This window comes from Rhizobium sp. CSW-27 (assembly GCF_018760785.1).
Classification (GTDB): Bacteria; Pseudomonadota; Alphaproteobacteria; order Rhizobiales; family Rhizobiaceae; genus Neorhizobium.
The window spans coordinates 1-57,132 of record NZ_JAHHZO010000009.1 but is presented as its reverse complement, the minus strand read 5'-3'; the positions used below and the strand labels follow the sequence as shown (position 1 = coordinate 57,132).

Here is a 57,132-nt window from a genome sequence, read left to right as displayed (position 1 = left end):
GCCATCGAACAGGATGCGATCGTTCTCCAGCGGACGGAACGGATGACCCGGCAGAGCCACCTCGTCCTTCCAGGAACGATCCCACCATGCAGTACGCGGACGGTTTTCATGGGTATAGATCTTCACGACGCCCGGCACGGCCGCGGCATCGGCAAGATCGAGCCTTGTGATGCGGCCACGGCCGATCGTGGCGGTGGTGACGAAGCCGTGAAGACAGCCTTGCGGATGATGTTCCGCCGCATAGGGTGCCGTTCCCGTCACCTTTTTCGGACCGTCGATACGGGCCAGCGGAAAGCCGATCAGGCGGCCGGTATCTGGCGTGGTCTGTGCCATTGTCGCCTCCTCAGCGAACGCGCTTTTCGGCCTGGATCTGCGACGTGCCGGCCGCGGCCTGGGCGAGTGCGCGCACAATCGCCTTGCGGGCCATCGGGATCTTGAAATCATTGCCGCCCTGGCCCTTCGCACCGGCAAGGAGCCGGTCGGCGAGCGCCTCGAAGGTTTGCCGCGTGGCGGGCTGGCCTGCCACCTCCGCCTCCGCCAGGGGATCGCGCCAGGGCTTGTGGGCCACCCCGCCAAGGGCAACCCGCACATCAAGGATTCGGCCCTCCTCGATATCGAGGGCGGCGGCCGCGGAGACCAGCGCGAAGGCATAGGAGAGGCGATCGCGCAGTTTCAGATAGCTGTGATGCCGCGCAAAGCGCCCGCCCGCCACGCGCACCGCCACGACGATCTCGCCCGGCTGCAGCGTGTTGTCACGCTCCGGATGCGCCCCCGGCAGGCGATGGAAGGCGAGGAAGGGGATCTCGCGCGATCCTTCGGGCCCAGCGACCTCGACCGTGGTATCGAGGGCCGCGAGCGCCACGCACATGTCGGAGGGATGGGTGGCAATGCAGGTCTCCGAGGCGCCGAGAATGGCGTGGATGCGGTTCACGCCGCCGATGGCCGAACAGCCCGTACCGGGTTCCCGCTTGTTGCAGGGCGTGGCCGGGTCGTAGAAGTAGTAGCAGCGGGTCCGCTGCAGCAGATTGCCGCCCGTGGTGGCGGCATTGCGCAATTGCGGCGAAGCGCCGGCCAGGATCGCGGAAGACAGGAGTGGCAGCATGTCCGTCACCGCCGGATCATGGGCGACCTCGGCGTTGGTGGTCAGTGCGCCGAGCCGCATCTCGCCGTTTTCGCCGGTCTCTATCATTCTCAGGGGAAGATCGTTGATGTCGATGACCGCAGTCGGATGCGTCACGTCATACTTCATCAGGTCGACCAGATTGGTGCCACCGGCCAGCACCTGTGCGCCGGGCTCGGCCATCAGCGCGGAAACCGCATCGGACACCGCGGTGGGGCGGAGATAGCTGAAGGGTCTCATTCGGCGGCCTCCGGCTGGTTGGAGCGGGAGGTTGCGGCCATCACGTCCTCGATCGCATCGGCGATGTTGGTATAGGCGCCGCAGCGACAGAGATTGCCGCTCATCAGCTCGCGGATCTCCTCGCGCGACCGGGCGTGGCCCTCCGCCAGAAGGCCGGCGGCGGAACAGATCTGCCCCGGCGTGCAATAACCGCATTGATAGGCATCATGTTCGACAAAGGCCTTTTGCAGCGGATGCAGGTTTTCCGGGGTGCCAAGCCCCTCGATGGTGGTGATCTGCGCCCCGTTCAGGCTGACGGCGAGCTTCAGGCAGGAATTGATCCGCTGCCCGTCGATCAGCACCGTGCAGGCGCCGCACTGGCCGTGGTCGCATCCCTTCTTGGTGCCGGTCAGCGTCAGCGGTCCGCGCAGCAGGTCGAGCAGGGTGACGAAGGGCGCCAGGTTGAGGTCGTGGCGTTTCCCGTTGATGGTGAGCATCACCGGCACGGTCGGGGAAGTGGTGCGTGCGGGGCCGTGGAGCATGGCATCTTCCTGTGTTGGGGCGGGTTATTGTCGAAAGAACCGCCGCACGGGAAGAATTGTTCCGGCTTTCCGCATCGGCGAAAACCGTTGCCGAGGCCCCTGCATGTCGCCGCCTCGGGCTGTATCGCCCGACCGCCGGAGGCATCGCCGCAAGACTGGCGGCCGGCCGCGGCAGGCTGTTTCGGGCGCTGCTGTCAGGCGCCGAGCGTGCGCTCCAGCACCGAAAGCCAGTTGCCGTGGGCGACCTTCTGAAGCGCTTCCCGATCAAAGCCGCGCGCCTGCAGGGCGTTCATCAGCAGGGGAAGGCCGGCCGCATCCTTCAGCGCCTCGGGAACCGTGGTGCCGTCGAAATCCGAGCCGAGCGCGACATGATCGATGCCGATGCGGTCGGCGATGTAGATCACATGGTCGGCGATGCGCTCCAGCGGAGTGTCGGGGTTCTTCATGCCGTCCTCGCGCAGGAAAAGCACGCCGAAATTGATGCCGACCAGGCCGCCGGTGTCGCGGATGGCGTCGAGCTGGCGGTCCGTCAGGTTGCGGCTGTGGGGGGAGAGCGCATGCGCGTTCGAATGCGAGGCGACGAGCGGTGCATCGGAAAGCTTCGCGATGTCCCAGAAGCCCTGCTCGTTCATGTGCGAGAGATCGACCATGATCTTCAGGCGGTTGCAGGCGCGGATGAGATCCTTGCCGGCCTCCGTCAGGCCCGGGCCGATATCCGGCGAGGAGGGGAAGCGGAACGGCACGCCGTGCGCGAAGATGTTCGGGCGGCTCCACACCGGTCCCAGGCTGCGCAGTCCTGCCTGATGCAGCACGTAGAGTGCGTCGAGATCGGCGCCGGCGGCCTCGATGCCCTCGATGTGGAAAACGGCGGCAAAGCGGTTCTCGGCCATGGCGCTGCGGATCTCGCCGACGCTGCGGCAGACCTTCAGCGCGCCGCCGGCACGGGTCTCCAGATCAAACAGCAGGCGTGCCATGGCCAGTGTCTCGTTCAGCGCATCCGCCTGGGCCGGGGCGACGAAATCGCCACTGGCATCCGGGCGGCCACTGGGGGAGGGGATGAAGATGGCGCAGAGGCCGCCGGCCAGCCCGCCGGCGCGTGCCCGCGGCAGGTCGATATGGCCGCCCGTCTCGCCCTCCAGAAAGCCCTGGATCGGATCGCCGGTCTGTGCGCGGCGCATCCGCAGCAGAACGTCGTTGTGACCGTCGAAGACGGGGAGGGGGGCAGCCTGTGTCATGGGAGCATCCGTGAAGTCAGAGGAGGGACTGTCGAAGAGGTAGGCAAGGCGGGCGGAAGGCGCAATTGCAAACCGCGCATAACCCTTTCGAAAAACGGAATTGGTCGCGGCCGAATCGCGCTGGTAAGACGGATCGCGACAACAGGATTGCGGCGAAACCGTGCCGGGGCCCGGCCCAAGCGGGTTTCCGGCACGCCGCAACCAGCGCAAAAAGGGGAATGAATTCCATGGTTTCAAGACGCCAGTTTCTGATCGGCGGCGCAGCAGTGCCGTTTTTGTCCTATCTCGATCTCGCAACGACTGCCTTTGCCGATACGCCGAAGGATATTCTCGTCGTGGCGCAGCAGCTCGACAACATGACGAGCCTTGATCCGCACGAAAGCTTCGAGGCGGTGGGCGGCGAAGTCATCAGCAACATGTATCAGAAGCTGGTGCGTGCCAATGCGGAAGACCCCTCCAAGGTCGATCCGGTTCTGGCCGCTTCCTGGGAAGCCGATGCCGAGGGCAAGGTCTTCACCTTCAAGCTTGCCAGGGCCACCTTCTCCAGCGGCGCGCCGGTGACGGCCGAGGATGCCGCCTTCTCCCTGCAGCGCGCCATCAAGATGAACAAGGGTGCGGCCTTCATCATCAACCAGTTCGGCTTCACGGCCGACAATGTCGAGAGCCGCATCGTTGCCAGCGACGACACGACGCTGGTCCTGACCACCGAGAAGCCGACGGCCATCGCCTTCCTGCTCTACTGCCTCTCCGCCAATATCGGCGCTGTCGTCGAGAAGAAGGTCGTGCTGGCCAACGAGGTGAATGGCGATCGCGGCAATGCATGGCTGCAGAAGAACAGCGCCGGTTCCGGCAGCTTCGTCCTGCAGTCCTGGAAGGCAAGCGAAAGCATTGCGCTGACCGTCAATCCGCATGGTCCCTACAAGGGCAATCTGAAGCGCGTCATCCTGCGCCACGTCACCGATCCGTCGGCGCAGTTGCTGATGCTTCAGAAGGGCGATGTCGATATCGCGCGTGACCTGACCTCCGAGCAGCTGAAGACGCTGCAGGGCGACCCGACGATCACCCTGGTGCGCAAGCAGATCGCTTCGCTTGTGCTGATGTCGCTCAACCAGAGCAATGCCAACCTCGCCAAGCCGCAGGTCTGGCAGGCGGTCAAGTGGGCGCTGGACTACAAGGGCATGCAGGAAAACATCGTGCCGCTGACGCACACCATCCACCAGAGCTTCGAGCCGGCCGGCTTCCCCGGCGCGATCGACGACACGCCCTTCCAGAAGGACGTCGCCAAGGCCAAGGCGCTGATGGCGGAAGCTGGGCTTGCCGATGGCTTCGACATCACGCTCGATCACTATGCGGCACAGCCCTATCCGGACCTTGCCCAGACCATCCAGGCCAATCTCGGCGAGATCGGCATCCGGGTGAAGCTGCAATCGGCCGAAAACCGCCAGGTTCTCACCAAGATGCGTGCCCGCCAGCACGAGATGGCGCTGTCGGCCTGGGGCACGGATTACTTCGATCCGAACTCCAATGCGGAAGTGTTCAACATCAACAAGGACAATTCCGACGACGCCAAGTCCAAACCCTTCCTGTGGCGCTCCAACTTCAAGAACGACGATTTCGCCGCCAAGGCGGAAGCGGCCCGTGACGAGAAGGATCCGGCCAAGCGCATCGCGCTCTACGAGGCCCTGCAGCGTGAGCACATGAACAACAGCCCCTTCGTGTTCATGTTCCAGACGGTGCGCACCGCAGCCTGCCGCACCGCCGTCCAGGGTTTCCGTCTCGGCGTGCTCTCCGAGGCCAATTCCTACCAGGAGACGACAAAGGCTTGACCCGGCGGATCAAATCCTTTTCCGCCATGCTGGGCAGCGTGATCCTCACGCTGCTCGGCCTGACGGTCATCACCTTCCTGATCGGCCGCGTCATGCCGGTCGATCCGGTCATTGCCGCCGTGGGCGACAATGCACCGGAGGATGTCATCGTGCGGGTGCGCGCGGAAATGGGGCTCGACCAGCCGCTGCCCGTGCAGTTCCTCCATTATCTCGGCCAGCTGGCGCATGGCGATCTCGGCATGTCGGTGCTGACCAAGAATCCGGTCACCCAGGATATTGCCCGGGTCTTCCCGGCAACCTTCGAGCTGGCAACCGCCGCACTGCTGCTGGCGGCGCTGATCGGCATCCCGCTCGGCGTCTGGGCGGCCGTCCGCCAGGGCTCGCTGACGGACCAGGCGATCCGCGTCGTCTGCCTCGCCGGCCATTCCGTGCCGGTCTTCATGCTGGCGCTGATCTCGCTGCTGGTCTTCTATTCCGCGCTCGGCATCGCGCCGGGCCCCGGTCGGCAGGACATCATCTATGACGGCATGATCGATCCGGTCACGGGCATCCTGACCATCGACACGCTGCTGGCAGGCGATCTCGACGCCTTTCGCGATGCGCTGGCGCACATGGCGCAGCCGGTGGTAATCCTTGCCTATTTCAGCATGGCCTATATCGCCCGCATGACGCGCGCCTTCATGATCGATGCGCTGAAGGGCGAGTTCGTCATCACTGCGCGCGCCAAGGGTCTGTCGCTGTCCACCGTCATCTGGGGCCATGCTTTCCCGACAGTTGCCGTGCAGCTGGTCACCGTGCTTGCGCTGACCTATGCCGGGCTTCTGGAAGGGGCCGTGGTAACCGAAACCGTCTTCTCCTGGCCGGGCATCGGGCAGTATCTCACCGCCTCGTTGATGAATGCCGACATGAATCCGGTGATCGGCGCAACACTGCTGATCGGGATCATCTATGTCGGCCTGAACCTCGTCGCCGATCTTCTCTATCGCCTGCTGGACCCCCGGGTACAATGATGCTTGCAACATTCCGACACTGGGCGCTCGACGAAAACCCTTCGTCCCGCCGACAGGCCGCCTGGGGCAATCGCTACCGGATCTGGCTTTCGCTGCTCTCCAACGCGCTTGGCATGATCGGCCTTTCGATCATCCTCGCCTTCGTGGCCCTCGCCATCCTTGCGCCGCTGCTGGCCACCCATGATCCGGCAGCACAGGATCTGGCCAACCGGCTGGCGCGTCCGAGTGCCGCCCACTGGCTGGGAACCGATGAGCTTGGCCGCGACATCTATTCGCGCATCCTGTTCGGCGGGCGCGTGACGCTCGGCATGGTGATCGCCGTCGTCGTCCTGATTGCGCCGATCGGCCTCGCCATCGGCTGTATTGCCGGCTATTTCGGCGGCATCGTCGACACCGCCCTGATGCGGCTCACCGACATCTTCCTCGCCTTTCCGCGCCTCGTCCTGGCGCTTGCCTTCGTGGCGGCGCTGAAGCCCGGCGTCGAAAGCGCGATCCTGGCGATCGCGCTCACCGCCTGGCCGCCCTATGCGCGACTGGCCCGGGCCGAGACGCTGACGGTGCGCGGCAGCGATTTCATCGCCGCCTACCGGCTGACCGGCGCCTCATCCTGGCGCATCATCTTCCGGCATGTGGCGCCGCTCTGCACGCCGAGCCTCATCGTACGCGTGACGCTCGACATGAGCTCGATCATCATCACGGCGGCGAGCCTCGGCTTCCTCGGCATGGGGGCACAGCCGCCTTCCCCGGAATGGGGAGCGATGATCGCCACGGCCAAGCGCTTCATCTTCGAACAGTGGTGGGTGGCGACCATTCCCGGCATCGCGATCTTCCTCGTCTCGCTTGCCTTCAACTTCCTGGGCGATGCGCTGCGCGACGTCCTCGATCCGAAGGGGGCCTGAACCATGCTGGTGGAGATCAAGAACCTGAGGATCGGCTTCGAGAGCCGCACCGGTCTGACCGAGGCGGTGCGGGGCGTCTCCCTCACGCTCGGCACGGAAAAGCTCGGCATCGTCGGCGAAAGCGGATCCGGCAAGAGCCTGACGGCGCGCGCGCTGATGAAGCTTCTGCCGAAGCAGGCCCGCATTGCCGCCGATACGCTCGCCTTCGACGGCATCGACATCCTGACGGCGGACGAGCGTCGCATGCGCCAGATCCGCGGCAGGCGTGCCGGCTTCATCCTGCAGGATCCCAAATATTCGCTGAATCCGGTCAAGACCATCGGTTCGCAGGTGGCGGAAGCCTGGCGCACCCACAAGGGCGGCAGCCGGCGCGAGGCCATGGAGGCGGCGATCGCGCTGCTGGAGCAGGTGAAGATCCGCGACCCGCGCGCAGTGGCAACATCCTATCCGCATGAAGTGTCCGGCGGCATGGGCCAGCGCGTCATGATCGCCATGATGCTGGCGCCCGATCCGGAACTCCTGATCGCCGATGAGCCGACCAGCGCGCTCGATGCCACCGTGCAGGCGGAAATCCTGCGCCTCATCGAGGAACTGGTGTCCGAGCGCGGCATGGGGCTTCTGCTGATCAGCCACGACCTGCCGCTCGTCTCGCATTTCTGCGACCGGGTGGCGGTGATGTATGCGGGGCGGGTGATGGAGGAACTGAAGGCTTCCGAACTACTTTCGGCCCGCCATCCCTACACGAAGGGCCTGATCGACTGCATGCCCTCGCTGTCGCATCCACGGGCGCGGCTGCCTGTTCTCACGCGTGATCCGGAGTGGCTGGCATGACGATCGAGGTCGACAATCTGCGTATCCGTTTCGGAACGCGCGAGGTGGTGAAGGGTGTGTCCTTCCGGGTCGAGGGCGGCGAAAGCTTCGGCATCGTCGGCGAAAGCGGTTCCGGCAAGTCCACCGTGCTGCGCGCCATGGCCGGCCTGAACCAGCAGTGGGACGGCCGCATCGCCTTTTCTGGCAGGATGGTGGAGGGACGACGGGAGCCCGCCTTCTTCCGCACGGTGCAGATGGTGTTCCAGGACCCCTATGGCTCGCTGCATCCGCGCCAGACGATCGACCGCATCCTCAGCGAACTGCCGCTCGTTCACGGCATGGACGGCATCGACCGTCGCATTGCCAAAGTGCTGTCGGACGTGGCCTTGCCGCAGAGCGCGCGCTTCCGCTATCCGCACCAGCTTTCCGGCGGGCAGCGCCAGCGCGTGGCCATCGCCCGCGCCCTGATCGCCAATCCGCAGGTGCTGCTGCTCGACGAGCCGACCAGCGCGCTGGATGTCTCGGTGCAGGCGGAAATCCTCAACCTGCTCTCCGATCTCAGAGCCGAGCGCAGGCTGACCTATGTGATGGTCAGCCACAATCTGAGCGTCATCGCCCATCTGTGCGGCCGGGTCGGCGTGATGATCAATGGCGAGATGGTCGAACAGGTGAGCGCCGAGGATCTGCGTCTCGGCCGCGTCCACCACCCGCATACGCTGGAGCTGCGCAGCCTCAGCGTGGAACTGGAAGAGCCGGTCTGATGGATCGGCACATGGCATGATTGCGAGGATCACGAATGGCGAAGTCACTGGACTGGAGCGCGGCGGCCCGCGCCGTCAAGGCGTTCACCGATACCTGGCAGGCTGAGGCGCCGGGCGGCGCCGTCATCGGCTTCGATGTGAACGGCATTCGCTTCGCGCAGGCCGGCGGCTTGGAAAACCTCGCCACCCGGACGCCCTTCACCTGTCGCAGCGTGGTCCGCTATGCCTCTGTCACCAAGCACGCCTTCTCGGCAATGGTGCTGTCCCATCCGGATGAGATCGGTCTCGACGATCCGCTTGGCCGCCACCTGCCGGAACTGCTGGAACCGCTTGCCTCCGTGACGGTGGGGCAGGCGCTCGACATGAGCGGCGGCCTTCCCGACACCCGTGAGTGCCTGACGCTTCTCGGTCTCTCGGTGTTTACCGAAACCCGGGCGCCGGCGCTTTTCGACTATCTGTGCCGCCAGACCCGCCTGAACTATCCCGCCGGCACGGAGATATCCTACTCCAACACCGGCTACCGGCTGGTGGAGGCGGCGCTCGCCCGCAAGGGGCTGTTCTTCCGCCCCTTCATCCGCGAAGCCGGCTGGCAGGCAAGCGCCATTCTCGACGCACCGGAGGGCTGGAACGATCCGGTCGACGGTCTGATGCCGGGCTATTGGCATGACGGTACAAGCTGGCAGCTTTCGGCCGCCGGCCTGCATATTTCCGCCTCCGGCAGCATGACCGGCAGCGCCGAAAGCCTGATGAACTGGCTGCGGGCGCTGATGACCGGGCAGGGCCGGTTTGCCGGCCTGCTCGAACGGCTCTCGCAGCCGCGCCGGCTCGCCGATGGACGCATCACCGGCTATGGCCTCGGCCTGCGCCAGACCTGGCTGGGCGATCGCAGCCTCATCGGCCATGGCGGCTCGCACCCCGGCTACAAGACCTATTTCCTGCTCGATCCCGAGGAAGGCACCGGCTTCGTCATCGTCTCGAACCGCGAGGATACCAACGGCTACAAGATTGCGCTGGAGGCCATGGCGGGGCTGAACGGGCTTCCGCTGCCGGTCGCCTCGACGGCGCTGGCCGACGGGCTTTACGTGACCGAACGGGAACCCTGGTGGATCGAGGTGAAGGGCAGCACCGTCACCTGGCTCGATGCGGACGAGAGCGTCTACGAGGATGCCGATGGCTGGGCGAGTTCGCGCTCCGCATCCTCGCCGATGCGGCTGCGGATGGAGGGCGCCGCGATTGTCGGCGAGGTGGGCCATGTGCCCCGGCGTTTCCTGCCGGCCGATGCGACCGCCTCCGCCAGCGATCTTTCCGGCCGCTGGGAAAACGAGGAGGGGGCCTGCTTCGACATCGAGGAGGGCGCGGTGATCATGGGCATCGGGCCGGTGCGTCAGCGCATGCCGCTTCGCCCACTCGGGCAGGGGCGCTTCCTGTTCACCCTGCGCGACGGCCCCTGGACCAAGCGCGTCTGCCTGCACCGCCTGGGCGACGGTCATGTGGAACTGGTGCTCAGCCGCGCCCGCATGATCGAATATCGCCGCCGACGCTGAACGGGGTTTTCTTGGTCGCCCTCACGCACTACACGGGAGGAACGGCATCCGTTGCCGGTCCTGGCCGAGGGAGCGGGAATTGGAAGTCAAATGGCTTGAGGATTTTCTGGCGCTTGCGGCGACGCTGAACTTTTCCAAGGCGGCGGACGAGCGGCATGTCACGCAATCCGCCTTCAGCCGGCGCATCAAGCAGCTGGAAGGCTGGGTGGGTGCAACGCTGATCGACCGGGCCACCTATCCCTCGCGCCTCACCGAGGCGGGGGAACGCTTCGTGCCGGTTGCCGAACAGACGCTGCAGGCGCTCTATCAGGCGCGGCGCAATCTCCAGCACGAGGACGGGACCGATGCCCGGCGCGTGACGCTGACGGCGCTGCACACGCTGTCCTTCACCTTCTTTCCCGACTGGCTGAAGGCCATCAGCCGACGGGTGGGGCCGATCGTCTCGCACCTGCGGCCGGATTCCGGCAGCATGGAGGAAAACCTGAACTCGCTGGTGGATGGCCATTCCGATTTCCTGCTGACCTATCAGCATGTGCATGTGCCGATGCTGCTCGACGTGCAGTTCGAACATCATCGTCTGGGCGTCGAGAACATCGTGCCGGTCAGCGCGCCCGATGCCGATGGGCTGCCACGCCACCGCATCGAGCCGGGCTTTGCCCATGTCAGCTATCAGAAGAGCTCGTTCTTCGGCCAGCTGATCGCCGGCGCGATTGCCGATCGCCTGCCGGCGGAAAACCGGGTGCATGTCGGTAGCATGTCGGTTGGCCTGAAGGCCATGGCCCAGGCCGGCTGGGGCATTGCCTGGGTGCCGGAAAGTCTGGTGGCTGCGGAACTTTCCGCCGGGCAGCTGGTGCGCGCCGGCAATGCGGAATGGGATATTGCCGTCGAGATCCGCCTTTATCGCTCGCGGGAAAACCGCCGCCCGGTGGTGCGCACCATCTGGGCGGCGCTGAGCGAGGCCTGAGGAGGCAAGCCGCCCAGGCTGGGTCTCCTCGCCTCAGATTGCCGTCCTGCGGGCATGCTCCATGTAGAGCGCGCGCAGGCGCCGGAAGATCGGTCCCGGCGTTCCGTCGCCGACCGGCCGGCCGTCGATATTGGTGATCGGCACGATGAAATTGGTGGCGCTGGTCAGGCAGGCCTCGCGGGCGCAGCGTGCTTCCTCGACGCTGAAGGCGCGCTCCTCGAACGGCAGGCCGGTTTCCTCTGCAAGCTGCAGGATGGCAAGCCGCGTGCAGCCGGGCAGCGTTGCCCGCGAGGCGCCGCGGGTGACGATGCGTCCTTCCTGCGTGACGATATAGGCGGTGGAGGAGGCGCCCTCGGTGATCAGGCCGTCTTCCTCCATCCAGGCCTCGTCGAAGCCGTCTGCCTTGGCAGACCGCTTGGCGAGCACCTGCGGCAGCAGGCAGACGCTCTTGATGTCGCGCCGCGCCCAGCGCTGGTCTGGCACGATCTTCACCTTCACGCCGCGCTCCACTGCCGCCACATGCTCCAGCGTCTTTGCCTGGGTGAACATCAGCAGCGTCGGGGCAAGATCGTCCGAATAAAGGAAATTGCGATCTTCGACGCCGCGGGTGAACTGCAGATAGATGAGGCCCTCGTTGAGATTGTTCTCGGTGATCAGGCGCTTCTCGATGGCGACGATCTCATCGGTCGAGATAGGCAGCCTGCCGCCGATCTCGCCGACACTGCGTTCCAGCCTCGCCATATGCAGGGCACTGTCGATCAGCTTGCCGTCCAGCACGGCGGTCACCTCGTAGATGCCGTCGCCGAACAGGAAACCACGGTCGAAGATGGAAAGATGCGCCTCGTTTTCAGGCAGGAAGGCGCCGTTCAGATAGACGGTGCGGATCGTCTGGTTCGACATGGGTACTCCGGACAGGAAGGAAGGGGAGGGATCAGCGGCCCGAAAGCGCCGCGCGGGAGATGGCGCGGATCGTTGCGGGCCTGCCGCTTGCGGCATTGAAGCCGGTCATCGTGGTGGCCATGGTGAGCGAATTGAGGATGGCTTCCTCGGTCGCCTCGATGGCCGCTTCGAAGAGGGGAGAGACGAGGTCGTTGGGAAAGGCTGGTGTTGCGGCAAGCGCTGCGCGCCGGGCCGGCGTGCGCCGCACCGCCTCGGCTGTCGAGAAGGCCAGCGCATAATCGCCCGAACCGTTGCTGAGGGCAGCCCCGGTGCGGGCCAGCCCGCCGAAGCAGCGTTCCGCCAGCCGCGTCAGATTGCGCGAACAGAGCGGCGCATCCGTTGCGGCGATGATGACGATCGAGCCGTCGCGGTCATGTTCCAGGAGTCCGTCATAGGCGCGCCCGGCGATGGTCAGGCGCCCGCCGTAATTGGACTGCACGAGGATGCCCAGCCGATAGGTTTCGCCGCCGACGGGCACGAGGCGCGAACTTGTGCCGATGCCACCCTTCAGGCCGAAAGCCACGGTTCCCGTGCCGGCACCGACGCATCCTTCCGCCACCGCACCGCCCGTGGCCAGCTCCAGCGCCGCCAGCATCTCCTCGGCGGAGGGGCGGGCGGCGCGGATGTCGTTGAGGCGGGAATCATTGGTCTCGCCGACAACGGCATTCAGCGAGACAACCCGTTCATTGCCGGGCCGGGCGAGCGTGAAGCGGTTGATCGCTTCGATGGCACGCCCGACGGCGAGCGTATTCGTCAGCAGGATCGGCGTCTCGATCTCGCCGAGTTCCGCGATCTGGGTGGCGCCGGCGAACTTGCCGAAGCCGTTCAGTACCGCAAGCCCGGCCGGCACCTTGTCCTGAAACAGGTTGCCGGGATGCGGCAGGATGGCGGTCGCGCCGGTGCGGGTGCGGTCCCCCTCATTCAGCGTGACATGCCCGACCGCCACGCCGTCCACGTCGGTGATTGCGTTCAGCGCCCCGGTCTCGAAACGGCCGATGGTGATGCCGAGGTCGCGCAGGCGTGCGGGAGGGGTATCTGTCATGGCAAAGCAATCCGTGCCGGGTTCTCGTGCCCCAAGGGGTTGGGCCCCGGGTCCTGGCCAGTCTTAGCGCCTCGCCCGGACAAACGGCAGGAGAAAAACGGAATAGTTTCAGACCGAGTTTGCAAGGAAAAGATGCTTGCCCTCAGGCGTTCGGTCCTCCGACCGGGCCCGGCGCTGCGCAGGCGCTGGCCGCCCCGGCACGATGACGGGCCGCAGAGGTCGTTGCCGTGGCCGGCCTTGCGCAGCGCCGGCGCGTATCGGAATGTTCACCGCGAGGGCCGCTGATCACGGCGCACGGCCGCACCTCAGGCGACGCGCTCGCCGGCACGCCAGACGGCACGGACAACCGGCACGCCGGCCTGGCGGCGCACGCGGACCAGATCGGCCCGCAGACCCGGTGCAATGCGGCCCCGGTCATCAAGGCCAACGGTCCGGGCGGGCGTTGATGTGACCATGGCCAATGCCTGCGGCAGCGAAATTCCCTCCAGTTCGTCGGCGAGAACGAAGGGGGCATGCAGGAGGCTGAGCGGCACATAGTCGGAGGACATCACGTCGAGAACGCCCTTGGCGGCCAGATCGCGCGCGGCGATATTGCCGGAATGGGATTTGCCGCGCACCACATTGGGAGCGCCCATCAGCACGCTCATGCCGGCTTTGTGCGAGGCAATGGCCGCTTCGACACTGGTCGGGAATTCCGCAAGCCTCACCCCGTGGCCGACCGCTTCCTCGACATGCTCCAGCGTTGCATCGTCATGGCTGGCCACCGTGATATCCCGGCGCCGGCACAGCGCCGCCAGATGCTCGCGATGCGGGGCGGCATAGCGGGCCGAAGCTTCCTGCCGGCGCTCGACGAAGATGCGGAAGGCTTCGTCGGAAAGGCCGCGCTTGGTCTTGTAGTAGAGCGTGTAGTGTTCCATCGTCTGGAACTGCCGCTGGCCGGGCGCGTGGTCCATCAGGGAAATCAGCCGCACGGCCGGGTCTTCCTCGAAATCAGCCACATGCTGCAGCATGTCCGGTGCCGACACTTCGCAGCGCAGATGCAGCAGGTGGTCGGCCCGCAGCCGCTCCTCCTTCTCCGCCAGCTGGATGGCGTCTGCCATCTCGCGCATTTCGCCGGGCTTGAAGCCGCCGTCCTCGTCGGAGCCCATGCGCAGGCAGTCGAAGACGGTGGTGATGCCGGAGGTCACCACCTGCGCATCATGCGCCTGGATGGCCGAGATCATGTTCCAGCGTACGCCGGGGCGGGGCGAATAATGGCTTTCCAGATGGTCGGTGTGCAGTTCCACGAGGCCGGGGATGAGGTAATCGCCGCCGAAATCCTCTCCCGTCGCGCTGCGACCCTCGGAAATATCGGCAATCCGGCCGTCGATGATCTGGATCGATCCCTCGACGATCCGGTCTTCCAGAACGATGCGGGCATTGGCGAAAATGGTCTCGGGCATGGGTGTTTCCGTCATGACATGGCAAGGGCCGGCAAGAGGCCGGCCTGAAGGGAGGGGGCTGCCGCCCGCCTCAGTGATGGCGCTTGCCGATCAGGCGCGAGCGCAGGGCGTTCGAGATGGTATCGAAGATAAAGACGACGATCAGGATCAGCACCACCATGTAGGCGACGTTTTCCCAGTCGGAATTGGTACGCATCGCCTCCCAAAGCTTCAGGCCGATGCCGCCGGCGCCGACCGCGCCGATGATGGTGGCCGAGCGGGTATTGCTTTCCCAGAAATAGAGCGCCTGCGAGGCAAACACCGGCAGCACCTGTGGCAGGACGCCAAAGCGCTGTACGGCAAGCGGCGAGGCACCCACCGACTTCACGCCCTCGCGCTGCTTGTCGTCGATGTTCTCCAGCGCCTCGGCATAGAGCTTTCCGAGCGTGCCGGTGTCGGTGAAGAAGATCGCCGAAATGCCGGCCAGCGGTCCAGGCCCGAAGGCGCGCGTGAAGAACAGCGCCCAGATGAACATGTCGACCGACCGCTGGAAATCGAAGAAACGCTTGGTCACCTGGTTCACGGGCCGGTTGCGCGTGATGTTGCGCGCGGCAACGAAAGACAGCGGAAAGGCAATGAGCGAGGCAAACAGCGTGCCGACAAAGGCCATGACGATCGTCTGCAGCAGCTTCGTCCACACGTCGAGATGCTGCCAGGACGGATTGTAGAGAATGTTGTCGATGGCAAGCGAGAGGTTGCTGCGGCTGGGGTCGAGGCGGTCGCCCGACCAGATCAGACGCATCACCTCGCCGAAGGACTTGCCGAAGAAGGGCGAGTCTATGTCGAAGAAGAAGCCTTCCCAGCCGAGATAGCGCTTGTGCACCCGCACCGCATCGTCGCGGATTTCCGCCCAGCCGGAAAAGCCGAAGGACACGACGACCTTTTCGCCCGGTGCGCGCTGGGTGGCCCAGGACGGCAGACTGCCGCGGGGGGTGACGCCATCGGTACCGATGGAGATCGAAAGCGGCTGCCCGTTACGCGTCACCGTGACCGCCGGTGGGCCGATCTCGATCGTGTCGGATGCGTTCATCCGGACGACGGCATGCGTGACGACTTCCTCGGTGCGCGTTTCCGTCTGCGCTGCGCTGCCAGCGGCAGCGGTGCCGCTGGCCGAGGGTGCCATGAAGGAGAAGGAGGATTTGGGCTGGGTGGAACTTGGTGCCGCCGCCGCCGGTGCGGTGATGGTCCGTGTCACCACTTCGCGTCTGGCCGTAATCCAGTCCGGATTGGGGTTCGGGCCGATCGGATCGAAGCGCGAGAACTCGATCTGCATCGTTCCATCCTTGTGGATGGTAATGTCAGGCCTCTCCTCGTAGGAGATCCAGTCGGCCAGATAGTTGCCGGCAATGTTCCAGCTGGCGCTGCCCAGCACGTGGCCGATGGCAAAGAACCACCAGCAGAACATCAGATAGAGAATGGTGGCCGTGGCGATCACGGGAACGCGGAAACGGCTCCAGAAGGGCGGCGTCAGCAGGTGCGGATGGCGGGCTGCGACAGCTTCGAGTTCGGCGGCAGTCAGGCTGTGCATGGTCTGGTCCTCACACGACGGCCTGGAAGGCCTGGTCACCGACCAGCTTGCGGCGCAGCCAGGCGGAGAGCTGGTCCACCGCGATGATGGTGATGAAAAGAAGAAGTACGATGGCCAGCGTCTTGGCTTCGTGACCGCGGCTGATCGACAGGCGCAACTGCTCGCCGATGCCGCCGCCGCCAACGGCGCCGATGATGGTGGAGGCGCGCACGTTGATTTCGAACCGCAGCAGGAAATAGCTGACGAAATTCGGCATCACCTGCGGCACCATGGCGAACCAGACCCGTTCGACCCAGCTGGCGCCAACCGCCTTCAGCCCCTCGTCCGGCTTCATGTCGGCGTTCTCGATCACCTCGAAGAACAGCTTGCCGAGTGCGCCGATCGTATGGATCGACACGGCGATCATGGCCGGGATCGGGCCGAGCGACAGGATGGCGAGGAAGAAGCCGGCCAGGACGATTTCCGGAAAGGCGCGAAGAAGTTCCATGAAGCGGCGAACCGAACCGCGCAGCCAGGGATTGCGCACCATGTTGCGCGCGGCGAAGAAGGACAGGATCGACCCGAAGAAGAAGCCGATGATCGTCGACATCAGCGCGATGTTGAGCGTTTCGGCCATCTTGTAGAAGTATTCGGGGATGTAGAAGCCGTCGGTGATGTAGTAGCGACCCTCGGGATAATCGAACTTCAGGCTGCCGTCGAAATAGGGCGAGGGCAGGTCGAAGAGGGCGCGCCAGACCTCGATCGGGTCGCGCGGCATCAGATCGCCGACAAAGTCGAACAGATGTGGCAGGCGGTCGAAGAACTTGCCGGAATTGCTGTCATTGGCAAACCAGAGCGATCCGGACAGCGCAACCAGCAGGATGGCAAGGCTCAGAAAGGTGTAGAAGCGGCGGCTGCGGGCAAGATCCTGCCAGTGTGCCTCGATCTGGGCACCACGTTCGCCGAGCGGAGAAAGGGGGAGGGGGGAGCGCTTGCCAGTCATCAGATCTTCCGGATGGGGCGCACCATCGCGCCACGGGCGAGACCGCCGGATGAAGGCATCCGGCGGCCGGTTTACATTGCCTTGCGGGCGATATCAGCCGCCGATGGTGGCCTTGCGGGCGTCGATGATCGGCTTGTAGAAGTCGACGTTGACTTCGGCGAAGCCCTTGAAGTCGCCGCCTTCGATGGCCGAGAAGCAGGCAGCGTCGGTCTTCGGCAGGTTCATCATGAAGGTCTTGAACTTGGTCTTCATGTCATCGTTCATCGAGGTGCGGACGACGATCGGGCCGTTCGGGATGAGCGGCGACTTCCACAGTTCGACCAGGTCGTCCATGTTGAGGATGCCCTTGTCGACCATCTTGCGCAGGTTGCCGGACGTGTAGCCGTCCTTGAAGTTGCCGACGCCCGAGCCCCAGGTCGTGCCGGCATCGAAGGTGCCCTTCAGCACTTCGAGAACCAGGTTCTCGTGGCCGCCGCCAAAGCCGGTGGAGCCGAAATATTCCTTGACCGGGGCGCTGCCGATGGCTTCCGGCAGGGTGACCGTCGGGATCAGGTAGCCGGAGGTGGAATCCGGATCGGCAAAGCCGAGCTTCTTGCCCTTCATGTCGGCCAGCGTCTTGATGCCGGAATCCTTGCGGGCGACCATGATCGAGTGGTAGCCCATGGAACCGTCGGTCTGAACGGTCGTCAGGATCGGTTCGACGGCCTTCGGATTGGCCAGATAGGCCTTGGCATAGCCGGAAGCGCCGAGTTCGGCGTAGTCGAGCGTGCCGCCGAGCAGGCCCTGGATGACGCCGTCATAATCGGCGGCCGGGAAGAGCGATACCTTCTGAACGCCGAGTTCGGTCTTCAGGTGATCGGCCAGGCACTGGAAGTTGCGCAGGCGGTCGGCTTCGTTTTCGCCACCGAGGATGCCGATGCGGAATTCCTTGAGGTCTTCGGCAGCAGCAGCGCCGGCGAGCGACAGAAGCGCTACGGCGGCAAGCAGGGTCTTCTTCAACATGGGATCATCTCCTGTCAGAGCGGGTGCATGAATGGTGGTCAACGTTGTGCCCTTGACGCGGGCTGTCGATCTCCGCCGACGTCAGGCCTTGGCCGGAACCGCGGGGCGGAAGTCTGCGGATGCCGGGGCAGCCAGATCGGCTGCAGGTGAAAGGGTGATGCTGGTCGAGGTCATGGTCTCGTCGATGCCGGCGCCGTCCCGGTCCGAACCGTAGATCTCCTGAACGGCGGTCGCGGTCAGTTCGTCCGGCCTGCCGTCGAAGACGACGCGCCCGCGCGCCATGCCGATGATGCGTTCGCAATAGTTGCGCGCCGTATCGAGCGTGTGCAGGTTGGTGATGACGGTGATGCCGTCGTTCTCGTTGATGCTGCGCAGCGCATCCATGACGATCTTGGCGTTCAGCGGATCGAGCGAGGCGATCGGCTCGTCTGCCAGAACCATCTTCGGCGACTGCATCAGGGCGCGGGCAATCGCCACGCGCTGCTGCTGGCCGCCCGAAAGCGTGCCGGCCGCCTGCAGCGCGGTCTGCTCGATGCCGAGACGCTCGAGGGCGGCAATTGCCATCAGCCGCTCCTCGCGGGTGAAGATGTTGAGCAGGCTGAGTGCCGTCGAACGGTGGTTCAGGCGACCGAGCAGCACATTGGTCAGCACGTCGAGGCGCGGCACCAGATTGAACTGCTGGAAGATCATGGCGCAGTCGCGCTGCCAGTTGCGCAAAGCCTTGCCATGCAGCTTCGACACATCCACATCGCCGAACAGGATGCTGCCGGAAGTGGGGTCCGCCAGGCGGTTGATCATGCGCAGCAGCGTCGACTTGCCGGCACCCGAACGACCGATCACGCCGACCATCTGGCCGGCGGGAATGTCGAGCGTCACGGAATCGACGGCCGTATTGCTGCCGAAGCGCCGCGTGAGCCCTACCAACCTGAAGTCCATGGTCCTACCTTCATCGTCATCATGCCGTTGCCTCATCGCTACCGGGGCTTTGTTAAACGGGCATGTCGGTTTTGTGCAGTTTATGTGAAACGATACATGGCTTTGAAAAGCATGGATTTTCAGGCGTATTTCTGCAGAAATGCGTCAGCCGTCAGCGCCCGGAAATCGTCAAGGGCGGCAAACAGCCGATCATGGTCCCAATCCCACCAGGCAAGCCGCGCCATCCTTTCGGCCGTCTCGGCCGGGAAGCGTTCGCGGATGAGTTTTGCCGGAATGCCGCCGACAATCGTATAGGCTGCGACATCCTTCGACACGACGGCGCCGGCGCCGATCACCGCACCGTTGCCGATGGTGACGCCGGGCAGCACCGTCGCACCATGGCCGATCCACACGTCATGGCCGATGGTAACCCGGTTGTCGCGCCGCCAGGCGAAGAAATCCGCATCATTCTCGGCGCCCTCGAAATAATCGGCGGCACGATAGGTGAAGTGATGCAGCGTCGCCCGCCACGTCGGGTGGTTCGGCGCGTTGATGCGAACGGCCGCGGCAATATTGGCGAACTTGCCGATCGTGGCGCACCAGATGGAGCCATCCTGCATGATGTAGGAATAATCGCCCATCTCGGCCTCGTTCAGCCGGCAGCGCTCGGAGACTTCCGTGTAGCGTCCGAGCGTGCAGTCGACCACGCTGGCGGTCTCGTGGATGAAGGGTTCGATCCCCAGCTTGCGGCTCATGCGGCGCTCCTTCGCGGCGAAAAGGCGGTGACATCCAGGATGCGGTCGGCGACGGCTTCGCGCACTTCCTCGTCGTGGAAGATGCCGAGCAGCGCGACGCCGGCCGTCTTCTTGGCCTCGATCATGTCGATCACCACGCGGCGATTGGTGGCATCCAGCGAGGCGGTCGGCTCGTCGAGCAGCAGGACGGCGTGATCGGTGATGAAGCCGCGGGCAATGTTGACACGCTGCTGCTCGCCGCCGGAGAAGGTGGCGGGCGGCAGTTGCCAGAGGTCGCGCGGCAGGTTGAGGCGGGCGAGAAGTTCGGCGGCGCGTTCGCGCGCCTCCTCCGGCGCGGTGCCGCGCGAGACGAGCGGTTCGGCCACGACATCAAGGGCAGCGACGCGCGGCACGGTGCGCAGGAACTGGCTGACATAGCCGAGTGCGGTGCGGCGAATCTCCAGCACGGTGCGGGGATCGGCGCTCGCCACATCCACGGTGCGGCCGGCATGGCTGACGAGGATCTGGCCGGCATCCACGGCATAGTTGCCGTAGAGCATCTTCAGGATGGAGCTCTTGCCGATGCCGGAGGGGCCGCCGAGCACCACGCATTCACCGCTCGCAACGGCAAAGGAGACATTGGCGACGACCGGCAGGACGAGCCCGCCGCGCAGATGCATGGTAAAGCTCTTCGCGACATCGGAGACGACGAGGGGGGTGGCCATGGTGTTCTCCGTCAGACCTGCAGGATGGAAGAGACGAGCAGCTGGGTGTAGGGCTCGCGCGGGTCGTCCAGAACCCGGTCGGTCAGCCCGTGCTCGATCACGTGGCCGCCCTTCATCACCATCATCCGGTGCGACAGCAGCCGGGCGACGGCGAGGTCATGCGTCACCACGATGGCGGAGAGTCCGAGGTCGCTGACGAGGCCGCGCACCAGGTCGAGCAGGCGGGCCTGCACGGACACGTCGAGGCCGCCGGTCGGCTCGTCCATGAACACCAGCCGCGGCGAGGTGACGAGATTGCGGGCGATCTGCAGGCGCTGGCGCATGCCGCCGGAAAAGGCGCGGGGCTGGTCGTCGATCCGGTCTGTCTCGATCTCGACGCGCGACAGCCATTCGGAGGCAGTGGCGCGGATGCGGCCGTAATGCCGGTTGCCGACAGCCATCAGCCGCTCGCCGACATTGGCGCCGGCCGAAACCGTCATGCGCAGGCCGTCCGCCGGGTTCTGGTGCACGAAGCCCCAGTCGGTGCGCATCAGCACGCGCCGTTCGGCTTCGCTCATCCGGTAGAGATCGCGGTAGTCGCCGTCGCGCATCCGGTATTGCACGTCGCCGGTCGAGGGCATCAGCCGCGTCGACAGGCAGTTGAGAAGCGTCGTCTTTCCGGAGCCGGATTCCCCGACGATGGCAAGCACTTCGCCAGGCCACAGATCGAAGCCGACATCGTGGCAGCCGATGCGGTTGCCGTAGAACTTCGACAGGCTGCGAACCTTGAGGAGAGGCATGTCGCTCATTCCGCAGCCTCCCGCTCGCTCGTCGCCAGCATTTCGCCCACATGGCCCTCGGCCTGGCGCGTTTCGCAGTAATCGGTATCGGAGCAGACGAACATGCGGCCTCCCCGGTCGTCCAGAACGACCTCGTCGAGATAGACATGGGTTGCCCCGCACAGCGCGCAGGGCCTGTCGAACTGCTGCACCTCGAAGGGATGGTCCTCGAAGTCCAGGCTCACCACGTCGGTGTGCGGCGGCACGGCATAGATCCGCTTCTCGCGGCCGGCGCCGAACAGCTGCAGCGCCTCTGAGCGGTGCATTTTCGGATTGTCGAACTTCGGCGTCGGCGAGGGGTCCATCACGTAGCGGCCATGCACCTTGACGGGATAGGCATAGGTCGTGGCGATGCGGCCGTGGCGGGCGATGTCCTCGTAGAGCTTTACATGCATCAGGCCGTATTCTTCCAGCGCGTGCATCTTGCGGGTTTCGGTTTCGCGCGGTTCCAGGAAGCGCAAGGGTTCCGGGATCGGCACCTGATAGACCAGAACCTGGCCTTCCTTCAGCGTGTGTTCCGGAATGCGGTGACGCGTCTGGATGATGGTGGCGTCGGCGGTGTGCGTGGTGGCCCTGACCGCCGCGACCTTCTGGAAGAAGGCGCGGATCGAGACGGCATTGGTGGTGTCGTCGGCGCCCTGGTCGATGACCTTCAGAACGTCCTCGGGGCCGATGATGGCCGCCGTCACCTGCACGCCGCCGGTGCCCCAGCCATAGGGCATCGGCATTTCGCGGCTGGCAAACGGCACCTGATAGCCGGGAATGGCGATCGCCTTCAGGATGGCACGGCGGATCATCCGCTTGGTCTGCTCGTCCAGATAGGCGAAGTTGTAAGCGGCAAGTTCGGCCTCGCCCGCGCTCTCCGGTGCGGTGACGGGTTCGGTGTGCGGCGCGCTCATTCTGCGGCCTCCTCGTGTTCGGTCGTCTCTTCGGCGGGCTTGTGGCGGGCGCGCATGCGCCGCACCAGGTCGAGTTCGGCCTGGAAGTCCACGTAGTGGGGCAGCTTCAGGTGCTCGACGAAGCCGGTCGCCTGCACGTTGTCGCAATGGGAAATGACGAATTCCTCGTCCTGGGCGGGGGCGACCACATCCTCGCCGAATTCGCCGGTGCGAAGCGCCCGGTCGACCAGCGACATCGACATGGCCTTGCGTTCGCTCTGGCCGAACACCAGGCCGTAGCCACGGGTGAATTGCGGCGGCGCCTTGGCCGAGCCCTTGAACTGATTGACCATCTGGCATTCGGTGATGCGGATCTCTCCGAGCGACAGGGTCAGCCCCAGTTCCGGCACCTCGAATTCCACCTCGACGAGGCCCATGCGGATTTCGCCGACGAAGGGGTGCGTGCGGCCATAGCCGCGCTGGGTGGAATAGCCAAGCGCCAGCAGAAAGCCCTCGTCGCCGCGGGCCAGCGCCTGCAGGCGCAGGTCGCGCGGCATCGGAAACTCCATCGGCTCGCGCGTCAGGTCGCCGGGCACATGGTCCTCCGGCATCTCGCCGTCCGGCTCGATCAGGCCCTCGCGATCGAGGATGTCGGAGACGCGCATGACCGCTTCCGCCTCGCCGTCGCGGCGGGCGGGTTCCTCGACTTCTGCCGTTTCGTTGAGGAGGTCCGGATCAAGCAGGCGGTGGGTATAGTCGAAGGTCGGCCCCAGCAACTGGCCGCCCGGCAGGTCCTTGTAGGTGGCCGAGACGCGTCGCTCCACCTGCATGCGGCCGGTTTCGAGCGGAACGGAGGCGCCGAAGCGCGGCAGGGTGGTGCGGTAGGCGCGCAGCAGGAAGATCGCCTCGATCATGTCGCCGCGCGCCTGTTTCAGGGCAAGTGCGGCGAGTGACTGGTCATAGAGCGAGGCTTCGGCCATCACCCGGTCGACGGCCAGGCCGAGCTGGCCGATCAGCTGCGCGATGGTGAGGCCCGGCAGCGACCGGTCGCCGCGGCGACGGTCGGCAAGCAGGCGATGGGCGTTGGCGATGGCCTTTTCGCCACCCTTGACGGCAACATACATGGATCAGCCCTCCGATGCCGGTGTCTCGGCCACTGACTCTGTCAGTGTTTTCGCCGTGATCTTGCAGGTGCGCGGCAGGGCGACGAGCCGACGGCCCGCCGTCAGAACCACGTCGACGCCGCGCGGAAAAAGCGCGCCGTTCCCGCTCCACTGGCGCAGGAAATCGGCCGGCAGTCCGTTGGGCGCGATCCCGGCCGTGTCACGGATGCCGGGGCCGCTGAGGGTGAGCGGCTGCCCGTTGTCCAGGCTGGCCACCTCGATGATCAGCGTGGTGGAGCGGTCGGGATATTCCTGGCTTCCGAGCGCAAATGCGCCGAGCGAGGGGAGGGGAGCCCTGCCTTCGAAGAAGGCGAAGCGGGCTTCGTGCCGCTCGGTCGTCAGAGGTGCGCCGCCATGAAAGGCGAGCCAGCCGGGCACGGGCGATTGCGAGAGCTTCGGGCTCAGCCAGACTGGCGTGTCGTGGTCGCACAGCGTCAGCATCACGGCGCCGGCGGCAATGCCGAGCGGTGCCGGCGGTGCGAGGGACAGCGTCACCTCGCCCGTCTGGCCCGGGCGCGCCATGCAGTCCATCAGGGTGCGAAACACGGCCTGGCTGTCGAAGACGGCATTGGCGAAACCGCCGGCAAAGGTTTCCGTGCGGTCCGGCATCAGTCTTCTCCCCGTACCATGGTGAAGAAATCCACCTTCGTTGCCGCGGTTTCCGCCGCACGTGCCGCGGCTTCTGCGGCGAGCCGCTCGGCCAGCGGCGCAAGAAGACGGTCCGCGATCACCGCGCGGCGACCGGCATCCTGCGCCAGGGCATCGATGAGGGCTGCCAGCTCCGCCGCCCGGCGGTCGGTGCCGAGGCGATAGGCATGGCCGACCGCACCGTCGGCGAGGCGGACGCTGGCGCGGCTGACGGTTGCCTCTCCGAGATTGAAGGGAGAGCCGCCGCCGCCGATGCGGCCGCGCACCATCACCAGCCCGGTTTCCGGGCCGCGCAACCGCTGATGCGCCGGCTTGTCGTCAAGCCCGTTCCAGAGGTCTTCCAGTTCGGCGCGGCTGGCGCGGGCCAGAAGGTCGAGGTCGCGCTTGCGGCGGGCCTTTTCCTCTCCTGCATCCGGCGGACCGGCATGATCCGGATCTGCAAAAGCTGTGTTCATCCTGCACCTCATATTGTCTATTGATATAGACAACCATACAATTTGCATTATGGATAGAGGCAAAGCATGACGAGCTTGTGACAGGAGGACCGATGATTCAGCGCCAGAAGGGTGTCGCCGTGTGGCGGCAGATCGCCGACCGCATCCGCGCGCAGATCGCCGCCGGTGCCTATGATGCGACGGGGCGCGTGCCGGCCGAGACCGCTCTGGCCGAGGAATTTTCGGTCAACCGCCATACGGTGCGGGCGGCTCTGGCGGCTCTGGCGCAGGAGGGTATCGTGCGCGCCGTGCAGGGAAGCGGCACGCTGATCGAGCGGCGCGACCGCTTCGACTTTCCGATCGGTCGCCGCACCCGCTTCACCGAAGGCATCGGTGAGCAGGCCCGCGATCTGAAGGGTGTGCTGCTCTCGTCGCGGGAGGAGGTGGTGACGGCGGATCTGGCCGGGCGCCTGAAGCTTCCCGCCGGCGCCCGCGTGCTGCGGCTGGATGCCTTGCGCACGGCGGATGGGCGGGCGCTGTCGCGTTCCACCGCCTGGTTTCCGGCAGACCGCTTTGCCGGCATCGATGATGCCTTTCGCCGGACGCAGTCGATCACGCGGGCGCTGGCGATCCTCGGCGTCGCCGATTATCTGCGCGACGTGACGGAGATTTCCGCCATTCACGCCGATCCGGATGATGTGGCCGATCTCGGGCTGGCGCCGGGCGCCATCGTTCTCGTCACCAAGGCGCTGAACACCGATCCGGCCGGAGTGCCGATCCAGTATGCCGTCACCCGCTTTCCGGCCGACCGGGTGCAGTTCACCATCCGCAGCAATCCGGACGGGGGGATCTGAAAGTCATATTAGGAGTTTTGCCTTGGCTGCGGCAATGGTGTATCTGTGCGGCAAGGCTGCCGCATGGGGAGAGTGAAATGGTGAGAATGCCGGCTTCGGGGGAGGGGACGCGAAAGCCGAGGCTGGCGGCAGCGGTGATCGCGCAATTGCGGTCCGACATCGCGGCAGGGCGCCTGCCTGCCGGTGCCCGGCTTCCGACAGAGCCGGGGCTTGTCGAGCGCTTCGGCGTGAGCCGCACGGTGATCCGTGAGGCGCTTGCTGAACTGCGCGCGGCGGGTCTGGTAAAGGCGGAGCATGGGCGGGGCGTGTTCGTCTGCGAGGCTCTGCCCGCGGTCGACCCTTTGCCGGCCGTCGAGGATCAGGCATCCATTCCGAAGACCCTGGAGATGCTGGAATTGCGGGTGGGGATCGAAACCGAAGCAGCCGCCCTCGCGGCGATCCGCCGCTCCTCGGCCCAGGAATTCGAGATCCGCGCCGCCCATGACAGGATGGCGGATCTGGTGGCGGGCAAGGCCTCTGCTTCGCAGGCGGATTTCGAATTCCATCTTTCCATCGCGCGGGCCACGAATAACGGCTTTTATGTCAGCGCCCTGCTGCGTTTCGGCCTGCATGCCATCCCGCGTGCCAATCTGCCCCATCTCGCCTTCTCGCGCAGCGAGACCTATCTCGCCCAGGTGGTGGAGGAACATGGCCGCATCGCCGAGGCGATTTCCGCCCATGATCCGGATGCGGCGCGCGCGGCGATGCGCAGCCATCTCGAGGGCGCGCAGGACCGGTATCGCAGGCTCGCCCTGTCTCTGCGGCCGCGTGATCCCGCCTGACCAGCGGTCGCGGCGAACCGCCGAAAAACCCGTCTGGCAGGCTTGCGGAAGTCATATTACGACTATAACAATACCGGCACGGGTTCCGTGTCCTTGTCAGGTCCGTCCGGCGCGTGCCGGTTTCGGGTTGCGAGGGGAGGCTGGCGATGCGATCGCGTGTCGCCTTGCCGAGAAATGCCGGCAGGCGGCGGGTGAGACTGGAGGCTCCCGTGCACCTGCCGTGCCGCAGGCCGTTGCGCACCGGCAAGATGCGCCCGCGCCGAAAGGGAAAGGAGGCCCTTGCGTGCGCGGCAGTATGCCAGGCTGAAGGAGGAGGATGTCATGGCAGATTTCACGAGACGCGACCTGTTGCGGACCGCCGGTGCGGCGGCCGCGGCCCTTTCGCTGGCGCATGCGGTTCCCGCCCGGGCAGCGGATCGCGCCATCCGGCTGTTCTGGTGGGGCAATCCCGACCGCGACAAGCGCACGTTCGAGGTGATCCGGAGCTTTCAGGAGAGCCATCCGGGCATCCAGGTTTCCGGCGAAACGATCGGCTGGAGCGACTACTGGACGAAGATGGCCACCCAGACGGCCGGCCGCAACATGCCGGACCTGGTGCAGATGGATTACCGCTACCTGTTCGAATATGTGCGTCGCGGCGCCCTGAAGCCGCTCGACGATCATATCGGCAAGAGCCTGATGATCGGTACCTTCGACAAGGCGGCCGTGGATGGCGGGCGCGTCGACGGCAAGCTCTATGCGCTCAACATCGGCTCCAACAGCCAGGTGATGGTCTATAACGCGAAGGCCTTCGAGGCGGCCGGGGTCAAGCCCGACATCTATGCCTGGACCTATGACGACTATGCCCGTGTCTGCGAGGCGGTCACCGCCAAGTCCGGCGGGCGGATGAAGGGCTCGGACGACCTGTCGCTCAACATCGACATGCTGGAGGCCTGGATCAGGCAGAACGGCCGCGAATTCTACGATGCCGACGGCAAGGTGGCCGCAACCGTCGAGGATGCCGCGACCTTCTGGCAGTACTGGGCCGGTCTGCGCAAGGCGGGCGTGGTGCGCGACAAGAACAAGACGGTGCTGGTCAGCCCGCCTTTGTCTGAAACCGGTATCGTCACCGGGGAGGCGGCCATCGGCCAGCACTGGTCGAACCAGCTGGTCGGCATTCAGGCCCTGATGAAGGACCCGATCGGTGCCGCCATGGTGCCCTTCATGCAGAACGGCAAGCCCGGTCAGTTCATCAAGCCCTCGCAGTTCCTCTCGCTGTCGCGCGATGCGAAGGATGTCGAGGCGGCGATGCTGCTTCTCAATGGCTGGGTCACCGATCCGAAGCTGACGGCCATCCTGGGCATGGAGCGCGGCATTCCCTGTTCGCCACAGGTGCGCGCGGCGCTGAAACCCTCGCTGAAGCCGGTCGAGGCGCTGTCCATCGACTTCTTCCAGGCCATCCAGGACAAGGTTGCGCCGCTGCCGCCACCGCCGCCGAAGGGGGCGGGCGAGGTGCGCGAGGCCTTTACCCGGATCGGCACGGAGGTCGTCCTCGACCGGACCTCGCCGAGGCAGGCGGCCGACATGTTCATCGACGAGGCCGGCTCCATTCTCGAGCGGGCGCTCTGAAGGTCCGGTTCGCGCTCATGCCCGGCGGGGCGAAGGCTTCCGCCGGGTCCAAGGAATGACTGTTCGCAAAGGCCGTGTCATGAAACGCTTCATTGCCCGCAACGCGCCAGGTTACATCTTCCTGCTGCCGTGGTTCCTAGGCTTCTTCCTGCTGGCGCTCGGGCCGATCCTCGCCTCGCTGTACCTGTCCTTCACGCGCTACGACATGGTCAATGCGCCGCGCTGGATCGGGCTTGGCAACTACGAATACATGTTCATGCGCGACCGCCGCTTCTGGAAGGCGCTGGAGGTGACCTTCCACTATGTGGTGCTGGCGGTGCCGGCCCGTCTGGTCATGGCGCTGGCGGTGGCGATGCTTCTGGACAAGGGCCTGCGCAGCATCGGGCTTTATCGCGCGATCTTCTACCTGCCCTCGCTGCTCGGGGCCTCGATCGCCATCGCCATCCTGTGGCGGCAGCTTTTCGATGCCAATGGCGTCGTCAATCAGGCGCTGGCCTCGCTCGGCATCCAGGGGCCCGAATGGCTGACGAACCCGGACACCTCGCTCTACACGCTGGTGGTGCTGGCCATGTGGCAGTTCGGATCGCCCATGCTGATCTTCCTCGCCGGTCTGCGCGGCATCCCGCGCGATCTCTACGAGGCGGCCGAGATCGACGGCACGCCGCGCTGGCGCCAGTTCACCCGCATCACGCTTCCCCTGCTGGCGCCGGTGATCTTCTTCAACCTGGTGCTGCAGACCATTGATGCCTTCAAGACCTTCTCCAGCGCCTTCATCATCTCCAACGGCACGGGCGCGCCGGCAGACAGCATGCTGTTCTACACGGTCTACCTGTTCAACGAGGCCTTCAAGTTCTTCCGCATGGGCTATGCCTCGGCACTCGCCTGGGTGCTGCTCATCATCATCGCGATCTTCACGGCCGCTGCCTTCCTGACCTCGAAATACTGGGTGCATTATGAGAACGAGCGCGATTGATCCCGGGACCGGCATGAGCCTCGACGATGCGACACGGCTCGCACATGACCTGAAGCTGCGCCGCCTGAGGCGGGAGCGCAACGGGCGGCTGATGAAACACGCCTTCCTGATCGGCGTGTCCTGCATCATGCTCTATCCGCTTTTGTGGCTGCTGTCGGCCTCGCTGAAGCCCGAAAACGAGATCTTCGGCAATATCGAGCTGTGGCCGTCGGCCTTCCAGTTCCAGAACTATACGAAGGGCTGGCATGCCCTGCCGGAATCCTTCACCATCTTCTACGTGAACTCCACCATCGTTACGGTGCTGTCGGTCATCGGCAATCTGCTTTCCTGCTCCTTCGCAGCCTATGCCTTTGCCCGGCTGCGCTTCACCGGCCGCAACTTCTTCTTCGCGCTGATGATGATGACGCTGATGATTCCCTATCACGTGGTCCTCATCCCGCAATATGTGCAGTTCCTGCAGCTTGGCTGGGTCGATACCTATCTGCCGCTGGTCGTGCCGCGCTTCCTGGCGTCCGACACCTTTTTCATCTTCCTGATGGTGCAGTTCTTCCGCCAGCTTCCGCGCGAGCTGGACGAGGCGGCGATGATCGACGGCTGCTCGCCCTTCAAGATCTACTGGGCGATCATCCTGCCGCTGTCGCTGCCGGCCATGGGCACGGCCGCCATCTTCTCCTTCATCTGGGTCTGGGAGGATTTTCTCGCCCCCCTCATCTATCTGAACGACATCAAGAGCTACACGGTGCCGCTGGCCCTGAGGCTCTTCCTCGACCAGGAGGGCCAGTCCGCCTATGGGCAGATGTTTGCCATGTCGGTCCTGTCGCTGGTGCCTGTCGTCATCTTCTTCGTCCTGTTCCAGAAGCTCATCGTGCGCGGCATCGCGACGTCCGGCATGAAGTAAGGAAAGCAAAATGGCTGGTTTGACACTCCGCAATGTCGGCAAGAGCTACGGTGCGCTGCAGATCATGCAGGGCCTCAATCTCGACATCCATGACGGCGAGTTCCTGGTGCTCGTCGGCCCCTCCGGCTGCGGCAAGTCCACGCTTCTGCGCATGATCGCCGGGCTGGAAGACATCACGGACGGCACGATCGCCATCGGCGGCAAGGTGGTCAACGACCTTCCGGCCTCCCGGCGCGAACTGTCGATGGTGTTCCAGAGCTACGCGCTCTATCCGCACATGACGGTGGCCAAGAACCTCGCCTTCGGCCTGCAGAATTTCCGCATGCCGAGGTCCGAGGTGGAACGGCGCGTGGCCGAAGCCGCCCGCATCCTGCAGATCGAGCCGCTGATGGACCGCAAGCCGCGCCAGCTCTCCGGCGGCCAGAAGCAGCGCGTGGCGATCGGTCGCGCCATCGTGCGCGAGCCGAAGCTGTTCCTGTTCGACGAACCGCTCTCCAACCTCGACGCGGAACTGCGCGTGCAGATGCGCGCCGAGCTTGCCTCGCTCTATGCCCGCCTCGGCACCACCATGATCTATGTGACGCATGACCAGGTGGAGGCCATGACCATGGCAAGCCGCATCGTCGTGCTGCGTGCAGGCAAGATCGAGCAGGTCGGCACGCCGCAGGAACTTTACACGCGGCCGCAGAATCTGTTCGTCGCAGGCTTCATCGGTTCCCCGAAGATCAACATGCTGGCAGCAGAGGTCCGGGCGGATGGCGAACGGTCGCTGGCGCGGGTAGCGGGCTTTGCCGATTTCGCCCTGCCGGGGCTGGCAACGCGCGACAGCCGCCTGACGCTCTGCGTGCGGCCCGGTGCCCTGCATGTCGGCGGGGGCGAGGTCGCGAGCGAGGGAACCATCCGCCTCGTCGAGTATCTCGGCAATGAAACCCTGCTGCATGTCGCGCTCGCCTCCGGCCAGGTGCTGCTTGCCAGCATTTACGGCCAGGCCTCCTATCGTGCCGGCCAGACCGTCCCGGTCGGCTTCGATCTCGCCGACCTGCATTATTTCGATGCCAGCGGCCAGCGTCTCGAGCCGGAGATGCCCGCGCCCGTGCCGGCGCAAGCCGTCTCGGGCTCTGCCTGATTTCTGAAGCCAGCCAGGGCGATCCCGCCTCACTCCCGGGCGGGGCGCCCCTTATGAGGTGCATGAACTGTGAAGATAGCCATTGTTGGATGTGGGTCGCGCCACCAGATGTTTCGGGACGCGGTCATCGAGGATGATGCCGACCGGCATGAGATCGTCGCGCTGTGCGACAGCAATCCGCATCGCCTCGGCGAAGCGGCGCGGGTGGTTTCCAAGCCGGGCACGAACGGGGTCGCGACCTATCTCGCCTCGGATTTCGACCGCCTGATCGCCGAGCAGAAGCCGGATACGGTGGTGGTTGCGACACCGGATTTCCTGCATGCGGACTACATTGTGCGCGCCTTCGAGGCGGGCTGCGATGTCATCTGCGAGAAGCCGCTGACCATCGATCTTTCGCGGCTGAAGATGATCGTCGATGCGCAGGCCCGCACGGGCCGCCAGGTGAAGGTCACCTTCAACTACCGCTATTCGCCTGCGCGCACGCAGATCAAGGAACTGCTGGCCGCCGGCACGATCGGCACCATCACAGCCGTCGATTTCCGCTGGCATCTCGACCGGGTGCACGGCGCGGACTATTTCCGCCGCTGGCATCGCCAGAAGGAGAATTCGGGTGGCCTTCTGGTGCACAAGTCCACCCACCATTTCGACCTGCTCAACTGGTGGCTCGGCTCGGTGCCGACCGAGGTGCTGGCCTCCGGCCGCCGCGTCTTCTACCGGCCGGAAACGGCGGTGGAGATGGGGCTCGAACAGCGCGGCCCGCGCTGCGCCCACTGTCCCGTTGCCGGGGCCTGCTCCTTCCGGCTGGATCTGGCCGCGGACGAGAAGCTGCGGGCGCTTTATCTCGAGGCCGAGCATGAGGATGGCTATTACCGCGATCTCTGCGTCTTTGACGAGGAGATCGGCATCGAGGATACGATGCAGGCGCATATCCGCTATGCCTCCGGTGCCACCGCCAACTACACCCTGACGGCCTACTCTCCCTGGGAGGGGCTGGAGATCAAGTTCCAGGGCACGAAGGGCGAGATCACCCACCGGCATGTGGAGGTGCATGGCGTGTTCGGCGGCGTGCGCGCCCATGCGGACGAGGATGCGATCACCACCGAACTGCATCTGGCTGGCGAAGCACCGCGCCGGCTGGAGGTGCCGAAGGCCGAAGGGAGCCATGGCGGTGCCGATCCGGTGATGCTCGGCTATATCTTCAACCCCGAGGGCATGGAGCCGGATCGCTATGGCCGCGCTTCCGACCATGTAGCGGGCGCCTGGTCGATCCTGACGGGCATCGCCGCCAATGCGTCGATCGAGAGCGGATCGCTCGTGCATATTCCATCGATGCTGAAGGCCCGAGGCATCCGGATCTGATCCGGCCGACAGGACTGCACCGGGACCATGCCGCGCCATGGCCCCGGCAGGCATGGCTGCCCTTGCTCCGATTTCGTTTTCTTCTAAAGTGAAGAAAAAGCGAAAAGGAGGGGCGCATGCTGCTGTCGTCACGTCAGGTCGAGATTGTTGCGATTGCCAAGGAACAGGGGCGGGTGCTGGTGGATGAACTGGCGCAGCGCTTTTCCGTCACGCCGCAGACGATCCGCAAGGATCTCAACGATCTCTGCGACGCGCGCGTGCTGAACCGTATCCATGGCGGTGCCGTGCTGCCCGCCGGCAAGGAAAACGTCAAATACGAGGCGCGCCGCTCCATGGCGGCGGCCGAAAAGCAGGCGATCGGCCGCGCGGCCGCGCGACTGATTCCCGACAATGCCTCGCTCTTCATCAATATCGGCACCACGACGGAGGCCGTCGGCGAGGCGCTGACCGACCATCACGAACTGATGGTGATCACCAACAACATCAATGTTGCCAACCGCTTGCGCATCTTCCCCTCGATCGAGGTGGTGATTGCCGGTGGCGTGGTCCGCGGTGCCGATGGCGGCATTGTCGGCGAGGCGGCCGTCGATTTCATCCGCCAGTTCAAGGTGGATTTCGCAGTCATTGGCGCCTCCGCCATCGATGAGGACGGCGCCCTGCTGGATTTCGATTTTCGCGAGGTGAAAGTGGCACAGGCCATCATCGCCAATGCCCGCCATGTGATCCTCGTCTCCGACTCCTCCAAGTTCGAACGCACCGCGCCGGTGCGGATCGGTCATATCTCGCAGGTCCACACCTTCATCACCGATCACTGCCCTCTCACCCGGCTGCGAACCATCTGCCAGGAACGGGACGTGCGCCTTCTGGAAACCGCGCCCGTGCCGGGCGCGCAGCCTTCTGCCGAAGTCTGACTTCGTTTGACATTCGTTTTGCTTTCATTTAAAACCAAGGCACTTTCGTAACCGCCTCGCATGTGATGCGCATCAAGGCTGCGCCCTGGAGAGATCGATGTCCGACGCCCCTGTTTTTGATCTGTTCGTCATCGGTGGCGGCATCAATGGTTGCGGGATCGCCCGCGATGCGGCGGGGCGCGGCTATCGGGTCGCGCTGGCGGAGATGAACGATTTCGCCTCCGGCACCTCGTCCGGCGCCACCAAGCTGATCCATGGCGGCTTGCGCTATCTGGAGCATTATGAATTTCGGCTGGTGCGCGAGGCTCTGATGGAACGCGAGGTGCTGTGGGCCATGGCGCCGCATGTCATCTGGCCGATGCGCTTCGTATTGCCGGTCCAGAAGGGTGGCATCCGCCCGGCCTGGCTGGTGCGGCTTGGCCTGTTCCTCTACGACAATCTGGGTGGCCGCAAGCTGCTGCCGGCGACAAAGACGCTGAATCTGAGCCGCGACGAGGCCGGCCAGCCGCTGAAGCCGGAATTTCGCAAGGCCTTCGAATATTCGGACGGATGGGTCGATGATGCGCGCATGGTGGTGCTGAATGCCCGCGACGCCGAGCAGCGTGGCGCGACCATTCTCAACCGCCGCAAGGTGGTATCCGCCAAGCGCGAAGGCGGCGTATGGGAGATCACCACCCGCACGCAGCACGATGGCCGGCTGGAAACACATCGCGCCCGCATGGTGGTGAACGCCGCCGGTCCCTGGGTCGATCAGGTGCTGGCCGGCGCCATGGGCCGCAACAACGCCCACAATGTCCGCCTGGTGCAGGGCAGCCACATCATCGTGCGCAGGAAGTTCAACCATCCGAGAGCCTATTTCTTCCAGAACCCGGACAACCGCATCATCTTCGCCATTCCCTATGAAGGCGATTTCACGCTGATCGGGACGACAGACCGGGATTTCAAGGAAGACCCCAAGGATGTGCGCATCACGCAGCAGGAGACAGACTATCTCTGCAATGCGGCCAGCGAATACTTCAAGGAGCCGGTGCGGCCGGAGGATATTGTCTGGAGCTACTCGGCGGTTCGCCCGCTGTTCGACGACGGCGCTTCCAAGGCGCAGGAAGCAACGCGCGACTATGTGCTGAAGGTGGAAGCGCCGGATGGCGCAGCCCCGCTTCTCAACGTGTTCGGCGGCAAGCTCACCACCTATCGCCGTCTGGCCGAGCATGCGCTGGAAAAGATCGGCGAGGCAATCGGCACCAAGGGGCAGCCCTGGACGGCCGGCAGCCACCTGCCCGGCGGCGATTTTGCCGTCACCGAGGTGAAGGAGATGGTTGACAGCCTCGTTGCTTGGGCGCCCTTCCTCGACCGGCGGCATGCGGAGCGACTGATCCGCTGCTATGGCAGTGATGCCCGCGCCGTTCTCGGCCGGGTGTGCAAGGCCGATGATCTCGGTCGTCACTTCGGCGGCACGCTCTACGAGGCCGAGGTCTCCTGGCTGATCGAAAAGGAATGGGCCGTCACTGCCGAGGACATTCTGTGGCGCCGCACCAAGCAGGGCCTCTTCCTGACGCGCGAGCAGGTTCAGGGACTGTCAGATTACCTTGCTGCACGCATGATGGTTTCCGCCGAGTAGCGGAGACGAAACCCTGATCAACCTGCAATCTGGCCGCTTGAGCAGAGCAATCTCTCTGCCTTCCGGCTCTTGCCCCTGCCTCCTCGACAATCTGCGCCTTGGCACAAGGTTGCCGCTCGCTGCGGTTAGAATACGGCTCATTCGGCACATCTGCAATATAGTATTTTTAATGGTTTGATAATATAAGCACTTATCACTATACACAGTGCTGTGAAGGCGAACCTGTGGCTGATGTCTTTCGAGCGGTCTTAAAAAGCACGTCTCTCGAATGACTTACCATTTTTTTCGAATTCCGGGTGAACCAATCGGGTTCCTGTGCGTTTCGCATTCAGTCCCAGAAATTTAGTCTGGGGATTAAAGATCTGATAACTTACTATTAAAGAAACTGTCTATAAAAGCGTATTGGAATATAAATCGCTTATGGCAGTATCGGAACTGTGAGAGTCAATGAACGCGTCACCGAATTACGAGAAGATTGGTCTCCTCACGGTTGCAGGCGTATTCCTGATATATTTTCTGGTTTCCGGTGCCATTCTCTAGAGCAGCTTCAGCGGGCATGCGCCGCGGTCTTGTGCCTGAAACCGTGTCAGAACGGAAAGAGGAGCCCTCCGGGCCATTCCGGCTTCGTCGGACGCACCGTGTAGCCAGATCCCGCCGCAGGAGATGCGACGGGATCGTATGAGGCATGAATGGCGCAGCGGGGCTGCACGGCGCGCCGCTTCCAGCCAGTCAGGCGGCCTTGCCGATCGGGCAGCGCGTCAGCCGTTGTGATCGTCGAGCGAGCGGATTTCCTCGACGCCTTTCATTCCGTCGCCGTTTCCGATCTCGGCCAGAACGCTGAAGATCTGCAGCGCGCTTGCCGTGTCGCCCAGCGCGCGATACGCGTTGGCCCGCAGGATCATCAGGTCGGTCGTCTCCGCCTTCAGTGCCGCACGCTGGTCCAGATAGATCAATGTCTCGCGATAGCGCTGCGCCGAGAAGGCGGCCAGTGCCCGGTTGGCCAGGATGGCGACCTGCAGCTCCGCTGCGCGGGCTGGCCGCAGCGGTGACTTGGTCGCGGCAACGGCGGCATTGTCCGTCAGGCCCAGCCTGAGATAGGCCAGCGACTGGCCATAGGCGGCATCTTCCCGGATGGGCGCCGAGGGGCTTTTCAGGGCGGCCTCGAAGGATTCGACTGCCTCGAGCGGACGTTGCAGATCCATCAGGCACCAGCCCTGCATCAGCATCTGCTGCGCAGAGGCGGCCGGGCCCCCGCTTGATGCAGCCTGGCAGGCGGACTGACGGGAGATACCGCGCGTTTCCGCCGCCGGGCGAACCGGCTCCGGTCCTTGCCGGGGCAGCACCGGCGGGCGCGCCGGCTCTGCTTTCGGTGCCGCGACTGCCGCGGCCGTTCGCACCGAAGGTACGGTTGCTGTGGCAAGCCGTTCGAAAAAGGCCGCGATGCGCGGCGAGCGGCTTGCCCAGTTCCGCTGGATTTCGGCTACGCCGGGACGATCGTTGAGGGCATCTCGCGCAACCAGAAGTCCGTAGGCGGAAGGCTCGTCCTGGGGGGCCCATTGCAGCGCCGTTTCGAACCAGCGCGCCGCCACCTGGGGCTGGTTGAAGGATTGCGCATACCAGCCGAGCTGCTGGGCGCCGGGCGTGTGGCGGGACGTCAGTATCTCGGTTGCCATGCGCGTCAGCACCTCCGGTGCAATGACGGGGGCGGGCTCGACGGCCAGATAATTGGTGGCGGCTGCCAGATAGGTTGCCCTGGCTTCGTCGGACGCGTCGCGCCAGCCGAACATGATCGCTTCGGCCTCGCCGGGCTTGCCGCGTGCCACCAGCACCAGCGCCAGCCCCTGCGCCGCGGAGGCCGAGGCCTCCTTCTGATTGGCCCTGCGGAACCAGGTCTCTGCCGCGTCGAGCTCGCCCTTTGCCCGGTGCAGCCATCCCAGAAGCAGCATGTCGGAGGCCTGGCCTTCGCTGCCGGCCAGCGCTTCCAGCCGCTCCACGTCAGCCGGGTCGACGTCGGTCCGGTTGGCCTCGTTGGCTTCTGCAACGGCGCGGCGCGCCAGTCCGTCACGCAACGTGGCAAATTCCGGCTGCCCATCGGCAAGCGGACGCTCCAGTGCCAGAAGCGGCCGCGCATCGGCAAGCGGCAGAAGGGCAAGTGCCTTCTGGGCCGTTGCCAGCCGTTCCTGCGGATTGTCGCAGTGCTGGAGGATGTAGCGGTAGGCATCGACGCCGCGCTGCCTGCGATCAGTCCTGACGAAGGCCTCGGCGATGCGCCACAGCACATCGACATCGCTGCAGTTGAGCAGGTTCGGATTGGCCGCGCCAAGCTCGATGACGGTGGCATACTGTTTCTGGTCCGAGGCATTGATGAGCCGCGTCCGGGCCTCGCCGAGCGCCAGACGGCTCAGCAGGTCGGCGGGCGGCGTCCAGCCGGGTTCCGACGTCTGGCGTTCGGTGATGGCGGCGCGCACCTCGGCATAGCGACCTTCCGCGTAGAGCTGCCACAATTGCTCAAGCTGGCGGTCGACATTCTGCGGTACGGCGAGCGGATCGGCGGGCGGCGTCCAGTCGGGATAGAGGCTGCGCAATCTGGCGATTTCCGCCTGCAGCCTTGCGGTGTCGCCTCGGCTCGCGAAATAGCGGAGTGCGCTGAGATCGGGCTCGCCGCTGGGCCGGGGCGGTTGTGCCTGGGCGCTGACGGCATCCTGAACCATGCGCAACTGGCTCGTGCGTCCGCCCAAAGGGCTGCGCTCCGCTGTGCCCTGCGTGCCGGAACGGCCGGCGCCGCCTGCAGTCTCCTCGACCGGCCGAAGACGCCCCTGCCGCTCGAGCGGAACGGCCGCCGCCGATGCCGCGCTGTCGTCCGCCGGCTGGGATCGCACCGGAGCGATGGCGACGGTGCCGATCAGCAGCGAGGCGGCGGCGAGGGCCGTGAGGTTGCGCATCAGAGACATGCCGCATGCTCCTCGCGCAGGAAGGACAGCGCCAGCAGTTGCAGGGTCGCGGGAAAATACAGATCCGGCTGGAAGTCCTGCATCGTCTCCGGCACCCTGGTGCCGTCCGTGATGCAGTCGAGCAGGCTGAGGATGATCATGTAGCCCCTGTCCGTCAGGGGCTGCAGCGGCCTGCCGGTCGAAAGATCCACTGTCGCCATCGGCCTGCCTTCGGCGGCAAGCGCAGCACGCAGGCGGGCAAGCGCGGCCGTATCGCCGACCCTCGCGCGGGCCATGTAGAGCGGGATGCGCACGGAATTGTACCCGAAGATCCGTTCGAAGCCGGCGGCCGGGCGGGGGGCGCTGCGCAGGCTCACCCATTCGGCCGGTAGCTGGGCCGGGCCGAACTGCAACTGCGTCATGAGTTGCAGCCCGTCGGTGGAAAGCCTGCCCCATGCTTCCGAGGGTACGAGCGCATTCATCACGGGGAAGGCTTCGAAGATCCAGTAGGAGGGGTTGATCACCGGCCCGTCATCGCGGTCCTGCGAGGAGAAGCCGCTGGCGCCCGGCAGCAGAATGGTCTTGCCCGCATGCCGCACGACGGTCTCGCGCAGAATGGATTTGGCGATCCGGGTCGCGGCCGCGACATAGTCCCTGTTGTCCCAGCCGCTGCCGGCCAGTGCCAGCGCATAGGCGATCAGCAGGTCCCCGTCCGTTGCGCTGTTGACGTCCGTCACATGCGGCTGGGCGGCCGGATCCCATTTCCAGGCCGCAAGACCGTCGTCGCGCAGCAGCAGTTCGTTGCGGGTGAAGCGCCAGATGAGTTCGAAATCCGCCCGGTTGTCCGCCAGGAAGGCAAGCAGCATGCCGTAGCCCTGGCCCTCACTGTGGCTGATGCCGCGATTGCCATTGTCGATGATGCGGCCGCCGCGATCCAGGAAGCGGCTCCGGTACTGCGCCCACTCGTCCTCATGGATGGACGGCTCGACGGCATGCGCCAGGGATGCCGGCAGCAGCATGAGGAGGGTGAACAGCATAGACAGCCAGGATTTCACGTACGGCGTCCCATTCTCGAAAGCATTACGGTTGTTGCTATACCCAGAATCGAGCAAAGCGCCACGACCACGATAGCATATATTAGAATATTGCTAGAAAGCCAGTTGGTGGCAATCAGGCGGAAGTTGGCGAGGGAGAAGGGCACGGTCTGGACGAGGTTGATCTCCGATGCCGAGCGGACGATGACCTCGCCCGTCCGGGCGCGATAGGCGGTCTGACGCCCGGCGATCTGGCGCCAGTTCTCCTGTTCCGTCAGGCCTATGACGCCATCGCGCAGGTCTGTCGAGGTCGATGCGATGGCAGCCGTCCACCGGTTGCCGCCGTCGGGGCTGAGGGTCTGGCTGAGCACCACCGTGTCGTTGACGCTCGGCTCCACGAGGCCGTCCCGGCGCCGGATGATGTCAAGCGAATCGATCGAGATGTCGAAGCTGCGATTCATCCATTGCTCCAGCGCGCTGAGCCGGTCGCCGAGGAGGCTGCCGCTGATCTGGGAGCGCCATTTGCTCATGCTGGCCGGCGTGTCGTTCCGGTCGCTCGTCACACTGCCGACCTGCGGGTGCCAGCTGGTGAGGGCGGTGGGATCGATGCCGAACAGGGTCAGAAGCTTCGGTGGTATCTGCGCGGCGGTGCCGACGAACAGGGCGTCGCGGCTGCCAAGCGCCTGCGACATGCTGCCGAGTTCGATGCCGGACGCCGCGCCGTCGGCCATGGCGCGTTTGCCAAGCAGAGTGGCGGCTGCGCCAAGCGTGTCCGGCTCCAGCCGGTCCATGGACAGGAGCAGCGGTCTTGGCGGTTCGACAGAGGGAAGCGTGCCGGCCAGTTCGGAAAGATTGGGGATCTGTCCGAGGCGGGCAAAGCGCGGCATCACCCAGCGTGAACTGTCGAAGACGGCAAAGCGCGGGCGGTCGGCCGCAGGGGTTCCCGGCAGACAGACGGCATCCGCCGCCGTGTCGAGCGCCACCTCGACCCAGATGCGGTTGGGACCCGGCTGGATATGGCGCAGCGGCACCTTGACCGGCAGCTGGTTGAAGATGCCGCCCTGTGTCGCCTTGATCGGCAGGGTCGATGCGATGTTGCCGTTCACATAGACGTCGATATGGCTGCCGGGGCGCACCTCGTCGGTAAAGGCGGCATCGAGCAGCAGCGTCGCCTCGCCATAGGCATTGGCATAGAAATCGGAGGGAACCGCGATGGTGAAGGCCATGCGCAGGCGCCGGCCGCCGAACTCCACCGTCTCGATCCCCAGCTGCGAAAGTGGAATGTTCTCCCCGCCGAGCAGCAGGGGGGCATCCGGTGCCGACCAGCGCTGGGTCGCCACGATGTCCTGGCGTGCGCCATCCTGCGGGTCGACGGTGCCGATGATGGTATCGACGGCGCTACGGATGCTGTCCCAGGTCGGGCCGGAGACCAGCAGCGTCTCGCCGCTTTCGCCCTGTCCCGGCAGAACGGTGGCGATCGCCGCCTGGCGTGCCGTCTCCGGCAGCGCCGGGAAGAGCGGCTGAAGTTCGCTCCAGGTGCCGATGATGACACCGATCTGGCCGCGTCCCGGCGTGGGGACGGCTGTCGCCGAAAACTGGAAGGAGAGGTTCGGCATTGCCGCCATCAGGGCGAGCCCCTGCGACAGCCGCAGGGCCGCCGCAGCCGCATTGGTCTGGCCGAGCGCCGGCATCCATATCTGGAACTGCGAGGCGCCTGTTGCGTCGACGCCCATCGCCCGCACGCTCTCCTGGATGGAATCCGGTGTCGTGCGATGTCCGTCGAGAAGGAGGAAGGTCTGCGAGGGATCGATTTCGGTCCACAGGTCATAGGTCGAGCGGATGTCGCAGTCGGTGCGGTGCCGTTGAACGGCCAGCATGCGGATGCGGTTGCCGCCCGGCTGCAGCAGGCCCGCGGGCACCTTCACCCTCACCGGGCGTGGCGCGTCGGCGGCAGCGATCGGTTCGTCGACCAGCAGGTTTCCGTTGATGAACACCTTCAGAGCGGAAGCTTCCGGAGCCACCACCACCGCATTCTGGAAGGTCACCTGCAGTTCGGCGGCGCCGGACGCCTCGTCGTCTTCCAGGTAGATCGACCAGTTTCGTTCCGCCCGCTCTCCTTCGAGGACCATGCGGCGCGCCGGGACGAGATAGCGTCGGCGGGTCTGTGCGGAGGTCGCAGCTGCCTGCTTTGCCGGCACGGCCTGTTCCGGCGGGCGCGCCGAGGTGGACGGTGCAGGTATTGCCGGCGTCGGCGTCGGCGCCGGCGCGGCGGGCGGGGTGCGGGGCGGCATCGGCTGCGCCGGCGCCTGGCGCGGGACGATCTGCGGCGCGGGCGGGACCGGTGCCTGTGGCACGGGGGCGGTCAGGGTGGAGCGCTCCGGCGACATGTCGAAGGGCGCGACCTGTGCGCGGGCGGCAGGCACCAGCGCCAACACGCCTGCCAGCAGCGGAAGAAGGGGATTGCAAGGCCTGATCATGCCGGTTTCCCCCGGAGGCCGCGGATGAAATAGCTGAGGCCGCGACTCGTCTGGTACAGCGCAAGACCGAGGAACCAGATGCTGCCGCGCAGCATGCCGGGATTCCTGCGGCGGCCGAGCTGGAACTGCTCCCACTGCGAGGAATTGGCGAAGATCAGGTCGGCGATCCAGCGGTGATCGCTGGCATCGGCCGGCATGTACTTGCATCCAAGCGTGGCCATCTCGCCGCTGGCATGAAGGCTGCGCACCAGAAGCGGCAGGCGTGCCATCTCCTCGCTGCCATGCGGCTTGAAGCGGATTTCCACCAGGGAATCGGCCGATACCGCATTCAGATCCTTGCCATAGGCCTGCAGCCGCATGCCGCCGACCGACACATCCTCGATGGAGGCGGGATACCAGCGCCCATCGACTCCCAGCTCGCAGCGACGCCGCACGCGGAACCTGCGCGAAGAGGCGCGGTCGCGGCGCTCCGAAACGACCCCCAGCGCGCAGCCGGCAATGATGAGGTTCAGCAGGTTCCAGCCTCCCACCACCAGGATGACGTCGGCATTGTAGGGTTCGGTATAGACGCGGTAGGCGGTGACGAGCAGTGCGACGATCAGAATGCCGAAGATGATGAAAAAAGGGCGCCCGAGCTCCGAGAGGTGGTCGTCCGACACGGTCTCGTCCTTTGCCGTGACCTTGAAGGTCGGCTTCCTCGGATTGAGCATGACGGAGATGACGGCCGGCAGCAGGTGAACCGTCTGGATATACTCGTAAAGCTCGGAGATCCAGGGCCAGCGGAAGGAGCCGTAGAGATAGTTCTGCAGCATCATGTTCACCACCATGTAGGCGCCGGTATAGGCCAGGAACTCGCCGCCGGAGGAGGTGAAGATCTCCAGGCCGAAGAACAGATAGGCAAGCGGCGCCAGCAGGAAGGTCGCCCTGGTGAACGGGAACAGCCAGAACAGGGTCGAGGAGGTGTAGCAGAGCCTTTGCGGCAGCGAGAGGCCGCTGCGAAACATGGGCGCCTTGAAGCGCAGGATCTGCATCATGCCCTGGGCCCAGCGGCTGCGCTGTGCAATGAAGCTTGCGAATGTCGCCGGCTGCAGGCCGGCGATCAGCGGCTTGTCCACGTATATGCTGTTCCATCCGGCACTGTGCAGGACGATTGCCGTCTCGCAGTCCTCGGTGATGCTGACGCCGTTGAAGCCGTTGGATTCCTGCAGGGCCGCGCGGCTGAGGACAGCGGCCGAACCGCAGAAGAAGGCGGCGTTCCAGCGGTCGAGGCCCTTCTGGATGATGCCGTAGAACATCTCGTTCTCGCTCGGCATCCTCTCGAATGTCTGCAGGTTGCGCTCCAGAGGATCCGGATTGATGAAGAAGTGCGGCGTCTGGACGAGGAACAGCTTCGGATCGTCCTGGAAGTGCCCGACCGTTTCCAGCAGGAAGTTGCGGGCCGGCGCGTGGTCCGCATCGAAGACGGCCACAAGCTCGCCGGTTGAATGGGCAAGGCCATTATTGAGGTTACCCGCCTTGGCGTGCTCGTTGCGGTCGCGCGTCAGGTAGTTGACCCCGAGCACCCGGCAGAGTTCCATCAGGGAATGGTGCCGGGCGATGGCCGTTTCCGCCTCGCGCACATCGTGGGAGTGCTGCTTCTGCCGGGTTCCGCCGTCATCGAGAAGCCAGATCTGCAGCTTGTCTTCCGGATAGTCCAGCGCCTTTGCCGCCGCCAGCGTATTGGCCAGCAGGTCGTACTCCTCGTTATAGGTGGGCACGAAGACGTCGACCTTCGGCAGCCTGTCGCGCTCGACGGTTCCGCCGGAGCGGGTGGGCAACGGCAGCGCCACGATGAACAGGCTGAGGCCGAGCATCAGCACGCTGTACATTTCCGCCAGATAGACGAGGATACCGGGAATAAAGTTCTCCAGCTGGCTGACCGGCGGGATGGTTTCCGTCGTGCGCCAGAAGACATAGCGGATGACGATGGACGTGCCGAGCGCGAGCGTGATCAGGCGCCATTTGCCCTCCGGCGCCGTGATCTTCAGCACCGTGATGAGAACCACGATGGTAAAGCTGAGGATCAGCTGCGTCTGCGTGCTGACCGGGAGGGTGAGCACGCAGACCACGAGAGCCGATGAGAGCGCCCAGAAGGCGACATTGCGGGCCATGTCCAATTTGTCCCTTGGAAACGAGATACGCGAAAGCGGCATGTCAGATCACTGTCTTGCGGTGCAGCCAGCGCCGTGCGTCGCCGATGCCAGACAGTCCGGCATGGGCACGAGGGGCATGGATGGCGCGGGCGCCGCATCCTGTTTCGCGGAAGGGGGCGGTTCCGCAAATCCCGTTCTTTTGTCAGTCCGGCCTTGTGTCTGGCTGGTGGTTCCCGTCAGCGTGTCCGGCAGAGGGATGTGAATGTCCGGCTGTGGCGGTTGCGTTCTTGCCTCCGGAGCGGCCAATGGTGCGACACGCACCGGTTCGCTCGGTCGGGTGGTCACCGCCGCCACCTGCGGCCGGGCGGCGGGCGTTTCGGCCGGGGCGCGGTAACCGAAGGAATAGGTCGCCGGAACCGGGTTTTCCGGCGGCAGGATCTGCTGTCCGGCATAGGCCAGCAGGGGCGAGACGGGCTGCGCCGAGCCGTAAGGGTTCCAGATCTCGCCCGCAAAGGTACCGGTGATCGTGTAGCCATACATCACGTTCAGCAGTTCGCGCTCCGTTGCGTCATGGTCGCAGATGCGGGCGCGCACCTGGATCATGCCGAAATCGCGACCGATGCCGGAAGGGGCCGCCCGCGAGCGGATCTGCTGCCAGCCGAACAGGCAGGCATCGCCACTGCCGCTGCGTCCGCTGGCATAGCCGAGCGGTCCATAGGCATTGCGCAGGAAGTTGCCGGTGGCGGCAAGGCGAACGCCGGGCACGGCGGTCGCCTGCTCCCGGCGCAGCGTCTGCGGGGTGAGGGGGGCGTAATCGATGCTTGGACGGGCTGCGTTGCTGCTGCCGCCCACATAGCGGATCTTCAGATAGTTCTGTCCTGCCACCGAGGAAGAGGTCTTCAGCCAGACTGTCTGTTCCAGTCCGTTGCTGTAATTCTGCTGTACCACGCCGACCATCGCAAAGGCGCCGGGTGGCGGCATGATGAGCGCGGATTCCCGCGTGACGAGTTCGGGCGCGCGCGGCGTCGTGATTTCTCCGCCCGTCTGGCAGCCAGCCAGAAAAGCGCACGCGGCCAGCGCCACGGCGCTTGCGCAGTTGGAAGAGACCGCCTTCGTCACATCGTTTCCCCGAAATCCATCTACGGGCGCTTCGAATCATGAAGCTTTACCAAACGCTCACAGATAAAGTGCAGGATGGTTAAAAAAGACTTAATTATTTGAAGATGTTATATAATGTGGCGCAAAAATGACGCGCGTCCCCGCCCGTTTTCGGCCGCAGATTCTGATTGGTTATTCGTTTTTCTTATACGTTCCGTCGTTCCGGAGAGGTGCCCGGGCCAGGAAGACGCCATCCGGCATCGGTCGTTCAGGGCACGGCATGCCGGCATATGGCGCGGCCTTCTGCGAAACTGGCAGCCCCCTTGGATTCTCGGGGGTGGAGGGCTTGTACCCGCGTCTTTTCTTGAAGGCCAGCAGCTTAAGGAAGAAACCGACAGCCTCCTGTTCTCGCGCAAAGACATGCACGCGTGTCTGCCCGCGTGTGCCGATCCGCCCCCAGGTGCGGATCACGGAGAGGTCGCCGAACAGGGTCGGCGCGATGGCGAGGTGATAGTAGCGGGCCATGTTCCGCTGCGGATCGATGCGCTCGATGTGGATCTGGTAGAAGTGCGTGCCCATGCCTCGCAGAATCGGCTGCGACGTCCGCACTGTCCAACGAGACCTTTGAATCGATCCCTATCGACCGATTCACGAAGCTGATGGAAAGGTCAGCCCGCCGCGGCAAGCGACGGCCGCATGCGGCGGCGATATTGCACCGGTTTTTCCTTGAAGCGCCGCTGGAAGGCCTCGTAGAAGGTGGAGAGCGAGCCGAACCCGGATTCGTAGGCGACTTCGGTGATCGGCAAGTCGGTCGCGATCAGCAGCGATTGCGCCGTGTCCAGCCGGTGGCGGATGATCGCCTGGTTGATCGTCATGCCGACGGCCTTGCGAAACAGCGTCATCGCATAGTTCGGATGCAGGCCGGCGGCGCGCCCGACATCCTCGGCTGAAATGTCGCTGAGCGCGCCTTCGCCGATGAAGCGCAGCATGTTCTCCACATGCAGCACCCAGTCCGCGTCGCGTTGGCCTGAGGTCGGGATGGCCGCCGCCTGTTCGCGCAGATCCCGCCAGCCTTCCCGTTCGATGCGCATGACGCGCGCCGTCAGTTCCGACCGCACGATCTCCATCACCTCCGCATCGCCCGACAACAGTTCGTCGCGCCAGCGCAGGAAGACGTCCCGGTCCCAGCTGCGGATGTCGAGCGCCTCGATGACCGCGCCGCGGAAGACGGCGTCGCGGAAGCGGCTGAGGCTGGCAAAGCCGAGAAAGACCGACATCGGCACGTAGAGACAGACGAAGCGGGTGCCTTCCGCCCGGTCGATCACCTGGTGCGGGATCATCCCCCAGAACAGGCAGAGGCGGTTCTCGCCCACCGTCAGCTCGCGGCCGTCGAACCAGTAGGTCATGCGGCCGGACAGCACGAAGTTCAGCTCGATCTGGCTGTGCATGTGTGGTCCGGCCATCTTCTGCACCTCCAGTTGCGCACCGGCGCAAAAGCGGTGATCGCCGAAGATGACCAGCGGATGACGCGGGTCATGATCGGGATGAACGGGCACGGATTCATCCTGAATGTGAAGGGGCTGCAGGTTCATGTCTTAGGATTCCGGAAAACTTCCCCTGAAATTCGGTAGAACATTACGGATTTGGGTTTGATGATCAAGCCGAGTTCAAGATCGTCCACCGGCAGTCGGGGCTGCGGGTGACTTGGCTCCCTCAATCGTCCAAGCGACTGCATACCGGTCATAGGGAGGAAATCATGACCTTTATTCAAGGCCTGCAAGGGCTTGCGCTGTCTGCCGCCTTCATCTCCTCGGCGGCGTTCGCAGGTGAGATCACCATCAATTCCGACCACTCCGATCCCGTGCCGAAGAAGGCGATGGAAGAGCTGATCGCCGATTTCCAGAAGGCGAACCCTGACATCAAGGTGAAGTGGAACAATTTCGACCACGAGGGCTACAAGTCCGCGATCCGCAACTTCCTGACGGCCGATGCGCCGGACGTGGTTGCCTGGTATGCCGGTAACCGCATGGAGCCCTTCGTCAAGGCCAACCTGTTTGCCGACGTGACCGACGTCTGGACCGCCAATGGCCTGGACGACCAGCTGAAGTCCGCGTCCACCTCGATGACCATCGACGGCAAGAAGTGGGGCGTGCCCTATACCTACTACCAGTGGGGAATATACTACCGGAAGGACATCTTTGCCGCGCAGGGCATCACGCCGCCCAAGACCTGGGCCGAACTGCTGGCCGCCTGCGAGAAGCTGAAGGCTGCCGGCATCACGCCGTTTACCATCGGCACCAAGGCGCTCTGGCCGACCGCCGGCTGGTTCGACTATCTCGACCTGCGCGTCAACGGTTATGAATTCCACATGGAACTGACCTCCGGCAAGGTTCCCTATACCGATCCGCGCGTCAAGGCCGTGTTCGACAAGTGGGCCGAACTGGTGAAGCCCGGCTATTTCATTGCCAACCACGCCGCCATCGACTGGCAGGACGCCGTGCCGCAGCTGGTGCAGGGCAAGGCTGCGATGTATCTGATGGGCAACTTCGCCGTTGCCACCATGAAGGACGGCGGGCTCAAGGAAGACCAGATCGGCTTCCTGCAGTTCCCGGAAATCACGCCCGGCCTGCCGGTGTCCGAAGAGGCGCCGACCGATACCTTCCACATCCCGGCCGGCGCCAAGAACAAGGACGATGCGAAGAAGTTCCTCGCCTACGTTGCCTCGCCGGCCGCCCAGTCGAAGATGAATGCCACGCTCGGCCAGCTGCCGGTCAACAACAAGGCGGAGAAGCCGAAGGACGTGTTCCTCGAGCAGGGCTTCGAGATGCTGTCCAAGGCGCATGCGCTTGCGCAGTTCTATGACCGCGACGCCAATGCCGAAATGGCCAAGGCCGGCATGGAAGGCTTCCAGGAATTCATGGTGAAGCCGGACAAGGCCGATGCCATCCTGGCCCGCCTCGAGAAGATCCGCCAGCGCGTCTACAAGTAAGCCATCCTCCCGGCGCCGGATGCCGGCTCCCTTCGCGGGGAGCCGGCATCCGGTGCTTCCCATTCCGAAAATTTCCCGAGGTGTTGCCGTGACACAGGCCGTCTCTCCGCAGCCGGGCTTCTGGAAGAAAAACCAGCAGAAGCTCGCGCCCTGGCTGTTCCTTGCGCCGGGGTTCCTGATGTTCATCATCTATGTGCTGGTGCCGATCTTCGAATCCATCTGGATCAGCTTTCACGACTGGGACGGGCTGGGAGCGAAGGTCTGGATCGGGCTCGGCAATTATGCCGAGCTGCTGCAGGACGACGACTTCTACACCTCGCTGAAGAACAACATCATCTGGCTGGTGCTGTATCTGCTGTCCATTCCCGCTGGTCTGGCGGTGGCGCTGTTCCTCAACCAGACAGTTCCCGGCATCCGCCTCTACAAATCGCTGTTCTTCTTTCCCTTTGTGCTGAGCCAGGTCGTCGTCGGCCTTATGTTCACCTGGTTCTACGCGCCGGATTTCGGCCTGTTCTCCAAGCTGATCGAGGAGATCACCGGCCAGCAGATCGCCATCCTCGCCGACGAACGCTTCGTTACCTACGGCATCATCGTCGCCGGCCTCTGGCCGCAGACGGCCTATTGCATGATCCTCTACCTGACCGGCCTCAACAACATCAATCCGGAGCAGGTCGAGGCCGCCCGCATGGATGGCGCCAAGGGGCTGAAGCTTCTGTGGCACGTGATCCTGCCGCAGCTGGCACCCGCCACCTTCATTGCCATGGTCGTTACCGTCATCGGCTCGCTGCGCTCCTTCGACCTTGTGTCGATCATGACCGCCGGCGGTCCCTACGGCTCCAGCCAGGTGCTCTCCTATTTCATGTACGAGCAGGCGCTCTCGGAATACGGCTTCCGCATGGGCTATGGCGCGGCGATCGCGGTGGTGCTCTTCCTCATCATGATGGTCTTCATCACGCTGTTCATCGTGCGGATGATCGCCCAGGAAAGGAACGCCTGATGTTCCCCACACCCATCCAGAAGGCCTTGCCCTTCGTCCAGACGACCTACAAGGTGGTGCTGCCGATCGCGCTTGTCCTGTGGCTTCTGCCGTTGATCGGCGTGGCCCTGACCTCGGTGCGCCCGGCAAGCGATCTCGCGGCCGGCAACTATTTCGGCATTCCCTCCGGTTTCGCCGGCATCGAGAACTATACGGCCGTGTTCCGCGACTCGCCGATCGGTCTCTACATCCTCAACTCGTTCAAGGTAACGATCCCGACCGTGATCGGTGCGGTGGCGCTGTCCTGTCTCACCGGCTTTGCGCTTGCCGTCTACAGGTTCAAGGGCAATCTCGTCCTGTTCTTCCTTTTCGTCGCCGGCAACTTCATTCCGTTCCAGATCCTGATGGTGCCGGTGCGCGACATGACGCTGCGCGCCGGGCTCTATGACACCACGCTCGGCCTCGTGCTGTTCCATGTCGCCTTCCAGACCGGATTCTGCACGCTGTTCATGCGCAACTTCATCAAGGGCCTGCCGTTTGCGCTGATCGAATCCGCCCGCGTCGAGGGCGTTTCCGAATGGCGGATCTTCCGCTACATCGTTCTGCCGCTGATGCGGCCGGCGATTGCAGCACTTTCGGTGCTCGTCTTCACCTTCGTCTGGAACGACTACTTCTGGGCAACCGTGCTGGTGCAGGGCCAGCACGCCATGCCGGTGACTGCCGGCCTCTATTCGCTGAACGGCCAGTGGGTTGCCGCCTGGCATCTGGTCTCCGCCGGTTCGATCGTCGCAGCGCTGCCGCCGGTCGCCATGTTCTTCCTGATGCAGCGGCATTTCATTGCCGGCCTGACGCTTGGAGCCACCAAGGGATGAGTGACATCGTAATCATCGGCTCGGGCGCCTTTGCGCTCAGCCTGCGCCTGCCGGCTCTCGGCATGCCTGAAATCGTAAGCTTTGGAAAAGCCGCCGTTTTGGCCGAGCCGCTGTTCGACATCGAGCGCTCCAGCCGGGTCAACGGCATGGATATCGCCGTTGCCTCCGCCGTTCTTTTGCCGACCGGCGGCATGGGCTTCTTCGGTTGGCCGGCGATTGCAGGCCACCGGCAGGGCCGCGATTTCGTCGCGCAGTTCGGCGCCTGGCGCGTGAACCGCGAGGGCGCGCGCACCGTGCTCCTCGGCAGCGATACGGTGGCGAAGCTGGAGCTTGCCATCGAGATCACCGCCCATGCGAGCGGGCTTCTCTCGATGGCAACACGGCTTATCAATCGCGGCGAGGCCTATTACCAGCTCGACCGCTGCATGGCCGGCACCTTCCTGGCGCCGCAAGGTGCTGTCGAGGTCACGAGCTTTACCGGCATCTGGGGCCGCGAGTTCCAGACCCGGCGCGAGGCGCTTGGCAACGGCATCTGGAGCCAGGAAAGCCGGCGCGGGCGTACCTCGCACGACCGTTTTCCCATGCTGTTCATCGAGGGGGCGGACCTGCGCTTTGGCGTAGCCCTCGGTTTCAGCGGGAATCACCAGATGGTCATCGACCGCACCGATGACGGTCAGCGGCTGATCCATCTCGGTGAACTCTTCGAGCCGGGCGAGATGATTCTCGGCCCCGGCGAAAGCTATCGGAGCCCGGTCGCCTATGCCGGCCCGGATACGGCGGCCTTCCACGCCTTCGTGCGCGGCGAACTGCTCGACTGGCCGGGTGGCCGCATGTCGCCCCGCCCGGTGACGCTCAACACCTGGGAAGGAAACTACTTCGACCACCGGATGGATTCGCTGAAGGCACAGGCGACGGCCGCTGCCGAACTCGGCATCGAGCGTTTCGTGCTGGACGACGGTTGGTTCGGCAAGCGGGACGACGACACCACCAGCCTCGGCGACTGGGATATCGATGCCCGCAAATATCCTGACGGCCTGAAGCCGCTCGTCGATCATGTGACCGGGCTCGGCATGCAGTTCGGCATCTGGTTCGAGCCGGAAATGGTGAATCCCGTCTCCGAACTCTACAGGGCGCATCCGGACTGGGCGCTGACCATCGAAGGCCGCCCGATCCTTGAATCGCGCACCCAGCTGGTGCTGGACCTGACGCGGTCGGAGGTGTCCGACTACCTCTTCGCCAAGATCGATGCGGTGCTGTCCAACCACGCCGTCTCCTACGTCAAGTGGGACATGAACCGCGACCTGACCCATGCCGGCGGCCGCGACGGCAAGGCCAAGATCGCTGCCCAGACGCGTTCCGTCTATGCGTTGATGGACCGCGTTCGCGCCGCCCATCCCCAGGTCGAGATCGAAAGCTGCGCCTCCGGGGGCGGCCGTATCGATTACGGCGCGCTGAAGCGCACCCATCGTGTCTGGACCTCCGATTGCACCGATGCGCTGGAGCGACTGGAAATCCAGCGCGGCGCCTCCCGCTTCGTGCCGCCGGAAATTCTCGGCAGCCATATCTCGGCCGTGCCGAACCACCAGACCGGCCGGCGCCATACGCTCGCCTTCCGGGCACTGGTGGCGATCGCCTATCATCTCGGCGTCGAGCTCAACCCGCTGGAACTGTCCGAGGACGAGCGCAGCGACCTGAAACTCTATATCGAGACCTACAAGCGGCTGCGCGGCCTCTTCCATGCACCGGGGGCCAATTTCCAGATGGACCCCGTCGACGGACGCTATGTCTGGGGTGCGGCGAGCGCTGAGAAGATCGTGCTGATCGTCGCGCAGGGGCCGCAGATGGTCGGCGAACAGCCGGCGCCGCTGAGGCTGCCGGACAGCGTCACGCGTTTCGGTGGTGATTGGACCATTCAAAGCGTGCTGCCGGCGGAACCCGAATTCATCCGTATCTCCGAGGGGCAGAAGCGCCTGCTCGCGGGCCAGGTTTCCTTCTCGCTCGCGGCCGCCGGCCTTGCCGGCCTGCCGCTGCCGATGCTGAAGCCGGAAAGCGCGATGCTCCTCGAACTTACACCTTTCAAGGGAGGCAAATCCCATGGCTGATGTCAGCCTTCGCAACGTCAAGAAGCAGTTCGGCGCGCTCAGCGTCATCAAGGGCGTCGATCTCGACGTCAAGGATGGCGAGTTCTGTGTCTTCGTCGGCCCCTCCGGCTGCGGCAAGTCCACGCTTCTGCGCATGATCGCAGGTCTCGAGGAGATCACCTCCGGGGCGCTTGCCATCGGCGGCAAGGACATGACCAGTGTCGGCCCCTCCGAACGCGGCGTGGCCATGGTCTTCCAGTCCTATGCGCTCTATCCGCACATGACGGTCGCCGAAAACATCGGCTTCGGTCTCAAGATGACCGGCCATCCGAAGGAGCTGATTGCCGAGCGCACCGAAAAAGCGGCGAAGATGCTGCAGCTCGAGGCGCTTTTGCAGCGCAAGCCGGGCCAGCTCTCCGGCGGCCAGCGCCAGCGTGTCGCGATCGGCCGCGCCATCGTGCGCAATCCGGAGGTCTTCCTGTTCGACGAGCCGCTGTCGAACCTCGACGCGGCGCTGCGCGTGCAGATGCGCACCGAGCTTTCGAAGCTGCACCAGGACCTCAAGGCGACGATGATCTACGTCACCCACGACCAGGTCGAGGCCATGACCATGGCCGACAAGATCGTCGTTCTGTCGGCCGGCAAGATCGAGCAGGTCGGCTCGCCGCTCGAACTCTATCATCGCCCGAACAACCTGTTCGTCGCCGGCTTCATCGGCTCCCCGAAAATGAATTTCCTGAAGGTGAAGGTTACGGCAGGCGAGGGCGGTTCGGTCCGCATCGCCCTGCCGGGCGCCGATCTTCCGCTTCCGGCGCATGGCGCCGCCGTCCCGGCCGGCGAAATGACGCTCGGCCTGCGTCCGGAGCATATCGATGCCAACGGAAAGGGCGACGTGACGATCACCGCCGCCGTGAAGCTTGCCGAATATCTTGGCTCCGAGACCCTCTTTTTCGTCACGCTGGCGGATGGATCCGAACTCGCCGTCAAGGCCGATGGCCTTGCAACGCAAAAGCCGGGCGAAACGCTGACGCTCGGCATCAATGCAAAGGCCTGCCATCTGTTCGACGGACAGGGGCTCGCCGTCATCAATGGGGATCTGACACGATAATGCTGGGCGTCTGCTACTACCCGGAACATTGGGACGAAAGCCGCTGGGAGAGCGATGCGCGCCGCATGCGCGAACTCGGCATTTCCTTCGTGCGCATCGGCGAATTCGCCTGGTCGCGGCTGGAGCCGAAGCGTGACACCTTCACCTTCGACTGGCTGGACCGTGCCATCGACGTGCTTGCCGCCGCCGGCCTGAAGATCGTGCTCGGCACGCCGACCGCCACGCCGCCGAAATGGCTGGTGGACGAATGCCCGGACATTATTCCCTATGACGAGCAGGGCCGCCCGCGCGGCTTCGGCTCGCGCCGGCACTACACCTTTTCCTCGCAGACCTGGTGGAAGGAAAGCGCCCGCATCGTCGAGATCGTCGCAAAGCGCTACGGGGAGCATCCCGGCATCGTCGGCTGGCAGACGGACAATGAATATGGCTGCCATGACACGACGCTCTCCTGGGGGCCGGAGGATCTGAAGAGCTTCAGGCGCTGGCTGCGGCTGCGCTACCAGTCCACCGACCAGCTGAACGAGGCCTGGGGCTCGGTGTTCTGGTCGATGGAACTGCAGAGCTTCGACGATGTGGCGCTGCCGAACCTGACGGTGACCGAGCCCAATCCGGCGACGCGTCTCGATTTCTGGCGCTTCCATTCCGATCAGGTCGCCGCCTATGACAGGATGCAGTGCGAGATCATTCGCAGGCACTCGCCGGGCCGCTGGATCACCCATAACTTCATGGGCTTCGTTTCCGATTTCGATCACTTCCAGGTGGCCGACAATCTCGATCTCGCCTCCTGGGACAGCTATCCCATCGGCTTTGTCGAAAAATTTCCCTTCACCGAGGCGGAGCGCAACCGCTGGGCCGAGACCTCGCATCCCGACATCGCCTCCTATCACCACGATCTCTACCGCGCCGTTGGCAAGGGGCGGTTCTGGGTGATGGAGCAGCAGCCGGGTCCGGTGAACTGGGCGCCGTGGAACCCCGTGCCTAAGCCCGGCATGGTGCGGCTGTGGACCTGGGAGGCGCTCGCGCACGGTGCCGAGGTCGTGAGCTATTTCCGCTGGCGTCAGGCGCCCTTTGCCCAGGAGCAGATGCATGCCGGCCTCAACCTTGCCGGACTGGACGAATGGTCGCCGGGGGGGCTGGAAGCGCGCACCGTCGCAGAGGAACTGGCGAAACTCGGCGGCCTGCCGCAGACTGACAAGGCGCCCGTGGCGCTCCTCTTCGATTACCAGAGCTACTGGACGACGATGATCCAGCCGCAGGGCCGGGACTTCCGTTACGAGGAACTGTGCTTCCGCTGGTACGAAGGTCTGCGCCGCCTTGGCCTCAATGTGGATTTCGTGCGACCCGGCGCTTCGCTGGAGGGCTATCCGCTGGTCGTCGTGCCCTGCATGACGGAGGTGGACGAGGCGGCCCGCGCCGCGCTCGAAAAGGCGGAAGGGACCGTGCTCATCGGTGCGCGCACCGGCTCGCGCGACCGCAATTTCCGCATTCCGCACAACCTGCCGCCGGGACCGCTGGCCGATCTCACCGGCAATCGCGTGGTGCAGGTGTCCAGCCTGCGGCCCGGCCTGTCCGATGCCGTCTCGGGCACTGTCTCCGGGGCCGGCATTCGCTGGCGCGAATATGTGGAGACGACGGCAGACGTGCTGGCCTGCTTCGACAATGGCAACCCGGCTCTGACCGAGAAGGGCAACGTGCTCTATCTCGCCTGCTGGGCCGACGAGGCCCTTCTCGGCTCCGTGCTGGCGTTTGCCGCCGACAAGGCCGGCCTCGAGACGCTGCCCGTGCCGGACTTCATCCGTATTCGTCGTCGCGGCGATCTCGTCTTCGCTTTCAACTATGGTACCGAGGCGTGGGCGCTGCCGGCCGGCATCGAACTCGTTCAGGGCGATGCCGTGCTGAAACCGCAGGCGGTTTCCATCTGGCGCAGCTGACCGCGGCTTGGCGGCAATGATATCAGGGAAAGGCCCGCGGCCCGGATGATCCGCGGGCCTTTTGCTTGCCGTGACGGTCCGAACGCCGTCGGTTCCCGTGCAGGCGAGCTGATTCGCCCCGCACGGGTTGTGCCAGGGTGCCTGCAGGCCTCGCACTGCCCCTGGCTGGCAGATTTCGTTAACGTCCCGCACAAAATTCCAGGCCACCGGCAAACCTGCAAAAGCCCTAAAAAACAAGAGATGGCGGCCGTTTAAGCAGTGGCGCAAGCTTCCCCCATGCTTCGGTGTTAACCATCTGTTAACCACGCCGGGGATAGGCATGGTCAACGATTTGTTTACGTAGATGACTGAAGTGCTAACAGATTCTCGCTCCATCCGGATCAAGGGCCGCTCGTTTCTGGCGGTGGTTCTGTCGCCGGATCTGCCCATGGATGACTGGCTTGCCCGCCTTGACGATCTGGCGAAGCGTTCGGCCGGCTTCTTTCTGGGACGTCCCGTCGTTCTCGATGTGACGGATCTCGGTCTCGACCGGACCCAGCTGAAGGACCTCATCACGGCGCTCGGCGAACGCAATGTCAGCGTGATGGGCGTCGAAGGCGCGCGTCCCTCGGCGATCGGTCCGGGCATGCCGCCGGCCCTGAAGGGCGGTCGTCCGGCCCCCGATGTCGAGGTGACCGAAAGCGAAGCGACGATCGAGGCGCCGCAACCGGCCGCTGCACAGCCGATCATTACGGAAGCGCCACGCCAGACGCTGCAATCGCTGGTCATCCGCGAGCCGGTGCGCTCCGGCCAGTCGATCGTCTTCACCGAAGGCGATGTCACCGTGGTCGGTTCGGTGGCCTCCGGCGCCGAGGTGATCGCCGGCGGATCGGTCCACATCTACGGCGCCCTGCGCGGGCGCGCCATGGCGGGGGCCGTCGGCAATGCCGGCGCCCGCATTTTCTGCCGCAAGCTCGAAGCCGAGCTGGTGGCGATCGATGGCGTCTACAAGATGGCCGAGGATCTCGCCCCCGCGCTGCTGGGACAGCCGGTCCAGCTGTGGCTGGAAGGGGATGCGATCATGGCCGAGAAACTAATTTGAGCCGGAACCGGCGAGAACAGGAGAGCAAGATGGGCAAGGTCATCGTCGTTACATCAGGCAAGGGCGGGGTCGGCAAGACAACCTCCACCGCCGCGCTCGGCGCAGCACTTGCGCAGCGCAACGAAAAGGTCGTCGTCGTCGATTTTGACGTCGGCCTGCGCAATCTCGATCTGGTGATGGGGGCGGAACGCCGCGTCGTCTACGATCTCGTCAACGTCATCCAAGGCGATGCCAAGCTGCCGCAGGCGCTCATCCGCGACAAGCGTCTGGAAACCCTGTTCCTGCTGCCGGCCTCCCAGACCCGCGACAAGGACAACCTCACCCCGGAGGGCGTCGAGCAGGTCATCAACGAACTGAAGCGCTATTTCGACTGGGTGATCTGCGACAGCCCGGCCGGTATCGAACGCGGCGCGACGCTTGCCATGCGTCATGCGGATGTCGCCGTCGTGGTCACCAATCCGGAAGTCTCCTCGGTACGCGATTCCGATCGCATCATCGGCCTGCTGGATTCCAAGACGCTGAAGGCCGAGCGCGGCGAACGGATGGAAAAGCACCTGCTGCTGACCCGTTACGACGTCAATCGCGCCGAGCGCGGCGACATGCTGAAGGTCGAGGATGTGCTGGAAATCCTGTCGATCCCGCTGCTCGGCATCATTCCGGAAAGCACGGATGTGCTGCGTGCGTCCAACATCGGCGCGCCGGTGACGCTGGCCGATGCGCGCTCGGCGCCTGCCATGGCCTATTTCGAGGCAGCCCGCCGTCTCGCCGGCGAAACGCTGCCAGTCTCCGTTCCGGGCGAAAAGCGCGGCCTGCTGTCCAAGATCTTCGCACGGAGGGCCGCATGAGTCTGTTCAAGCTGTTTCGCAAGCCGGTGTCCGCGCCGATGGCGCGGGAGCGGCTGCAGGTGCTGCTGGCCCACGAGCGTGCGTCGACCGGAACCGATCTTGTCGCCGTGCTGCGGGAGGAAATCCTGGCGGTCATCGCCCGGCATGTGCAGGTCGACAGCGACAAGGTTCGCATCAAGGTCGATCGCGACGAGCATGTCTCGATCCTGGAGATCGATGTCGAGATCCCGCGCGACGCCACCATGCTGGCGGCCTGAGCCGGCTGAAACGCCGACAGGCTCTGGCCGATGGGCCGGCGCTGCCACCAAGGATGAAAGGGGCTGCCGTCACGGGCAGCCCTTTTCCGTTTTTACAGCTTTGCCCCGGTTTCGGCCCGCCTCCGAAGGATCTTCGGCTCTCTCTGGGTCAGTCATCTCAATTTCCCGTTTATTTTCAGTTACTTGCGATTTTCTTGACGTTTTTGCGACTTATTGAGTTGACGATATAGGATGGTATCCGTATAAGCCGTTTCACCAACGAGGGCGGCGGCGCTGCTGGCGACGGAGTTACTCGTTCTGGTGAAATTGTCGGATTGGTTGGCTTTTGCTGATTGGTTTGGTTGTTTTGCCTGGTTTTGAAGATCACGACATTGGCTGAATGGTTGATGTGAGCCGAGGTTTCGGTTTTGGCTCGGGTGATTTTTTGACTTTGGATTTGACTGCTTTGGCGGTCTGTTTTTTGACAATTGAATATGGATGAGAAAGAGAAACGTGGTCGGCGCGGTTTCGCGGGGAGCTTTTAGCTCTTCATTGAAAACGATTAGAGACGGTCACGTTTTGATATGAGAACACCAGGCCAATTGTGCAGTGATGCATTGGTTGGTCGAGTGAGTTCTCGTCGATTCAGAACAAGTGATAGTCTAGATTGAATTCTCAACTTGAGAGTTTGATCCTGGCTCAGAACGAACGCTGGCGGCAGGCTTAACACATGCAAGTCGAGCGCCCCTCCTTCAAGCAAGCTTGAAGGAATTTTCCTTGGAAAGAGAAGATCAAAAAAGCTTCTTAAGAAGCTTTCTTGATGGAGGGGAGCGGCAGACGGGTGAGTAACGCGTGGGAACGTACCCTTATCTTCGGAATAGCTCCGGGAAACTGGAATTAATACCGAATGTGCCCTTCGGGGGAAAGATTTATCGGATAAGGATCGGCCCGCGTT

The 57,132-nt window shown here is 64.5% G+C and carries 50 protein-coding genes and 1 rRNA gene (1 of these 51 only partly in view); 26 read left to right on the top strand and 25 right to left on the bottom strand.

Annotated features, from left to right (window positions below; all coding sequences use genetic code 11):
- The 4 genes from KLP42_RS17370 to KLP42_RS17355 all read right to left on the bottom strand — a co-directional run.
- A protein-coding gene (locus tag KLP42_RS17370) for a xanthine dehydrogenase family protein molybdopterin-binding subunit (protein WP_215568216.1) crosses the window boundary here: on the bottom strand, window positions 1–333 show its 5' end (the start). 1,935 nt of this gene lie to the left of the window's left edge; the window shows 333 of its 2,268 coding nt (coding positions 1–333); the start codon lies at window positions 331–333; its stop codon lies beyond the left edge, outside the window.
- A gap of 10 nt (window positions 334–343) precedes the next feature.
- Window positions 344–1,360, bottom strand: a complete 1,017-nt coding sequence (locus tag KLP42_RS17365) for an FAD binding domain-containing protein (protein ID WP_215568215.1) — start codon at window positions 1,358–1,360, stop codon at window positions 344–346.
- Entirely contained in the window at window positions 1,357–1,881 is a 525-nt protein-coding gene (locus KLP42_RS17360) for a (2Fe-2S)-binding protein (protein ID WP_215568214.1), read from the bottom strand. The genes KLP42_RS17365 and KLP42_RS17360 overlap by 4 nt, the downstream gene beginning before the upstream one ends.
- Before the next feature lie 194 nt (window positions 1,882–2,075).
- Window positions 2,076–3,116: a dipeptidase gene (locus KLP42_RS17355; protein WP_215568213.1), complete on the bottom strand. Its 1,041-nt coding sequence runs from the start codon at window positions 3,114–3,116 to the stop codon at window positions 2,076–2,078.
- A gap of 227 nt (window positions 3,117–3,343) precedes the next feature.
- Here KLP42_RS17355 and KLP42_RS17350 point away from each other — a divergent pair, with 227 nt between their 5' ends.
- The 7 genes from KLP42_RS17350 (at window position 3,344) to KLP42_RS17320 (ending at window position 10,930) form a co-directional block, all read left to right on the top strand.
- On the top strand, window positions 3,344–4,942 hold the full coding sequence (locus tag KLP42_RS17350) for an ABC transporter substrate-binding protein (RefSeq protein ID WP_215568212.1): 1,599 nt from the start codon (window positions 3,344–3,346) through the stop codon (window positions 4,940–4,942).
- Window positions 4,939–5,952 carry an ABC transporter permease gene (locus tag KLP42_RS17345; RefSeq protein ID WP_215568211.1) on the top strand — a complete coding sequence of 338 codons (1,014 nt, stop codon included), beginning with the start codon at window positions 4,939–4,941 and terminating at the stop codon, window positions 5,950–5,952. Before KLP42_RS17350 ends, KLP42_RS17345 begins: the two co-directional genes overlap by 4 nt.
- A complete protein-coding gene (locus tag KLP42_RS17340) occupies window positions 5,949–6,851 on the top strand; it encodes an ABC transporter permease (protein WP_215568210.1) in 903 nt (300 codons plus the stop codon). Before KLP42_RS17345 ends, KLP42_RS17340 begins: the two co-directional genes overlap by 4 nt.
- 3 nt (window positions 6,852–6,854) lie before the next feature.
- Window positions 6,855–7,682 carry an ABC transporter ATP-binding protein gene (locus tag KLP42_RS17335; protein ID WP_215568209.1) on the top strand — a complete coding sequence of 276 codons (828 nt, stop codon included), beginning with the start codon at window positions 6,855–6,857 and terminating at the stop codon, window positions 7,680–7,682.
- The gene (locus KLP42_RS17330) at window positions 7,679–8,422 is read left to right on the top strand and encodes an ABC transporter ATP-binding protein (RefSeq protein WP_215568208.1); all 744 of its coding nucleotides are present in this window, start codon (window positions 7,679–7,681) and stop codon (window positions 8,420–8,422) included. Before KLP42_RS17335 ends, KLP42_RS17330 begins: the two co-directional genes overlap by 4 nt.
- A gap of 35 nt (window positions 8,423–8,457) precedes the next feature.
- Window positions 8,458–9,966: a serine hydrolase domain-containing protein gene (locus tag KLP42_RS17325; protein ID WP_215568207.1), complete on the top strand. Its 1,509-nt coding sequence runs from the start codon at window positions 8,458–8,460 to the stop codon at window positions 9,964–9,966.
- A gap of 79 nt (window positions 9,967–10,045) precedes the next feature.
- Window positions 10,046–10,930 (top strand): LysR substrate-binding domain-containing protein, encoded by an 885-nt coding sequence (locus KLP42_RS17320; RefSeq protein WP_215568206.1) that lies wholly within the window; start codon window positions 10,046–10,048, stop codon window positions 10,928–10,930.
- Window positions 10,931–10,963: 33 nt separating this feature from the next.
- Here KLP42_RS17320 and KLP42_RS17315 read toward each other — a convergent pair whose 3' ends face one another.
- From KLP42_RS17315 to phnG, 14 genes are all read right to left on the bottom strand, one after another.
- Window positions 10,964–11,830 (bottom strand): D-amino-acid transaminase, encoded by an 867-nt coding sequence (locus tag KLP42_RS17315; RefSeq protein ID WP_215568205.1) that lies wholly within the window; start codon window positions 11,828–11,830, stop codon window positions 10,964–10,966.
- Window positions 11,831–11,861: 31 nt separating this feature from the next.
- Window positions 11,862–12,911: a P1 family peptidase gene (locus KLP42_RS17310; RefSeq protein ID WP_215568204.1), complete on the bottom strand. Its 1,050-nt coding sequence runs from the start codon at window positions 12,909–12,911 to the stop codon at window positions 11,862–11,864.
- A 305-nt stretch (window positions 12,912–13,216) separates the two neighbouring features.
- Complete coding sequence (locus KLP42_RS17305) at window positions 13,217–14,353, bottom strand: alpha-D-ribose 1-methylphosphonate 5-triphosphate diphosphatase (protein ID WP_215568203.1); 1,137 nt, start codon at window positions 14,351–14,353, stop codon at window positions 13,217–13,219.
- 70 nt (window positions 14,354–14,423) lie between these two features.
- Entirely contained in the window at window positions 14,424–15,920 is a 1,497-nt protein-coding gene (gene phnE, locus KLP42_RS17300; RefSeq protein ID WP_215568202.1) for a phosphonate ABC transporter, permease protein PhnE, read from the bottom strand.
- Between the two features lie 10 nt (window positions 15,921–15,930).
- The gene (gene phnE, locus KLP42_RS17295; RefSeq protein WP_215568201.1) at window positions 15,931–16,902 is read right to left on the bottom strand and encodes a phosphonate ABC transporter, permease protein PhnE; all 972 of its coding nucleotides are present in this window, start codon (window positions 16,900–16,902) and stop codon (window positions 15,931–15,933) included.
- Window positions 16,903–16,995: 93 nt separating this feature from the next.
- Complete coding sequence (gene phnD / locus KLP42_RS17290) at window positions 16,996–17,904, bottom strand: phosphonate ABC transporter substrate-binding protein (protein ID WP_215568200.1); 909 nt, start codon at window positions 17,902–17,904, stop codon at window positions 16,996–16,998.
- 81 nt (window positions 17,905–17,985) lie between these two features.
- Window positions 17,986–18,840 carry a phosphonate ABC transporter ATP-binding protein gene (phnC, locus tag KLP42_RS17285; protein ID WP_215568199.1) on the bottom strand — a complete coding sequence of 285 codons (855 nt, stop codon included), beginning with the start codon at window positions 18,838–18,840 and terminating at the stop codon, window positions 17,986–17,988.
- 119 nt (window positions 18,841–18,959) lie between these two features.
- Window positions 18,960–19,574: a DapH/DapD/GlmU-related protein gene (locus KLP42_RS17280; protein WP_215568198.1), complete on the bottom strand. Its 615-nt coding sequence runs from the start codon at window positions 19,572–19,574 to the stop codon at window positions 18,960–18,962.
- On the bottom strand, window positions 19,571–20,278 hold the full coding sequence (phnL, locus tag KLP42_RS17275; protein WP_215568197.1) for a phosphonate C-P lyase system protein PhnL: 708 nt from the start codon (window positions 20,276–20,278) through the stop codon (window positions 19,571–19,573). Before phnL ends, KLP42_RS17280 begins: the two co-directional genes overlap by 4 nt.
- Window positions 20,279–20,289: 11 nt before the next feature.
- Complete coding sequence (gene phnK / locus KLP42_RS17270; protein WP_215568196.1) at window positions 20,290–21,066, bottom strand: phosphonate C-P lyase system protein PhnK; 777 nt, start codon at window positions 21,064–21,066, stop codon at window positions 20,290–20,292.
- The gene (locus KLP42_RS17265; protein WP_215568195.1) at window positions 21,063–21,995 is read right to left on the bottom strand and encodes an alpha-D-ribose 1-methylphosphonate 5-phosphate C-P-lyase PhnJ; all 933 of its coding nucleotides are present in this window, start codon (window positions 21,993–21,995) and stop codon (window positions 21,063–21,065) included. Before KLP42_RS17265 ends, phnK begins: the two co-directional genes overlap by 4 nt.
- On the bottom strand, window positions 21,992–23,098 hold the full coding sequence (locus KLP42_RS17260) for a carbon-phosphorus lyase complex subunit (RefSeq protein WP_215568194.1): 1,107 nt from the start codon (window positions 23,096–23,098) through the stop codon (window positions 21,992–21,994). The genes KLP42_RS17265 and KLP42_RS17260 overlap by 4 nt, the downstream gene beginning before the upstream one ends.
- 3 nt (window positions 23,099–23,101) lie before the next feature.
- A complete protein-coding gene (gene phnH / locus KLP42_RS17255; RefSeq protein ID WP_215568193.1) occupies window positions 23,102–23,746 on the bottom strand; it encodes a phosphonate C-P lyase system protein PhnH in 645 nt (214 codons plus the stop codon).
- Complete coding sequence (gene phnG, locus KLP42_RS17250) at window positions 23,746–24,240, bottom strand: phosphonate C-P lyase system protein PhnG (protein WP_215568192.1); 495 nt, start codon at window positions 24,238–24,240, stop codon at window positions 23,746–23,748. The genes phnH and phnG overlap by 1 nt, the downstream gene beginning before the upstream one ends.
- A gap of 92 nt (window positions 24,241–24,332) precedes the next feature.
- Between phnG and phnF the strand changes: the two genes are divergently transcribed.
- The 9 genes from phnF to glpD all read left to right on the top strand — a co-directional run bounded on the left by phnF (window position 24,333) and on the right by glpD (window position 34,387).
- The gene (gene phnF / locus KLP42_RS17245) at window positions 24,333–25,073 is read left to right on the top strand and encodes a phosphonate metabolism transcriptional regulator PhnF (RefSeq protein ID WP_215568191.1); all 741 of its coding nucleotides are present in this window, start codon (window positions 24,333–24,335) and stop codon (window positions 25,071–25,073) included.
- A 77-nt stretch (window positions 25,074–25,150) separates the two neighbouring features.
- Window positions 25,151–25,894, top strand: a complete 744-nt coding sequence (locus tag KLP42_RS17240; protein WP_215568190.1) for a FadR/GntR family transcriptional regulator — start codon at window positions 25,151–25,153, stop codon at window positions 25,892–25,894.
- A 321-nt stretch (window positions 25,895–26,215) separates the two neighbouring features.
- Window positions 26,216–27,502 carry an ABC transporter substrate-binding protein gene (locus tag KLP42_RS17235; RefSeq protein ID WP_215568189.1) on the top strand — a complete coding sequence of 429 codons (1,287 nt, stop codon included), beginning with the start codon at window positions 26,216–26,218 and terminating at the stop codon, window positions 27,500–27,502.
- Between the two features lie 79 nt (window positions 27,503–27,581).
- On the top strand, window positions 27,582–28,475 hold the full coding sequence (locus KLP42_RS17230) for a carbohydrate ABC transporter permease (protein ID WP_215568188.1): 894 nt from the start codon (window positions 27,582–27,584) through the stop codon (window positions 28,473–28,475).
- Between the two features lie 13 nt (window positions 28,476–28,488).
- The gene (locus KLP42_RS17225) at window positions 28,489–29,373 is read left to right on the top strand and encodes a carbohydrate ABC transporter permease (protein ID WP_502941311.1); all 885 of its coding nucleotides are present in this window, start codon (window positions 28,489–28,491) and stop codon (window positions 29,371–29,373) included.
- A gap of 10 nt (window positions 29,374–29,383) precedes the next feature.
- Entirely contained in the window at window positions 29,384–30,499 is a 1,116-nt protein-coding gene (locus tag KLP42_RS17220) for an ABC transporter ATP-binding protein (protein WP_215568186.1), read from the top strand.
- A gap of 69 nt (window positions 30,500–30,568) precedes the next feature.
- Window positions 30,569–31,858: a Gfo/Idh/MocA family protein gene (locus KLP42_RS17215; RefSeq protein ID WP_215568185.1), complete on the top strand. Its 1,290-nt coding sequence runs from the start codon at window positions 30,569–30,571 to the stop codon at window positions 31,856–31,858.
- A 116-nt stretch (window positions 31,859–31,974) separates the two neighbouring features.
- Entirely contained in the window at window positions 31,975–32,769 is a 795-nt protein-coding gene (locus tag KLP42_RS17210) for a DeoR/GlpR family DNA-binding transcription regulator (RefSeq protein WP_215568184.1), read from the top strand.
- A gap of 97 nt (window positions 32,770–32,866) precedes the next feature.
- The gene (glpD, locus tag KLP42_RS17205; protein ID WP_215568183.1) at window positions 32,867–34,387 is read left to right on the top strand and encodes a glycerol-3-phosphate dehydrogenase; all 1,521 of its coding nucleotides are present in this window, start codon (window positions 32,867–32,869) and stop codon (window positions 34,385–34,387) included.
- A 758-nt stretch (window positions 34,388–35,145) separates the two neighbouring features.
- On the opposite strand, the gene KLP42_RS17200 is transcribed toward glpD, so the two are convergent.
- The 7 genes from KLP42_RS17200 to KLP42_RS17170 all read right to left on the bottom strand — a co-directional run bounded on the left by KLP42_RS17200 (window position 35,146) and on the right by KLP42_RS17170 (window position 45,650).
- On the bottom strand, window positions 35,146–37,338 hold the full coding sequence (locus tag KLP42_RS17200) for a tetratricopeptide repeat protein (protein WP_215568182.1): 2,193 nt from the start codon (window positions 37,336–37,338) through the stop codon (window positions 35,146–35,148).
- Window positions 37,329–38,372, bottom strand: coding sequence for a family 8 glycosyl hydrolase (locus tag KLP42_RS17195; RefSeq protein WP_502941310.1), 1,044 nt, complete (start codon window positions 38,370–38,372; stop codon window positions 37,329–37,331). The genes KLP42_RS17200 and KLP42_RS17195 overlap by 10 nt, the downstream gene beginning before the upstream one ends.
- Window positions 38,369–40,828 carry a cellulose biosynthesis cyclic di-GMP-binding regulatory protein BcsB gene (locus KLP42_RS17190; protein WP_215568181.1) on the bottom strand — a complete coding sequence of 820 codons (2,460 nt, stop codon included), beginning with the start codon at window positions 40,826–40,828 and terminating at the stop codon, window positions 38,369–38,371. Before KLP42_RS17190 ends, KLP42_RS17195 begins: the two co-directional genes overlap by 4 nt.
- Window positions 40,825–42,984, bottom strand: a complete 2,160-nt coding sequence (gene bcsA / locus KLP42_RS17185) for a UDP-forming cellulose synthase catalytic subunit (protein WP_215568180.1) — start codon at window positions 42,982–42,984, stop codon at window positions 40,825–40,827. The genes KLP42_RS17190 and bcsA overlap by 4 nt, the downstream gene beginning before the upstream one ends.
- Window positions 42,985–43,026: 42 nt before the next feature.
- Entirely contained in the window at window positions 43,027–44,079 is a 1,053-nt protein-coding gene (bcsN, locus tag KLP42_RS17180; RefSeq protein WP_215568179.1) for a cellulose biosynthesis protein BcsN, read from the bottom strand.
- 171 nt (window positions 44,080–44,250) lie between these two features.
- A complete protein-coding gene (locus tag KLP42_RS17175; protein WP_215568178.1) occupies window positions 44,251–44,637 on the bottom strand; it encodes a WGR domain-containing protein in 387 nt (128 codons plus the stop codon).
- Between the two features lie 89 nt (window positions 44,638–44,726).
- Window positions 44,727–45,650, bottom strand: coding sequence for a helix-turn-helix domain-containing protein (locus KLP42_RS17170; RefSeq protein ID WP_215568177.1), 924 nt, complete (start codon window positions 45,648–45,650; stop codon window positions 44,727–44,729).
- Between the two features lie 164 nt (window positions 45,651–45,814).
- On the opposite strand from KLP42_RS17170, the gene KLP42_RS17165 reads away from it, so the two are divergent.
- The 10 genes from KLP42_RS17165 to KLP42_RS17120 form a co-directional block, all read left to right on the top strand.
- Window positions 45,815–47,047 carry an ABC transporter substrate-binding protein gene (locus tag KLP42_RS17165; protein ID WP_215568176.1) on the top strand — a complete coding sequence of 411 codons (1,233 nt, stop codon included), beginning with the start codon at window positions 45,815–45,817 and terminating at the stop codon, window positions 47,045–47,047.
- Window positions 47,048–47,135: 88 nt separating this feature from the next.
- Window positions 47,136–48,044 carry a carbohydrate ABC transporter permease gene (locus KLP42_RS17160; RefSeq protein ID WP_215568175.1) on the top strand — a complete coding sequence of 303 codons (909 nt, stop codon included), beginning with the start codon at window positions 47,136–47,138 and terminating at the stop codon, window positions 48,042–48,044.
- Entirely contained in the window at window positions 48,044–48,895 is an 852-nt protein-coding gene (locus tag KLP42_RS17155; protein ID WP_215568174.1) for a carbohydrate ABC transporter permease, read from the top strand. Before KLP42_RS17160 ends, KLP42_RS17155 begins: the two co-directional genes overlap by 1 nt.
- Window positions 48,892–50,997 (top strand): alpha-galactosidase, encoded by a 2,106-nt coding sequence (locus KLP42_RS17150; RefSeq protein WP_215568173.1) that lies wholly within the window; start codon window positions 48,892–48,894, stop codon window positions 50,995–50,997. The genes KLP42_RS17155 and KLP42_RS17150 overlap by 4 nt, the downstream gene beginning before the upstream one ends.
- Window positions 50,990–52,084, top strand: a complete 1,095-nt coding sequence (locus tag KLP42_RS17145; protein WP_215568172.1) for an ABC transporter ATP-binding protein — start codon at window positions 50,990–50,992, stop codon at window positions 52,082–52,084. Before KLP42_RS17150 ends, KLP42_RS17145 begins: the two co-directional genes overlap by 8 nt.
- Window positions 52,084–54,015, top strand: coding sequence for a beta-galactosidase (locus KLP42_RS17140; RefSeq protein WP_215568171.1), 1,932 nt, complete (start codon window positions 52,084–52,086; stop codon window positions 54,013–54,015). Before KLP42_RS17145 ends, KLP42_RS17140 begins: the two co-directional genes overlap by 1 nt.
- A 343-nt stretch (window positions 54,016–54,358) precedes the next feature.
- On the top strand, window positions 54,359–55,096 hold the full coding sequence (gene minC, locus KLP42_RS17135) for a septum site-determining protein MinC (protein ID WP_215568170.1): 738 nt from the start codon (window positions 54,359–54,361) through the stop codon (window positions 55,094–55,096).
- 29 nt (window positions 55,097–55,125) lie between these two features.
- Complete coding sequence (gene minD / locus KLP42_RS17130; protein ID WP_215568169.1) at window positions 55,126–55,941, top strand: septum site-determining protein MinD; 816 nt, start codon at window positions 55,126–55,128, stop codon at window positions 55,939–55,941.
- Window positions 55,938–56,198, top strand: a complete 261-nt coding sequence (gene minE / locus KLP42_RS17125; RefSeq protein ID WP_215568168.1) for a cell division topological specificity factor MinE — start codon at window positions 55,938–55,940, stop codon at window positions 56,196–56,198. The genes minD and minE overlap by 4 nt, the downstream gene beginning before the upstream one ends.
- Window positions 56,199–56,853: 655 nt before the next feature.
- Window positions 56,854–57,132 (top strand): 16S ribosomal RNA (locus KLP42_RS17120); the annotation flags it as partial.

What these genes read in the sequence shown, in the direction of transcription:
- KLP42_RS17150 (WP_215568173.1), top strand. Translation starts at nt 48,892, where the DNA reads ATGAGTGACATCGTAATCATCGGCTCGGGCGCCTTTGCGCTCAGCCTG.
- KLP42_RS17240 (WP_215568190.1), top strand. Translation starts at nt 25,151, where the DNA reads ATGGTGAGAATGCCGGCTTCGGGGGAGGGGACGCGAAAGCCGAGGCTG.
- KLP42_RS17280 (WP_215568198.1), bottom strand. Translation starts at nt 19,574, where the DNA reads ATGAGCCGCAAGCTGGGGATCGAACCCTTCATCCACGAGACCGCCAGC.
- KLP42_RS17350 (WP_215568212.1), top strand. Translation starts at nt 3,344, where the DNA reads ATGGTTTCAAGACGCCAGTTTCTGATCGGCGGCGCAGCAGTGCCGTTT.
- KLP42_RS17225 (WP_502941311.1), top strand. Translation starts at nt 28,489, where the DNA reads ATGAGCCTCGACGATGCGACACGGCTCGCACATGACCTGAAGCTGCGC.
- KLP42_RS17325 (WP_215568207.1), top strand. Translation starts at nt 8,458, where the DNA reads ATGGCGAAGTCACTGGACTGGAGCGCGGCGGCCCGCGCCGTCAAGGCG.
- KLP42_RS17175 (WP_215568178.1), bottom strand. Translation starts at nt 44,637, where the DNA reads ATGGGCACGCACTTCTACCAGATCCACATCGAGCGCATCGATCCGCAG.
- KLP42_RS17210 (WP_215568184.1), top strand. Translation starts at nt 31,975, where the DNA reads ATGCTGCTGTCGTCACGTCAGGTCGAGATTGTTGCGATTGCCAAGGAA.
- glpD (WP_215568183.1), top strand. Translation starts at nt 32,867, where the DNA reads ATGTCCGACGCCCCTGTTTTTGATCTGTTCGTCATCGGTGGCGGCATC.
- phnE (WP_215568202.1), bottom strand. Translation starts at nt 15,920, where the DNA reads ATGCACAGCCTGACTGCCGCCGAACTCGAAGCTGTCGCAGCCCGCCAT.
- KLP42_RS17360 (WP_215568214.1), bottom strand. Translation starts at nt 1,881, where the DNA reads ATGCTCCACGGCCCCGCACGCACCACTTCCCCGACCGTGCCGGTGATG.
- KLP42_RS17260 (WP_215568194.1), bottom strand. Translation starts at nt 23,098, where the DNA reads ATGTATGTTGCCGTCAAGGGTGGCGAAAAGGCCATCGCCAACGCCCAT.
- phnG (WP_215568192.1), bottom strand. Translation starts at nt 24,240, where the DNA reads ATGAACACAGCTTTTGCAGATCCGGATCATGCCGGTCCGCCGGATGCA.
- KLP42_RS17315 (WP_215568205.1), bottom strand. Translation starts at nt 11,830, where the DNA reads ATGTCGAACCAGACGATCCGCACCGTCTATCTGAACGGCGCCTTCCTG.
- KLP42_RS17265 (WP_215568195.1), bottom strand. Translation starts at nt 21,995, where the DNA reads ATGAGCGCGCCGCACACCGAACCCGTCACCGCACCGGAGAGCGCGGGC.
- phnL (WP_215568197.1), bottom strand. Translation starts at nt 20,278, where the DNA reads ATGGCCACCCCCCTCGTCGTCTCCGATGTCGCGAAGAGCTTTACCATG.
- phnK (WP_215568196.1), bottom strand. Translation starts at nt 21,066, where the DNA reads ATGAGCGACATGCCTCTCCTCAAGGTTCGCAGCCTGTCGAAGTTCTAC.
- KLP42_RS17305 (WP_215568203.1), bottom strand. Translation starts at nt 14,353, where the DNA reads ATGCCCGAGACCATTTTCGCCAATGCCCGCATCGTTCTGGAAGACCGG.
- KLP42_RS17220 (WP_215568186.1), top strand. Translation starts at nt 29,384, where the DNA reads ATGGCTGGTTTGACACTCCGCAATGTCGGCAAGAGCTACGGTGCGCTG.
- KLP42_RS17330 (WP_215568208.1), top strand. Translation starts at nt 7,679, where the DNA reads ATGACGATCGAGGTCGACAATCTGCGTATCCGTTTCGGAACGCGCGAG.
- minD (WP_215568169.1), top strand. Translation starts at nt 55,126, where the DNA reads ATGGGCAAGGTCATCGTCGTTACATCAGGCAAGGGCGGGGTCGGCAAG.
- KLP42_RS17310 (WP_215568204.1), bottom strand. Translation starts at nt 12,911, where the DNA reads ATGACAGATACCCCTCCCGCACGCCTGCGCGACCTCGGCATCACCATC.
- minC (WP_215568170.1), top strand. Translation starts at nt 54,359, where the DNA reads ATGACTGAAGTGCTAACAGATTCTCGCTCCATCCGGATCAAGGGCCGC.
- KLP42_RS17365 (WP_215568215.1), bottom strand. Translation starts at nt 1,360, where the DNA reads ATGAGACCCTTCAGCTATCTCCGCCCCACCGCGGTGTCCGATGCGGTT.
- phnC (WP_215568199.1), bottom strand. Translation starts at nt 18,840, where the DNA reads ATGGACTTCAGGTTGGTAGGGCTCACGCGGCGCTTCGGCAGCAATACG.
- KLP42_RS17190 (WP_215568181.1), bottom strand. Translation starts at nt 40,828, where the DNA reads ATGATCAGGCCTTGCAATCCCCTTCTTCCGCTGCTGGCAGGCGTGTTG.
- KLP42_RS17200 (WP_215568182.1), bottom strand. Translation starts at nt 37,338, where the DNA reads ATGTCTCTGATGCGCAACCTCACGGCCCTCGCCGCCGCCTCGCTGCTG.
- phnH (WP_215568193.1), bottom strand. Translation starts at nt 23,746, where the DNA reads ATGCCGGACCGCACGGAAACCTTTGCCGGCGGTTTCGCCAATGCCGTC.
- phnE (WP_215568201.1), bottom strand. Translation starts at nt 16,902, where the DNA reads ATGACTGGCAAGCGCTCCCCCCTCCCCCTTTCTCCGCTCGGCGAACGT.
- KLP42_RS17230 (WP_215568188.1), top strand. Translation starts at nt 27,582, where the DNA reads ATGAAACGCTTCATTGCCCGCAACGCGCCAGGTTACATCTTCCTGCTG.
- KLP42_RS17235 (WP_215568189.1), top strand. Translation starts at nt 26,216, where the DNA reads ATGGCAGATTTCACGAGACGCGACCTGTTGCGGACCGCCGGTGCGGCG.
- KLP42_RS17335 (WP_215568209.1), top strand. Translation starts at nt 6,855, where the DNA reads ATGCTGGTGGAGATCAAGAACCTGAGGATCGGCTTCGAGAGCCGCACC.
- phnF (WP_215568191.1), top strand. Translation starts at nt 24,333, where the DNA reads ATGATTCAGCGCCAGAAGGGTGTCGCCGTGTGGCGGCAGATCGCCGAC.
- phnD (WP_215568200.1), bottom strand. Translation starts at nt 17,904, where the DNA reads ATGTTGAAGAAGACCCTGCTTGCCGCCGTAGCGCTTCTGTCGCTCGCC.
- KLP42_RS17140 (WP_215568171.1), top strand. Translation starts at nt 52,084, where the DNA reads ATGCTGGGCGTCTGCTACTACCCGGAACATTGGGACGAAAGCCGCTGG.
- KLP42_RS17155 (WP_215568174.1), top strand. Translation starts at nt 48,044, where the DNA reads ATGTTCCCCACACCCATCCAGAAGGCCTTGCCCTTCGTCCAGACGACC.
- KLP42_RS17165 (WP_215568176.1), top strand. Translation starts at nt 45,815, where the DNA reads ATGACCTTTATTCAAGGCCTGCAAGGGCTTGCGCTGTCTGCCGCCTTC.
- minE (WP_215568168.1), top strand. Translation starts at nt 55,938, where the DNA reads ATGAGTCTGTTCAAGCTGTTTCGCAAGCCGGTGTCCGCGCCGATGGCG.
- KLP42_RS17170 (WP_215568177.1), bottom strand. Translation starts at nt 45,650, where the DNA reads ATGAACCTGCAGCCCCTTCACATTCAGGATGAATCCGTGCCCGTTCAT.
- KLP42_RS17340 (WP_215568210.1), top strand. Translation starts at nt 5,949, where the DNA reads ATGATGCTTGCAACATTCCGACACTGGGCGCTCGACGAAAACCCTTCG.
- KLP42_RS17355 (WP_215568213.1), bottom strand. Translation starts at nt 3,116, where the DNA reads ATGACACAGGCTGCCCCCCTCCCCGTCTTCGACGGTCACAACGACGTT.
- KLP42_RS17145 (WP_215568172.1), top strand. Translation starts at nt 50,990, where the DNA reads ATGGCTGATGTCAGCCTTCGCAACGTCAAGAAGCAGTTCGGCGCGCTC.